The 56507-nt window shown below is 60.2% G+C and carries 53 protein-coding genes, 4 tRNA genes and 1 pseudogene (2 of these 58 cut by a window edge); 18 read left to right on the forward strand and 40 right to left on the reverse strand.

What is annotated here, in order from left to right; translation table 11 throughout:
- On the reverse strand, positions 1 to 121 hold the 5' portion of the coding sequence (gene ftsY, locus GT753_RS17970) for a signal recognition particle-docking protein FtsY (RefSeq protein ID WP_160125817.1). It extends 1547 nt beyond the left edge of the window; only the first 121 of its 1668 coding nucleotides appear in the window; its start codon is at positions 119 to 121; its stop codon lies beyond the left edge, outside the window.
- A gap of 242 nt (positions 122 to 363) precedes the next feature.
- Between ftsY and rsmD the strand changes: the two genes are divergently transcribed.
- Positions 364 to 984 carry a 16S rRNA (guanine(966)-N(2))-methyltransferase gene (gene rsmD / locus GT753_RS17975; RefSeq protein ID WP_015376284.1) on the forward strand — a complete coding sequence of 207 codons (621 nt, stop codon included), beginning with the start codon at positions 364 to 366 and terminating at the stop codon, positions 982 to 984.
- A complete protein-coding gene (locus GT753_RS17980; protein WP_004934327.1) occupies positions 974 to 1246 on the forward strand; it encodes a DUF1145 family protein in 273 nt (90 codons plus the stop codon). The genes rsmD and GT753_RS17980 overlap by 11 nt, the downstream gene beginning before the upstream one ends.
- A gap of 3 nt (positions 1247 to 1249) precedes the next feature.
- On the opposite strand, the gene GT753_RS17985 is transcribed toward GT753_RS17980, so the two are convergent.
- Positions 1250 to 1606 carry a DUF2500 domain-containing protein gene (locus GT753_RS17985; protein ID WP_015376283.1) on the reverse strand — a complete coding sequence of 119 codons (357 nt, stop codon included), beginning with the start codon at positions 1604 to 1606 and terminating at the stop codon, positions 1250 to 1252.
- 160 nt (positions 1607 to 1766) lie between these two features.
- On the opposite strand from GT753_RS17985, the gene GT753_RS17990 reads away from it, so the two are divergent.
- Positions 1767 to 2393: a lysoplasmalogenase gene (locus GT753_RS17990; protein WP_004934322.1), complete on the forward strand. Its 627-nt coding sequence runs from the start codon at positions 1767 to 1769 to the stop codon at positions 2391 to 2393.
- A 40-nt stretch (positions 2394 to 2433) separates the two neighbouring features.
- On the opposite strand, the gene GT753_RS17995 is transcribed toward GT753_RS17990, so the two are convergent.
- Positions 2434 to 2811 carry an AprI/Inh family metalloprotease inhibitor gene (locus GT753_RS17995; protein ID WP_015376281.1) on the reverse strand — a complete coding sequence of 126 codons (378 nt, stop codon included), beginning with the start codon at positions 2809 to 2811 and terminating at the stop codon, positions 2434 to 2436.
- Between the two features lie 55 nt (positions 2812 to 2866).
- Positions 2867 to 4330: a serralysin family metalloprotease gene (locus GT753_RS18000; RefSeq protein WP_004934318.1), complete on the reverse strand. Its 1464-nt coding sequence runs from the start codon at positions 4328 to 4330 to the stop codon at positions 2867 to 2869.
- Between the two features lie 683 nt (positions 4331 to 5013).
- Here GT753_RS18000 and GT753_RS18005 point away from each other — a divergent pair.
- Positions 5014 to 7332: a zinc/cadmium/mercury/lead-transporting ATPase gene (locus tag GT753_RS18005; protein WP_160125818.1), complete on the forward strand. Its 2319-nt coding sequence runs from the start codon at positions 5014 to 5016 to the stop codon at positions 7330 to 7332.
- A gap of 80 nt (positions 7333 to 7412) precedes the next feature.
- On the opposite strand, the gene tusA is transcribed toward GT753_RS18005, so the two are convergent.
- Positions 7413 to 7658 (reverse strand): sulfurtransferase TusA, encoded by a 246-nt coding sequence (gene tusA, locus GT753_RS18010; protein WP_025304890.1) that lies wholly within the window; start codon positions 7656 to 7658, stop codon positions 7413 to 7415.
- A gap of 220 nt (positions 7659 to 7878) precedes the next feature.
- Here tusA and GT753_RS18015 point away from each other — a divergent pair, with 220 nt between their 5' ends.
- From GT753_RS18015 to GT753_RS18025, 3 genes are all read left to right on the forward strand, one after another.
- Entirely contained in the window at positions 7879 to 8538 is a 660-nt protein-coding gene (locus GT753_RS18015; protein WP_004934310.1) for a 7-cyano-7-deazaguanine/7-aminomethyl-7-deazaguanine transporter, read from the forward strand.
- A gap of 41 nt (positions 8539 to 8579) precedes the next feature.
- On the forward strand, positions 8580 to 9014 hold the full coding sequence (locus tag GT753_RS18020) for a GNAT family N-acetyltransferase (RefSeq protein ID WP_004934307.1): 435 nt from the start codon (positions 8580 to 8582) through the stop codon (positions 9012 to 9014).
- Between the two features lie 80 nt (positions 9015 to 9094).
- Positions 9095 to 9658 carry a DcrB family lipoprotein gene (locus tag GT753_RS18025; protein WP_015376277.1) on the forward strand — a complete coding sequence of 188 codons (564 nt, stop codon included), beginning with the start codon at positions 9095 to 9097 and terminating at the stop codon, positions 9656 to 9658.
- A 34-nt stretch (positions 9659 to 9692) separates the two neighbouring features.
- Here the strand turns inward: GT753_RS18025 and glpC are convergent, their stop codons facing one another.
- The 3 genes from glpC to glpA are packed head-to-tail and all read right to left on the reverse strand — an operon-like array spanning position 9693 to position 13796.
- The gene (gene glpC / locus GT753_RS18030; RefSeq protein WP_160125819.1) at positions 9693 to 10892 is read right to left on the reverse strand and encodes an anaerobic glycerol-3-phosphate dehydrogenase subunit GlpC; all 1200 of its coding nucleotides are present in this window, start codon (positions 10890 to 10892) and stop codon (positions 9693 to 9695) included.
- The gene (gene glpB, locus GT753_RS18035; protein WP_160125820.1) at positions 10889 to 12157 is read right to left on the reverse strand and encodes a glycerol-3-phosphate dehydrogenase subunit GlpB; all 1269 of its coding nucleotides are present in this window, start codon (positions 12155 to 12157) and stop codon (positions 10889 to 10891) included. The genes glpC and glpB overlap by 4 nt, the downstream gene beginning before the upstream one ends.
- The gene (gene glpA, locus GT753_RS18040) at positions 12147 to 13796 is read right to left on the reverse strand and encodes an anaerobic glycerol-3-phosphate dehydrogenase subunit A (RefSeq protein WP_021504814.1); all 1650 of its coding nucleotides are present in this window, start codon (positions 13794 to 13796) and stop codon (positions 12147 to 12149) included. The genes glpB and glpA overlap by 11 nt, the downstream gene beginning before the upstream one ends.
- Before the next feature lie 364 nt (positions 13797 to 14160).
- Here glpA and glpT point away from each other — a divergent pair, with 364 nt between their 5' ends.
- Entirely contained in the window at positions 14161 to 15513 is a 1353-nt protein-coding gene (glpT, locus tag GT753_RS18045) for a glycerol-3-phosphate transporter (protein WP_015376273.1), read from the forward strand.
- Between the two features lie 82 nt (positions 15514 to 15595).
- Entirely contained in the window at positions 15596 to 16675 is a 1080-nt protein-coding gene (gene glpQ, locus GT753_RS18050) for a glycerophosphodiester phosphodiesterase (RefSeq protein WP_015376272.1), read from the forward strand.
- 43 nt (positions 16676 to 16718) lie between these two features.
- Here glpQ and yigL read toward each other — a convergent pair whose 3' ends face one another.
- Together yigL and pldB are read right to left on the reverse strand one after the other, a co-directional pair.
- Positions 16719 to 17516, reverse strand: coding sequence for a sugar/pyridoxal phosphate phosphatase YigL (gene yigL / locus GT753_RS18055; protein ID WP_004934290.1), 798 nt, complete (start codon positions 17514 to 17516; stop codon positions 16719 to 16721).
- Between the two features lie 4 nt (positions 17517 to 17520).
- Positions 17521 to 18564, reverse strand: coding sequence for a lysophospholipase L2 (gene pldB, locus GT753_RS18060; protein WP_015376271.1), 1044 nt, complete (start codon positions 18562 to 18564; stop codon positions 17521 to 17523).
- 147 nt (positions 18565 to 18711) lie between these two features.
- Here pldB and rhtB point away from each other — a divergent pair, with 147 nt between their 5' ends.
- On the forward strand, positions 18712 to 19332 hold the full coding sequence (gene rhtB, locus GT753_RS18065) for a homoserine/homoserine lactone efflux protein (protein WP_004934282.1): 621 nt from the start codon (positions 18712 to 18714) through the stop codon (positions 19330 to 19332).
- Between the two features lie 48 nt (positions 19333 to 19380).
- Here rhtB and rhtC read toward each other — a convergent pair whose 3' ends face one another.
- Genes rhtC through pldA form a run of 3 tightly spaced genes read right to left on the reverse strand, consistent with a single transcriptional unit; the run spans position 19381 to position 22768 of the window.
- Positions 19381 to 20001: a threonine export protein RhtC gene (gene rhtC / locus GT753_RS18070; RefSeq protein ID WP_004934276.1), complete on the reverse strand. Its 621-nt coding sequence runs from the start codon at positions 19999 to 20001 to the stop codon at positions 19381 to 19383.
- Positions 20002 to 20013: 12 nt separating this feature from the next.
- On the reverse strand, positions 20014 to 21846 hold the full coding sequence (gene recQ, locus GT753_RS18075; RefSeq protein WP_031300091.1) for an ATP-dependent DNA helicase RecQ: 1833 nt from the start codon (positions 21844 to 21846) through the stop codon (positions 20014 to 20016).
- 43 nt (positions 21847 to 21889) lie between these two features.
- Entirely contained in the window at positions 21890 to 22768 is an 879-nt protein-coding gene (gene pldA / locus GT753_RS18080; RefSeq protein WP_015376269.1) for a phospholipase A, read from the reverse strand.
- Positions 22769 to 22971: 203 nt separating this feature from the next.
- Here pldA and GT753_RS18085 point away from each other — a divergent pair, with 203 nt between their 5' ends.
- Both GT753_RS18085 and rarD read left to right on the forward strand, forming a co-directional pair.
- Positions 22972 to 23442, forward strand: coding sequence for a thioesterase family protein (locus GT753_RS18085; protein ID WP_004934267.1), 471 nt, complete (start codon positions 22972 to 22974; stop codon positions 23440 to 23442).
- A 66-nt stretch (positions 23443 to 23508) separates the two neighbouring features.
- Positions 23509 to 24396, forward strand: a pseudogene (rarD, locus tag GT753_RS18090) (EamA family transporter RarD).
- Between the two features lie 16 nt (positions 24397 to 24412).
- Here the strand turns inward: rarD and corA are convergent.
- Positions 24413 to 25363, reverse strand: a complete 951-nt coding sequence (gene corA / locus GT753_RS18095; RefSeq protein ID WP_004934262.1) for a magnesium/cobalt transporter CorA — start codon at positions 25361 to 25363, stop codon at positions 24413 to 24415.
- 445 nt (positions 25364 to 25808) lie between these two features.
- Between corA and GT753_RS18100 the strand changes: the two genes are divergently transcribed.
- Positions 25809 to 26282, forward strand: coding sequence for a WbuC family cupin fold metalloprotein (locus GT753_RS18100; RefSeq protein ID WP_004934257.1), 474 nt, complete (start codon positions 25809 to 25811; stop codon positions 26280 to 26282).
- A 43-nt stretch (positions 26283 to 26325) separates the two neighbouring features.
- On the opposite strand, the gene uvrD is transcribed toward GT753_RS18100, so the two are convergent.
- From uvrD to GT753_RS18130, 6 genes are all read right to left on the reverse strand, one after another.
- Positions 26326 to 28488, reverse strand: a complete 2163-nt coding sequence (uvrD, locus tag GT753_RS18105; RefSeq protein ID WP_160125821.1) for a DNA helicase II — start codon at positions 28486 to 28488, stop codon at positions 26326 to 26328.
- A 78-nt stretch (positions 28489 to 28566) separates the two neighbouring features.
- Positions 28567 to 29283, reverse strand: a complete 717-nt coding sequence (gene yigB, locus GT753_RS18110) for a 5-amino-6-(5-phospho-D-ribitylamino)uracil phosphatase YigB (protein WP_015376267.1) — start codon at positions 29281 to 29283, stop codon at positions 28567 to 28569.
- Positions 29283 to 30194, reverse strand: coding sequence for a tyrosine recombinase XerC (xerC, locus tag GT753_RS18115; RefSeq protein ID WP_015376266.1), 912 nt, complete (start codon positions 30192 to 30194; stop codon positions 29283 to 29285). Before xerC ends, yigB begins: the two co-directional genes overlap by 1 nt.
- Entirely contained in the window at positions 30191 to 30904 is a 714-nt protein-coding gene (locus tag GT753_RS18120) for a DUF484 domain-containing protein (RefSeq protein ID WP_004934247.1), read from the reverse strand. The genes xerC and GT753_RS18120 overlap by 4 nt, the downstream gene beginning before the upstream one ends.
- Entirely contained in the window at positions 30901 to 31725 is an 825-nt protein-coding gene (gene dapF, locus GT753_RS18125) for a diaminopimelate epimerase (protein WP_015376265.1), read from the reverse strand. Before dapF ends, GT753_RS18120 begins: the two co-directional genes overlap by 4 nt.
- 71 nt (positions 31726 to 31796) lie before the next feature.
- Positions 31797 to 32003 carry a lipoprotein gene (locus GT753_RS18130; RefSeq protein ID WP_004934241.1) on the reverse strand — a complete coding sequence of 69 codons (207 nt, stop codon included), beginning with the start codon at positions 32001 to 32003 and terminating at the stop codon, positions 31797 to 31799.
- Between the two features lie 78 nt (positions 32004 to 32081).
- On the opposite strand from GT753_RS18130, the gene cyaY reads away from it, so the two are divergent.
- The gene (gene cyaY, locus GT753_RS18135; RefSeq protein ID WP_015376263.1) at positions 32082 to 32402 is read left to right on the forward strand and encodes an iron donor protein CyaY; all 321 of its coding nucleotides are present in this window, start codon (positions 32082 to 32084) and stop codon (positions 32400 to 32402) included.
- Between the two features lie 36 nt (positions 32403 to 32438).
- Here the strand turns inward: cyaY and GT753_RS18140 are convergent, their stop codons facing one another.
- Entirely contained in the window at positions 32439 to 34991 is a 2553-nt protein-coding gene (locus GT753_RS18140; protein WP_015376262.1) for a class I adenylate cyclase, read from the reverse strand.
- Between the two features lie 316 nt (positions 34992 to 35307).
- Here GT753_RS18140 and hemC point away from each other — a divergent pair, with 316 nt between their 5' ends.
- Genes hemC through hemY form a run of 4 tightly spaced genes read left to right on the forward strand, consistent with a single transcriptional unit; the run spans position 35308 to position 39333 of the window.
- Complete coding sequence (gene hemC, locus GT753_RS18145; RefSeq protein WP_160125822.1) at positions 35308 to 36249, forward strand: hydroxymethylbilane synthase; 942 nt, start codon at positions 35308 to 35310, stop codon at positions 36247 to 36249.
- Complete coding sequence (gene hemD, locus GT753_RS18150) at positions 36246 to 36986, forward strand: uroporphyrinogen-III synthase (RefSeq protein ID WP_015376261.1); 741 nt, start codon at positions 36246 to 36248, stop codon at positions 36984 to 36986. Before hemC ends, hemD begins: the two co-directional genes overlap by 4 nt.
- 22 nt (positions 36987 to 37008) lie before the next feature.
- Complete coding sequence (gene hemX, locus GT753_RS18155; RefSeq protein ID WP_160125823.1) at positions 37009 to 38133, forward strand: uroporphyrinogen-III C-methyltransferase; 1125 nt, start codon at positions 37009 to 37011, stop codon at positions 38131 to 38133.
- A 3-nt stretch (positions 38134 to 38136) separates the two neighbouring features.
- A complete protein-coding gene (gene hemY / locus GT753_RS18160) occupies positions 38137 to 39333 on the forward strand; it encodes a protoheme IX biogenesis protein HemY (protein WP_004934228.1) in 1197 nt (398 codons plus the stop codon).
- Between the two features lie 428 nt (positions 39334 to 39761).
- Here the strand turns inward: hemY and GT753_RS18165 are convergent, their stop codons facing one another.
- The 19 genes from GT753_RS18165 to rho form a co-directional block, all read right to left on the reverse strand.
- Complete coding sequence (locus GT753_RS18165) at positions 39762 to 39998, reverse strand: hypothetical protein (protein WP_130054954.1); 237 nt, start codon at positions 39996 to 39998, stop codon at positions 39762 to 39764.
- 55 nt (positions 39999 to 40053) lie between these two features.
- Positions 40054 to 40130: transfer RNA gene (locus GT753_RS18170), tRNA-Pro, on the reverse strand.
- 74 nt (positions 40131 to 40204) lie between these two features.
- A tRNA-Leu gene (locus GT753_RS18175) sits at positions 40205 to 40291 on the reverse strand.
- 41 nt (positions 40292 to 40332) lie between these two features.
- A tRNA-His gene (locus GT753_RS18180) sits at positions 40333 to 40408 on the reverse strand.
- A 63-nt stretch (positions 40409 to 40471) separates the two neighbouring features.
- Positions 40472 to 40548: transfer RNA gene (locus GT753_RS18185), tRNA-Arg, on the reverse strand.
- 135 nt (positions 40549 to 40683) lie between these two features.
- On the reverse strand, positions 40684 to 42087 hold the full coding sequence (locus GT753_RS18190) for an amino acid permease (RefSeq protein WP_004934226.1): 1404 nt from the start codon (positions 42085 to 42087) through the stop codon (positions 40684 to 40686).
- A gap of 365 nt (positions 42088 to 42452) precedes the next feature.
- Positions 42453 to 43193 carry a lipopolysaccharide N-acetylmannosaminouronosyltransferase gene (gene wecG, locus GT753_RS18195; protein WP_004934224.1) on the reverse strand — a complete coding sequence of 247 codons (741 nt, stop codon included), beginning with the start codon at positions 43191 to 43193 and terminating at the stop codon, positions 42453 to 42455.
- A gap of 14 nt (positions 43194 to 43207) precedes the next feature.
- Positions 43208 to 44575 (reverse strand): ECA oligosaccharide polymerase, encoded by a 1368-nt coding sequence (gene wzyE, locus GT753_RS18200; RefSeq protein WP_015376259.1) that lies wholly within the window; start codon positions 44573 to 44575, stop codon positions 43208 to 43210.
- On the reverse strand, positions 44572 to 45657 hold the full coding sequence (locus tag GT753_RS18205) for a TDP-N-acetylfucosamine:lipid II N-acetylfucosaminyltransferase (protein WP_015376258.1): 1086 nt from the start codon (positions 45655 to 45657) through the stop codon (positions 44572 to 44574). Before GT753_RS18205 ends, wzyE begins: the two co-directional genes overlap by 4 nt.
- Positions 45654 to 46904 (reverse strand): lipid III flippase WzxE, encoded by a 1251-nt coding sequence (gene wzxE / locus GT753_RS18210; RefSeq protein ID WP_015376257.1) that lies wholly within the window; start codon positions 46902 to 46904, stop codon positions 45654 to 45656. The genes GT753_RS18205 and wzxE overlap by 4 nt, the downstream gene beginning before the upstream one ends.
- 1 nt (position 46905) lies before the next feature.
- Positions 46906 to 48036 (reverse strand): dTDP-4-amino-4,6-dideoxygalactose transaminase, encoded by a 1131-nt coding sequence (gene rffA / locus GT753_RS18215; protein WP_015376256.1) that lies wholly within the window; start codon positions 48034 to 48036, stop codon positions 46906 to 46908.
- Positions 48023 to 48751 (reverse strand): dTDP-4-amino-4,6-dideoxy-D-galactose acyltransferase, encoded by a 729-nt coding sequence (gene rffC, locus GT753_RS18220; RefSeq protein ID WP_015376255.1) that lies wholly within the window; start codon positions 48749 to 48751, stop codon positions 48023 to 48025. The genes rffA and rffC overlap by 14 nt, the downstream gene beginning before the upstream one ends.
- Positions 48729 to 49610, reverse strand: a complete 882-nt coding sequence (rfbA, locus tag GT753_RS18225; RefSeq protein WP_015376254.1) for a glucose-1-phosphate thymidylyltransferase RfbA — start codon at positions 49608 to 49610, stop codon at positions 48729 to 48731. Before rfbA ends, rffC begins: the two co-directional genes overlap by 23 nt.
- A 48-nt stretch (positions 49611 to 49658) precedes the next feature.
- Positions 49659 to 50726: a dTDP-glucose 4,6-dehydratase gene (gene rffG, locus GT753_RS18230; RefSeq protein WP_015376253.1), complete on the reverse strand. Its 1068-nt coding sequence runs from the start codon at positions 50724 to 50726 to the stop codon at positions 49659 to 49661.
- Complete coding sequence (wecC, locus tag GT753_RS18235; RefSeq protein ID WP_015376252.1) at positions 50723 to 51985, reverse strand: UDP-N-acetyl-D-mannosamine dehydrogenase; 1263 nt, start codon at positions 51983 to 51985, stop codon at positions 50723 to 50725. The genes rffG and wecC overlap by 4 nt, the downstream gene beginning before the upstream one ends.
- Positions 51982 to 53112 carry a non-hydrolyzing UDP-N-acetylglucosamine 2-epimerase gene (gene wecB / locus GT753_RS18240; protein WP_004934198.1) on the reverse strand — a complete coding sequence of 377 codons (1131 nt, stop codon included), beginning with the start codon at positions 53110 to 53112 and terminating at the stop codon, positions 51982 to 51984. Before wecB ends, wecC begins: the two co-directional genes overlap by 4 nt.
- Before the next feature lie 86 nt (positions 53113 to 53198).
- Positions 53199 to 54251: an ECA polysaccharide chain length modulation protein gene (gene wzzE, locus GT753_RS18245; RefSeq protein WP_021505188.1), complete on the reverse strand. Its 1053-nt coding sequence runs from the start codon at positions 54249 to 54251 to the stop codon at positions 53199 to 53201.
- A gap of 20 nt (positions 54252 to 54271) precedes the next feature.
- Positions 54272 to 55369, reverse strand: a complete 1098-nt coding sequence (wecA, locus tag GT753_RS18250) for a UDP-N-acetylglucosamine--undecaprenyl-phosphate N-acetylglucosaminephosphotransferase (RefSeq protein ID WP_004934192.1) — start codon at positions 55367 to 55369, stop codon at positions 54272 to 54274.
- A 296-nt stretch (positions 55370 to 55665) separates the two neighbouring features.
- On the reverse strand, positions 55666 to 56507 hold the 3' portion of the coding sequence (gene rho, locus GT753_RS18255; RefSeq protein WP_004934188.1) for a transcription termination factor Rho. Its footprint extends 418 nt past the window's final position; 842 of the gene's 1260 nt are visible here — the last part of the coding sequence; the start codon falls outside the window, past its right edge — the gene reads right to left on this strand; its stop codon occupies positions 55666 to 55668.

Below are 56507 nucleotides of genomic sequence, written 5' to 3' on the forward strand. Positions count from 1 at the left end.
TCTCCGCGGCCTGAGGTTCCGCCTGCTCTACCGACGGCTCAGGTTGCTGTTGATCTTCTTCCTTCTCCTTCTGGCCAAACCCCAGCCAGGAGAAAAACCCACGTTTCTTATCTTTTGCCATGTTATGACTCTACTCCGTACCGAAGGCTCGCTTACCCTCCATACCTGAAGGATATATGCTGACAATAATCCGCCGAGTCTATCACTTTCCCTCGCCCAGCAACACGCATCCGGCATGCTTTCCGGCGTGAAATCAGACAACAACGTTTTACCGTTCCCCCCGACGCCCGTCACCGGTAGAATAGGGACAACTTTTCGTTAACCTCGGCGGCCCCGCGCCGCGAAAGAAACCAAACAACGCTTATGACAAGACTCTCGCCACGGGCGGCGGCCAAAAAACCGCCCCAGGCCGCAGCCGGACAGATCCGCATCATCGGCGGCCAATGGCGCGGTCGCAAACTCCCGGTGCCGAACAGCCCGGGGCTGCGCCCCACCACCGATCGGGTACGCGAAACCCTGTTCAACTGGCTGGCGCCGGTGATTCAGGGCGCGCGCTGCCTCGACTGTTTCGCCGGCAGCGGCGCATTGGGGCTGGAAGCGCTGTCGCGCTATGCCGGCAGCGCCACGCTGCTCGAATTCGAACGGCCGGTGGCGCAGCAGCTGGAAAAAAATCTGGCGCTGCTGCAGGGCAAAGGGGTGGTTATCAACACCAACGCGCTGAGCTGGCTGGCGGGCGATGGCCAACCGTTCGACGTGGTGTTCCTCGACCCGCCGTTTCGCAAAGGCCTGCTGGCGGAGACCGCCCTGTTGCTGGAGCAACGCGGCTGGCTGGCCGACGAGGCCTGGATCTATGTAGAAGCCGAGGCGGAAAGCGCCGCGGCGGACGTGCCTGCCAGCTGGCAGCTGCACCGGGAGAAGGTCGCCGGCCAGGTGGCCTATCGCCTTTATATTCGTTCGCAAGAGAAAACCGACCATGTTGATTAATCTGGGCCGCCTGCTGATGCTGTGCGTGTGGGGCTTCCTGCTCTCTAACCTGTTCCATCCGTTTCCCAAGCCGCTGAAGTATTTCATCGACGTGGCGCTGTTCTTTATGGTGGTGATGCACGGCCTGCAGCTGGTGCTGTTGAAATCCACCCAGCCGAAGGATCAGCCGATCAGCTACTGGCAAGAGGCCAAGATCTTTATCTTTGGCGTGTTCGAGCTGCTGGCCTGGCAAAAGAAACAGCCGCCCATCAAGAAGAAGTGACCGCTACGGCTGAGCGGTGAACGAGACGAAGCGCGTGCCCTGCATGTTCAACGTGCCCTGCGCGCCCTTTTCTATCGGGTTGTACTGCCATTGCTTCAGCCGCAGCTGGATATCTTCACCTCCCTGTACCGGGCTGAACACCACCTCGTAATTCATCGGTTCATTGACCAACGGCTCGCGCTGCGGCGCGCGGGTCTTGGTGACCGGCACCGCGCGTTTGTCGCTCACCGTCACCTGCAGACTGCGCATCGGCGCGCGATCGTTTTCCGCCTCCTGCTGCCGCTGCTTGAAGTAGCGTTGCGTGGCCAGCACGGCGATCAGCGCAATCACGGCGACAAAAAATAACGGTGGCTTACTCATCGGTTTCCCATTTCCTTCGCGGCTAAATCAGCGTAAACATAGCATTCTCAAGAAAGCATTGTCGATCGCCGGCAGGCTACCTACACTGAAATGAAGAAGTGACATTGGTGACAGTTTGGAGCCGGTTGTTGCGGCTCCCTCATACATAAGGAAGACATTAATGAGTTGGCCGTTCCTTGCCGTATTCTTTTCCGGTTGGCTGTTCGTCGACGCCTCTTACCGTGGGCCGCGCTGGCAGCGCTGGGTGTTCAAACCCGTCACGCTGCTGCTGCTGTTGCTGTTGGCCTGGCAGGCGCCGGTGCTCGGCGCTGCGGGTTATCTGATCGTACTCGGCCTGCTGGCGACGCTGATCGGCGACGCATTGCTCCTGTTGCCGCGCGAACGGGTGCTGTATGCCATCGGCGCCTTTTTCCTGTCCCACCTGCTGTACACCCTGAGTTTCGCCAGCCAGATGACGTTCAGCCTGTTCTGGCCGCTGCCGCTGGCGCTGCTGGCGATCGGCGCACTGCTGCTGGCCACCGTCTGGACCCGGCTGGAAGAGATGCGCTGGCCGATCGTTACCTACGTAGCGATGACGCTGCTGATGGTCTGGCTGGCGGGCGAACAATATTTCCTGCGCAGCACCGATTTCGGCTTCTCGCTGCTGACCGGCACCTCGCTGCTGCTGCTGGCCAACGTGGTTTGGCTGCTCAACCGCTACCGCTTCACCTTCCGCGCGGCGGACGCCATCGTGGCTTTCTGTTACTTCTCCGGCCACTTCCTGATCGTGCGTTCGCTCTACCTGTAGAGACCTACCGCGGGTTCGGCGCGCCGAACCCGTTTCTTCATCAAGCCAGCGCTTTCAACGTCAGAGCATCATCCGCACCCAGCTGATTGCGGTACAGATCGCCGTCGCGCGAGAAGAACGCCAGCGTGCTGCCATCCGCCCGCAGCAGGGCGATGCCGTCCGGAGCCGGGCGCCAGCCCACGACTTCCGCCGCAAACACGCTCTGCAAACACTGTTGCCGATCCACCAGCTGATAGCCGTTGGTCTCGCTTTGTTCATGCGCCAGAAACTCGATTTGGCATTGCCGTTCGCTGTCGGCCACCTGCCATTGCCCCGCCAGCGACTGCGCGGTCGGCAATGCCAAACTGCCGGCCATCACCGCACTCGTCACCATCATGCCACCCGCCGCCAAAGCGGCGCGCGTTAAAGTACCTTTCATACCGGGCTCCTGCATCACGCCCGGCCGAGACTGCGCCGGGCGTTCCGTTGCTGTGTTACACGATAAAGTCCGTGGCGACGTCTACCTGGCCGACGATTTTCACCAGGAAGTCCGGCGCCTGATGCCCGCCGATGTTCACCGACAAATCGGTCACGTTGCTGGACGCGTTGTAGCTCAGCAGCGCCTCACCGGCCGTGCCGCTGAAGTGATCGACGAAGTGGATGAAATCACTGCTATTCGCTTCTTTATTGAAGAACGACAGGTCGATCTTGTCGATCCCTTTCTGGAAGTCGCGGATCCAGTCGGAAGCACCCGGTGCGGAATCGCTGGCGGCAGAGAACACAAAGATGTCTTTGCCGGCACCGCCCCACAGTTCATCCGCCCCGCCGCCGCCGAACAGCACGTCGTTACCCGCGCCGCCTTTCAGCACGTTGTTGGCCGCGTTGCCGACGATCACGTCGTTGCCGGAACCGCCAATGGCGTTCTCAATGGTCACACCGGCGGCGATCGAGACGTTGCCCTTCAGGCCGCCCACGTCGGAGAACGATTTCTCATTCAGGTTGATGCGCTGGTTAGCGGTATAACCGGAGAAGTCGAAGGTATCGTTGCCACCCGCATCCCAGGCCGCAAAGATCACTTTCTGCGAATTGCTGGTGGTGCTGAGGAAGTCACGACCGGTATTGGAGTTAAAGCCGTACACGGTGTCGCCGGTGCGGGTCGACAGGTTGGCGCCATACAGATGCTGAATGGCGGCAATGTCATCCAGCAGCGGAGCCGCGGCATAGTGACCGCCGTTGTCGCCACCGGTGTTGGTTTCACTCCAGTAGCTCATCAGGCTGAACTGGCGGGTATCTTCCGCATAGGTGACGTCGTTATAGGTCGGGTTGCCCTCACCGGCGTTGTAGTCGCCCGGGTGGCTCAGGCCCAGCGCATGGCCAATCTCATGGGTGAACGTCTGGCGGCCGTAGTCTTCGGTCGCCGGATGCTTCACGTTGGATTGGTTGACGTTGTACCAGGTCTGGCCGCCCAAATCCTGGCCCTGCCAAATGGTGTTCGGCAGGAAGGCGTAGGCCTGGGTACCATAATCATAGTGGCCGGGACGATCCTGGCTGTAATTGCCGAAGGTGATATTGGCCTTTTGACCGGCAGCCACTTCGGTGAAGGTGATATTGGCGACGTCAGCCCAGGACTGCAGCGACAGCTTAGCCTGCTGCTGCTGTTCCGCGCTGAACTTGCTCAGCCCGGTATCGCCGGCGACGTTGGTGGAAGAGAACTTATAGTCCGGGAAGGAGAAGGTTAATTTGACCGGCTGGCCAAATACCTTGTAACCGTTCCAGGTTTGGTTCTCGCGGGTAATAAACAGCCCAGCTTGCTCGTTAGAAAATGAATCCTTGCCATTAATCTGAATCCCGTTACCCCGCTCATGATAATGCAGCAGGTCATCTACAGCATCGTAGCCGGTTGTCGCGGCCGCAAGGCTGGATTCAGTAATTTCAATTGCCTTTTTAGTAGATTGCATTGGTTCGATTCCACTCATTACCTGATTGATATCAATCAGACAGATAGACATAACCTCCCCGTAAGCCACGGTTAATAAACCTTAAGCTTGCTGGAAGGGGCTTATGCGCCGTTACCGGCAGTGTGTTAGGTAGAATTAATGCATATATATCAGCAAATAAGATCACCATTAAAAATGGTAATCGATTCCAATTATAGGCAGGGTCGCAAAACTGCACATAAAATAATCAACCATTTATTATCGCAACGAAAGTTTGTTATGCTGCTTTTTAGGCTTATTTACAAAACAAATGAAACTTGATGAGGATAAGTTGGCACCAAACTTCAATAGCAATGCGGCCTGCAGACTCAAGCGAATCATGCTGGCTTTACTCAGGGGAAAAGGTAAATTTTGCTAAAGCGTTATAGATTAATAACTCTTTATTATTAGGTCGGGCGATTTTTTAGTTTCTATAGGAATATTATTTTCTTATTTAAACTAACGGTGGCGTGCCTTTTCGCCCCAATAGGGGATAAGAAAAGCCGATAGATTAAAATCCGCATTATTCATTATTGAATGAATACCCCCCTTTCTACGCTTGAACGCCGTTAGCAATAATTCTCATCCGGCGCTTGACTCTGGAGTGGACTCCAGGGTGTAGAGTCAGTTGAGCAAACCCGTTTAACAGCCCGCAGGGGGACGTTATGCACAATCAGCAAAACCATAATCATCAGGAACATCACCACGCCGAAGGCGGATGCGGCTGCAACCACAGCCACAGCAAAACTCAGCACGGCTGCAGCAGCGAACCGAAAAACGCCACCGCACAGGCCGAACACGCCCACCATCATCACGATCATGGCGATAGCGGCTGCTGCACCGCCGCGCCCGACGATCCGGACGAGGAAAGCGACAGGCTGGCCGCCGCTCCCCCTTCCGGCAGCCAACGTTTCAGCTGGAAAGTCACCGGCATGGACTGCCCCAGCTGCGCCAAGAAAATCGAAAATGCCGTCACCGCACTCCCCGGCGTCGACAGCGCGCGCGTGTTGTTCGCCACCGAGAAACTGGTGGTCGACGCGCAGTCCGACATCAGCCTGCGGATCCAGGATGCGGTCACCCAGGCCGGCTTTACCCTGCTCGGCGCTCAGACCGCCAAAGCCGCCGCGCCGAAAACCTCACGCTTCGGCGAATTCGCGCCGCTGCTGCTGTTAACCACCCTGATGGTGGTCAGTTGGGTGCTGGATCGGGTTAACCCGGAGCTGGGCCGCATCGCCTTTATCGCCACCACGCTGGTCGGGTTGGCGCCGGTCGCCGCCAAGGCGCTGCGTCTGATTCGCTCCGGCACGCCGTTTGCCATCGAAACGCTGATGAGCGTGGCGGCCATCGGCGCGCTGTTCATTGGCGCCACCGCCGAAGCGGCGATGGTGCTGCTGCTGTTTATGGTCGGCGAACTGCTGGAATCCTACGCCGCCAACCGCGCACGGCGCGGGGTGAAGGCGCTGATGGAGCTGGTGCCGGAAGATGCGCTGCTGCTGCAAGGCACGGAACGCAAACGCGTGCCGGTCGCCAACCTGCGCCCCGGCGACGTGATTGAAATCGCGCCCGGTGGGCGCCTGCCGGCCGACGCCGAGCTGCTCAATCCGTTCGCCAGCTTCGATGAAAGCGCCCTGACCGGCGAATCGGTGCCGGTCGAGCGCCAACAGGGGGAGAAAGTGGCCGCCGGCAGCCTGTCCGTCGATCAGGCGGCGCAGATGAAGGTGATATCCGAGCCCGGCAAAAACGCCATCGACCGCATCCTGCAGCTGATTGAAGAGGCCGAGGAGCGCCGCGCGCCGATCGAACGCTTCCTCGATCGCTTCAGCCGCTATTACACCCCGGCCATTATGCTGCTGGCCGTCGCGGTGATCCTGGTGCCACCGTTGCTGTTCTCGCAGCCGTGGGATACCTGGATCTATCGCGGCCTGACGCTGCTGCTGATCGGCTGCCCATGTGCGCTGGTGATCTCAACGCCGGCGGCCATCACATCCGGACTGGCGGCCGCCACGCGGCGCGGCGCGCTGATTAAAGGCGGCGCGGCGCTGGAGCAACTGGGCCAGATCCAAACCATCGCCTTCGATAAAACCGGCACCCTGACCGAAGGCAAGCCGACGGTGACCGACGTGCTGCCGATCGGCGCGCTCACCGAACAGCGGCTGCTGCAGCTTGCCGCCGCGGTGGAAGCCGGTTCACATCACCCGCTGGCGCAGGCGATCATCAACCGCGCCGCCGCAAGCGGGGCTGAGTTGCCGCTGGCGCAGGCGCGCCGCGCGCTGGCCGGCGTCGGCGTGGAAGGGATCGTGGACGGCAAGACCGTGCTGATCAGCGCGCCGGGCAAGCTGGCGCCGGGTCTGCTCGACGCCCAATGGCAGAGCCAGGTAGACAAGCTGGAAAACGCCGGCAAAACGGCGGTGGTGGTGCTGGAAGACGGCGCGCCCATCGGCTTGCTGGCGCTGCGCGATACGCTGCGCGGCGACGCCAAGCAGGCGATAGCCGAACTGAACGCGCTGGGCATTCGCGGCGTGATGCTGACCGGCGACAACCCGCGCGCCGCCGCCGCGATCGCCGGCGAGCTGGGCCTCGACTATCGCGCCGGTCTGCTGCCGGAAGATAAGGTCAAAGCGGTCACCGAACTGAGTGAACTGCGCCCGACGGCGATGATCGGCGACGGCATCAACGACGCCCCGGCGATGAAAGCCTCCAACATCGGCATCGCCATGGGCAGCGGCACCGACGTGGCGCTGGAAACCGCCGACGCCGCCCTGACCCACAACCGGCTGCTGGGCGTCGCGGAGATGATCCGCATCTCACGCGCCACCCACGCCAATATCCGGCAAAACATCACCATCGCGCTGGGGTTGAAGGGGGTCTTCCTGATCACCAGCCTGCTGGGGCTGACCGGTTTGTGGCTGGCGGTACTGGCTGACTCCGGCGCCACCGCGCTGGTCACCGCCAACGCGCTGCGGCTATTGAGAAAGCGCAGCTAAGCTCTGAAACAAACACGGGCGCGGCATACCGCGCCCGTTGTCATTTGGGGGAGGAAACTTTTAACTCGGCCGCGCCGCCGTTAGACGCCTTTACGTAACAGATAACGGTATGGCGCCTGTTCGGTCTCCTGCGCCACCAGCGTGTGCTCCATAAAGCGGCAGAACCCCGGGATATCGCGGGTGGTGGCCGGATCGTCGGCGATAATCAGCAGCGTTTCGCCGTTGTCCATATGGCGCACGGTTTTACGCACCATCATCACCGGTTCCGGACAGCGCAGCCCCAGCGCGTCGAGCGTCTGGTCTGCCTGGGCAAATAAGTCAGTCATGCAATTTTTCTCGTTCAAAAACGATCGGCGAACGCTCGCCGCATCTCATTAGCGCCTAGTTTACGCCGGTAGTTTTTCTGCGCAAGATGCGTTAACGTTTGCGTTAAATTTAACCATTGCATTGGTTGCGCAAACGCGTATCATGCCGCCGCGCAGCGTTTTTTGCTGTTTTGACAAGACACACTGGGTTCCCTCACCCCACTGCTAAAAAGGCTACAACATGTATTCGTTTACCGCACAGCAGCGCTTCACCGCGTTGGTCTGGCTTTCGCTGTTTCATATCGCCATCATTACCTCCAGCAACTACCTGGTGCAGCTGCCGATCACCGTTTTCGGCTTCCATACCACCTGGGGCGCCTTTACTTTCCCGTTTATCTTCCTGGCGACCGATCTGACCGTGCGCATCTTCGGCGCGCCGCTGGCGCGGCGCATCATCCTGGCGGTGATGGTGCCGGCGCTGTTCATCTCTTATGTGATCTCCACCGTCACCTATCAGGGAGAATGGCAGGGCTTTGCGGCGCTGAACAGTTTTAACCTGTTCGTGGCGCGCATCGCCGTCGCCAGCTTTATGGCCTATGTGCTCGGGCAGATCCTCGACGTACACGTCTTCAACCGCCTGCGTCAACGCAGCGCCTGGTGGGTGGCGCCGGCGGCGGCGATGTTCCTCGGCAACATCAGCGATACGCTGGCGTTCTTCTTCATCGCCTTTTATAAGAGCAGCGATCCCTTCATGGCCAACAACTGGGTGGAGATCGCGCTGGTGGATTACAGCTTCAAGGTGATGATCTGCCTGCTGTTCTTCCTGCCGATGTACGGCGTATTGCTGAACATGCTGCTCAAACGCATCGCAGCGCGCAGCGGCGGCCTGCAGCCGGGTTGAGTCGTGTTATTCTGGGCGGCCCTATCCTTTGGAGGCCGCTCATGACCCCAATCGTCCGCACCGCCACGCTTGAAGACATCCACCGCCTTTACCAACGCATCCCCGAATTCGGCGGCCTGCATAGCCTGGCCGATCTGCAGCGGCGCATCGGCGCCGCCCCCGCCAGCCTGTTGATCGCCGAGATAGCCGGGCAACCGGCCGGTTTCAAACTCGGTTATCAACGGCAGGAAACGGTGTTTTACAGCTGGCTGGGCGGCGTGTTGCCGGCATTTCGTCGCCACGGCGTGGCGCAGGCCTTGTTGGCCGAACAAGAGCGCTGGGCGCGGGCGCAGGGCTATCGCCAACTGACGGTCAAAACCCGTAACCGGTTCCGCGCCATGCTGACGATGCTGATCGCCCACCACTATCAGATTGTTCAGCTGGAAAAGAAAGGCGAAGTGGCTGATTATCGGCTATTACTGGAAAAAAACTTGTGACAACATCTGCCTTGCATTTCAACCTGGAATAGGTTGCGATACGACAGTGAATCCCTACCGGAAAGGAAGAAGGAAGCCCGATGCGTAAAGTAGCGAAATTGATGGGTATCAGCCTGCTGGCGCTTGGCCTCGCGGCCTGCGACGGCGAAACCAAAGACACCAAGGCGGCAACGGACGGCGCGGCGGCCAGCGCGCCGGCCGGGCAGCAGGTGAGCCTGCTGGACGGTAAACTGGCGTTCACCCTGCCTGTCGGCATGGCGGATCAGAGCGGCAAGCTGGGCAACCAGGCCAACAACATGCATGTTTACGCAGACAGCACCGGCCAGCGCGCGGTGATTGTGATCCTGGGTGACAAGACCGCCGACAGCCTGGAGACCCTGGCCAAGCGCCTGGAGAATACCCAACGCGCGCGTGACGCCAACCTGCAGGTGATCACCAACAAAGCGCTCGACGTCAACGGTGTGCCGCTGCGTCAGCTGGACAGCATCATCACCAGCGGCGGCGAGAAAGCCTATTCTTCCGTCCTGATCGGCTCGCTGAACAACAACATGCTGACCATTCAGGTAACGCTGCCGGCGGACAATCAGCAGCAGGCGCAGACCGAAGCCGAAGGCATCATCTCCACCCTGAAGCTGAAGCAGTAATCCCACAAAGGGCCGGCTTGCCGGCCCTTTCGCTTTATGCCAGCGCCTGCGCCAGCAGGGTGATCGGATGTTCGCAGCGTTTGCTGGTGGACATTTCTATCTGCCATTTGCAGGTCTCGCAGTCGGTCACCACCAGATCCACCCCGCTCTCTTCTATCTGCCGGAACAGCGGTGCGCCGATACCCTGCGACGTGGCGTAGTTCTCCGATTTGAACCCGTAGGTGCCGGCGATGCCGCAGCACTGCGAATCCAGCACCACCAGCTCCAGCCCCGGTATCTGCCGCAGCAGCTCCAGGGTGTAGGCGGTCCAGCCCATCTTCTCCATATGGCAAGGCGTGTGATAAGCCACCCGCAGCGGCGTGCGCTTGAGCGGCAGGCTGCGCCCCTGATTGATCAGACGATAGAGATAGCGCGTCGCCAGCTCCACCCGCTCGCGCACCGCAGTGGTGTCCACGTCCAGCAGATGAGGGTATTCGTCACGCAGGGTGAAGGTGCAGCTCGACGAAGTGGCCACCACCGGAATGCCGCGCTCCAGCACCGTTTCATGCAGCGATTCGGCATTGACCCTGGCCTGCTTTTTGGCCTGCTCGATAAACCCGTTGGCGATCAGCGGCACGCCGCAGCATTTCTCGCGTTTCAGCAGCTGCACGCCGATATCCAGCGCGTTGAACACCCGGACCAAATCCTTGCCCAGCTGCGGGTGGTTATAGTTGACGAAGCAGCCGTGGAAGAACGCCACCTGCTCGGCGTAACGCTGCTGCGCCTGCGCCTGTTGCCGGTACCAGCGGCGGAAGGTGCCGAACGAGTATTTCGGCAGTTCACGACGGTGATCGATCTTTAGCGCCTTGTCCAGCAGCTTGCGCACCGGTTTCAGCCCGGTGGCGGCGTTGACGATCGGCGCGAACGGCGTCGACAGCGATCCCATGATATCGGTGTGGCTGAGGATGGCGTCACGCAGCGTCGGCTTGCTCTGGGCAAAGTCGGCGCGGGCGCGCTGAATGATGTCGCTGATTTTGACATCGGACGGGCAGGCCACTTCACAACGCTTGCAGTTGGTGCAATATTTCAGCGCTTCATCGTACAGCGTCGGGTCTTTCAGCCGCAGCCGCTCGCCGTCCGGCCCCGCCTGTTTCGGCCCCGGGTAGAGCGGGTTCACTTTGGCGACCGGGCAGTAGGTGGTGCAGACGGTACATTTGATGCAGCTTTCAAAGCTGTGATCCTGATGCAGGCTCATGCGTTCTCCTCCGCGGCGATCTGCTGCGCAACGTGCAGCGCACCGATCAATGACACGCCGGCGCCGCAGCCCTGCTGCAGCGGATCGTAACCGCCGGCGACCGCACCGATGGCATACAGATTGTCGAACGGCATTCCCTGCTTCATCGCCCGCAGCCTGCCGTCGGTACGCACGCCGAACTGCAGGTAAGGCTGCGGCGCGAACAGCTCGCGTCGGCTCCAGTCGGCGCGATCGGCGCGGCTGTGCACGTCCAGCCCGAAGATCGGCTCACGCACTTCATCGAAATCCGCCACCAGCCCGTTGCTGAAGAAGCTGCCGCTGGCCAGCACCACCTGCTGCGCCCGCAGCGGAATATCGCCGTGGTTGCGGGTATACAGGCCGGTGACGCGGCCGGCTTCACACTCGGCGCGCAGCACGCTGTCGCCCGGCATGAAAACGCCGCCCAGCTGTTGGAAACGCCGCCGCAACGCCTGGTGCAAGCGCATGCCGGGCACCGAAGGCGGCAACGTCGGCAGCAGTCGGACCGGCTTGCCGACCGCATCCTGCAACACCGCCAGCGACGCGTCGTCCTCCAGGCCCAGACAGGCCGGCAGGAAGAGCGCCTCGGCCTCGCCCGCCAGCCGCCGCAGCTCTTCAGCCAACGGCGGCAGGCTTTCCATCAAATCCAGTACCCGGGCGATGTTCACCGCGCGGAACTCGCTGGGGTTATTGCGCAATCTGTCCAGCGCCGGCATGTGCAGATAGGCCACGTCCGTCTGCACGCCGAGCTCGCGGCTTAAGGCGTCGGCGGCCATCTGCGGTTGGAAGTCGAGGAACCCTTCGATGCCGATCACCGCAATGCGCCGCCAGGGCAGTTGGCCGGTCAGCGGCAGCGTCGGGATCGCCTTCGGGCTGAGCCAGGTGGCGCGGCGCGTGCCGAGCGGCGTGATGCGCAGATGGTTGTTCACCCCCTCGCCCTGCAGATTCAGCCCGCAGCGTTCCAGCAGCCGCTGCGCGGCGGCGGACAGCGCCGCCACCCGGCCGGGGCCAATCAGAGAATACGGATGCTGCGGCGCCTGTTGCGCCAGCTGCGGCAGCGCCGCCAGTGGCATCTCGACCGGCGTGCCGTCCGGCAATCTCGCCAGCAGATCGAGCGAGCCGGAGGAGAAGTAGAGCGCGCTCTGGCCGGAACTGACCACCGCACAGCGTTTGCCCTGTTCGGCCACGGCAATGGCGCAGCTCAGGCCCGCCAGGCCGCCGCCAATCACCACTACGTCAAATCGCATCATCCGCCTCCTGCTCTTTGTCTGCCTGGGCCTCAAGCCCGCATAATCCCTGGTAAACCCAACTGGTAAATTCACTCTCGCGCAGCGCATCGCCCCAGGCGATCGGCCGCACGCCTTTCCAGCGTTCGTTGAGGAACTGCGACAGCTGCGCGATGGATTGCTGCGGCGTGCTGACCTTGAAGCGCGTCAGCAGTCCGGCGGCGCGGCAGGCGCAGAGTTCACCCTGGCAGGTGCCCATGCCGACGCGGGTGCGGCGGCGCAGATCCACCAGGTTATTGACGGTCAGCGAATTGACCGCATAGCGCACTTCCCCGGCGGTCACCGCCTCGCACTCGCACACCAAGCTGGTGTCGAGCCGATCGGCCGCCGGCACCTGGCTGGCGCGATCGCCGTGCCGGTAAATCGCCGAGCCGCGGATGCTGGCGGGCAGAGAAACCACGCTGCGCACCGTTTCCTCCGCCGACTGACGGGATCCGGGCAACGCGTCCTGCGCGGTGGTGCACGGACTATTTACGCCGAGCTTTTCACATACCTTGTCGGTGGCCCACTCCGCCATCAGGCGGTAGGTCATCAGCTTGCCGCCGGTGATGGTGATAAACCCTTCCAGCCCGTCGCGGGCGGCGTGATCGAGCAGCACGATGCCGCGGCTGACATTGCGCCCGCTGGGATCGTCGTCGCTGGCCACCAGCGGCCGCACCCCGGCATAGGCGCGCAGAATGCGGGTCTGCGCCAGGGTGGGCGCCAGCAGCGCCCCCTCGCGGATCAGAATGTCCACCTCCTGCGGGGTCACCAGCATGTTGTCAATTTGGTCGTAGTCGATATGGGTCGAGGTGGTGCCGATCAGCGAGATGGTGTCGCCCGGCACCAGGATGTCGGCGTCCGCCGGTTTGCGGCAGCGGTTGATCACCATGTTGTTGATGCGGTGACCGAGGATCAGCAGCGCTCCCTTGGCCGGGAACATGCGGATACGCAAATCGGCGTATTCGGCGATCTGCTGGCCCCAGATGCCGGCGGCGTTGACCACCACCGCTGCGTGCAGCTCATAGCGCCGCTGATTCTGATGGTCGTAAACGCGCACGCCCGTCACCCGGTCGCCGCTGCGCAACAATCCGACCACCTGGTGGTAAGTCAGGATCTGCGCGCCGTGTTCGCGCGCATCCAGCATATTGGCGGCGGTCAGCCGGAAAGGATCGACGGTGCCGTCCGGCACCCGCACCGCGCCAATCAGCGCCGGATTAGCCGCCGGCTCCAGCCGCAGCGCCAGCTGCGGGTCGATCGCTTCGGCGTCGATGTCGGCCTGGCGACAGGCGGCGATAAACTGTTGCTGATACTCCAGCGAGTCCTGCGGCAGGGTGATGAACAGCCCATCGGTGCGCTCGATACAGTGATGCGCGATGCGTTTCAGGATGCGGTTCTCTTCGATGCACTCGCGCGCCGACTCGCCGTCGGTCACCGCATAGCGCGCGCCGCTGTGCAGCAAGCCGTGGTTGCGGCCGGTGGCGCCGGTGGCGATGTCGTGACGCTCCAGCAAAATGCAGCGCAAGCCGCGCCGCGCACAATCGCGGGCAATGCCTGCGCCGGTGGCGCCGCCGCCGATGATGATCACATCCGTTTCGCCGCCGTCAAAATAGCTGCTCATGTCGCTCCCTCAGGATCGGTAGTTATGAGCCTATTGAGCCACGGTTATTAGGGTCTTTGTTTGATAAGGAACAAGAACGAACATAAAACGAAATAAAAATGTCCACAAAAAACCATCAATGTGATCATAATCACGATTTTTGGACGTTTTTCTATTTCATAACGTTAACGAATCGCTCAAAATCCGCCGTGGTTTCATGAAAGTGTAACAATTGCGCCATTCGTCACAGCGACACCAGGCGTATTTGTCGACAATGGCGCTCGTTATGGAACACAAAAACACCACATTCGATATCCGCTCAATCATCAAATGAACGTAAAAGGTCATATTGATGTGATAACAGATAAAGCCATCGGAGGCGCTCATGTTGAGTATTTTTAAGCCGGCCGCACACATCGCCCGTGTGCCGAGCGATAAGGTAGACCCGCTCTACCGTAAGCTGCGCTGGCAAATTTTCCTGGGGATCTTCTTCGGTTACGCCGCTTACTATCTGGTGCGTAAGAACTTCACCCTGGCCATGCCTTACCTGATCGAACAAGGCTTCAGCCGCGGCGACCTCGGCTTCGCGCTGTCGGGCATCTCCATCGCCTACGGCTTCTCCAAATTCATCATGGGTTCGGTCTCCGACCGTTCCAACCCGCGAGTGTTCCTGCCTGCCGGCCTGATCCTGGCGGCGGCGGTGATGTTGTTCATGGGCTTCGTGCCGTGGGCCACCTCCAGCATCGCGGTGATGTTCGTTCTGCTGTTCCTGTGCGGCTGGTTCCAGGGCATGGGTTGGCCGCCGTGCGGCCGTACCATGGTGCACTGGTGGTCGCAGAAAGAACGCGGCGGCATCGTTTCCATCTGGAACTGCGCCCACAACGTGGGTGGCGGCCTGCCGCCGCTGCTGTTCCTGCTGGGTATGGCCTGGTTCAACGACTGGCACGCGGCGCTGTACATGCCGGCCTTCGGCGCCATCCTGGTGGCCCTGATCGCCTTCGCCCTGATGCGCGACACCCCGCAATCCTGCGGCCTGCCGCCGATTGAAGAGTACAAAAACGACTATCCGGACGACTACAGCGAAAAAGACGAAGAAGAGCTGACCGCCAAGCAGATCTTCATGCAGTACATCCTGCCGAACAAGCTGCTGTGGTACATCGCGGTCGCCAACGTGTTCGTCTACCTGCTGCGTTACGGCATTCTGGACTGGTCGCCGACCTACCTGAAAGAAGTGAAGCACTTCGCGCTGGACAAGTCTTCCTGGGCCTACTTCCTGTATGAATACGCCGGTATCCCGGGCACTCTGCTGTGCGGCTGGATGTCGGACAAAGTGTTCAAAGGCAACCGCGGCGCCACCGGCGTGTTCTTCATGACGCTGGTGACCATCGCCACCGTGGTGTTCTGGATGAACCCGGCCGGTAACCCGACCGTGGACATGATCTGTATGCTGGTCATCGGCTTCCTGATCTACGGCCCGGTGATGCTGATCGGCCTGCACGCGCTGGAGCTGGCGCCGAAGAAAGCCGCCGGCACCGCCGCGGGCTTCACCGGCCTGTTCGGCTACCTGGGCGGCTCGGTCGCGGCCAGCGCCATCGTCGGTTACACCGTGGACTTCTTCGGTTGGGACGGCGGCTTCATGGTGATGATTGGCGGCAGCATCGCAGCGGTCATCCTGCTGCTGCTGACCATGCTGAACGAGAAGAAACACCACGCGGAAATCGCCGCCAAGCGCGGTTAAGCGTCACACGACTTTTGCATGATTTAAAGGCCGCCCTGCGGCCTTTTTACTACCCTGCCCCCAACAACACGGAGAAAACGGAATGCGGACTCAAGTCAAAGCCCTGCTGACAGGGATCATTCTCGCCACCTCGATGGTCAGCGCCGCGCAGGCGGCGGACAAAGTGGTCATCGCCCACCGCGGCGCCAGCGGCTACCTGCCGGAACACACCCTGCCGGCGAAGGCGATGGCCTACGCGCAGGGCGCCGATTACCTCGAACAAGATCTGGTGATGACCAAGGACAACGAGCTGGTGGTGCTGCACGACCATTACCTCGATCGCGTCACCGACGTCGCCGAACGCTTCCCGGACCGCGCGCGTAAAGACGGCCGTTATTACGCCATCGACTTTACGCTGGCGGAGATCAAATCGCTGAAGTTCACCGAAGGCTTTGAAATCGAAAACGGCAAGAAGGTGCAGGGCTACCCTGGCCGCTTCCCGATGGGCAAATCCGACTTCCGCGTGCACACCTTCCAGGAAGAGATCGAGTTCGTGCAGGGTCTGAACCATTCGACCGGCAAGAACATCGGCATCTACCCTGAAATCAAGGCGCCGTGGTTCCACAAACAGGAAGGCAAAGACATCTCCAGCAAAGTGCTGGCGGTGCTCAAGCAGTACGGTTACACCGGCAAGAACGACAACGTCTACCTGCAGTGCTTCGACGCCAACGAGCTCAAGCGCATCAAGAACGAGCTGGAGCCGAAGCTGGGCATGGATTTGAAGCTGGTGCAGCTGATCGCCTATAACGACTGGCAGGAAACCTATGAGCAGAAAGCCGACGGCAAGTGGGTGGAATACGACTACGACTGGATGTTCAAACCGGGCGCGATGAAGAAAATCGCTCAGTATGCCGACGGCATCGGGCCGGACTACCACATGCTGGTGGTGGCGGATCAATCCAAGCCGGGCCACATCGTGCTGACCGACATGGTGAAAGAAGCGCACGCCAGCAAGCTGGCGGTGCATCCGTTCACCATCCGCGCCGATGCGCTGCCGAAGTACGTGACCGACGTGAACCAGCTGTATGACGTGATTTACAACCAGGCCGGCGTCGACGGCGTGTTCACCGACTTCCCGGACAAGGGCGTGCAGTTCCTGCAGAAGCAGGGCCAGCACAAGTAATGCCAAGGGCGCCGCGAGGCGCCCTTATTATTTAATGGTTATTTCAAAGGAACATCTTGCGCAGGTAGTGCGGCACCGCGTTATCGACGTTGGAGCCGATCACTTCCAGCTCCGGCAGCATGTCCTTCAGGCGCTGATGCGCGTCGCGCATGATGCAGCCCTTGCCGGCCATCGACAACATCTCCAGATCGTTCATGCCGTCGCCGAAGGCGATGCACTCTTGCAGCGTATAGCCGATGATCTTGGCCACTTCTTCCAGCGCATGCCCTTTCGACACGCCGCCCGCCATCACTTCCAGGCAGGTAGGGAACGAGAAGCTGACGTTGACCCGATCGCCCCAGCGCGCGTTGATGGCGTCTTCCACCTGCAGCAACCGCTCGTGATCTTCACAGGTGAAGTAAACCTTGCAGACGCCGTCGGTTTCCAGCAGGCCCGGCTCAAACAGCTGATATTTGAACACCGACTCCTGGAAGAACTCTTCCTGCTCCGGGCTTTCGCGGTTGGTAAACCAATCGTCGTTACGGTAGACGTTGGTGGTGATATCCGGATCGTCGTGCAGCATGCCGTACAGATCGCGGGCGATATCCCCGTCCAGGTTGTGGCTGAAAATCAGTTCGCCGGCGGTGTTGTGCACCCGTGCGCCGTTGGAAGTGATCATAAAGGCGCTGATCTCCAGGCTGTCGCGGATCTGCGCCACGTCGATATGGTGGCGGCCGGTGGCGAACACGAAATGCACGCCGCGCTGAGTCAGCAACTTCAGCGTTTCTTTAGCGTACGGCGACAGGGTATGGTCGGGAGACAGCAGCGTGCCATCTAAATCGGAAGCGACGACGTGATACATAGCGTTATGTTCTAACCTCTGATGGAGTTGTCGGCGGCAGCGCGCCGCCTAAGTGTTGAGCAAAGAAGCGCAGAATTGCGTTCAGTGCTTCGGCGCGCAGCGCGTCCCGCTCGAACAGGATCTCATGGCGTGCGCCGTTGATAACCCACGGGAGCCCCCCTTCGCAAGGGCGCCCCGCGTCTGACAGAGCCTGACAAAAAGCCTGGTGCGAACGGTTGTCGACTACCCGTTCTTCACCGGCCTGCAAAAGCAACAGCGGCGTGGTGATCTTCCCGGCCTGCGCGATAATCTGCCGGCCGGCGCGGATGCTCTCCCGCACCCAATGGTAGGTCGGCCCGCCCACCTGCAGCTCGGGGTAATCGGCATAATAACGCAGGCTGCGCCGGTAACGCTCGCGGCTATGGGTCAACACGTTGACCACATAGGGCAGCGGACGCCACTGGCCGGTGCCCACCGCGTAATAGTCGCGGATCGCCGGGCGGGTCTCCGCCCAGTCGAGAATGCGATCGGCCAGCCAACCCGGCATCGGCAGCCGGATGCCGAACATCGGCGCGCAAAACGCCGCCGCGTCGAACGCCTGCGGCCGGCGCTGCAGAAACTGCGCCAGGATCGCGCCGCCCATCGAATGCGCCAGCGCGAAGCGCTGCCGATAACCGTGCGATTCGACCTCGCGCAGCCACAGCTGTTCGAAATCGTCCACGTAGTCGGCGAAGTTTACCACATGACCGCGGTGCGTATCCGCCAGTAAACGCCCGGAACGCCCCTGGCCGCGATGATCGACGATCACCACGTCGTAGCCGCAGTGGAACAGATCGTAGGCCACCTCAGGGTATTTCACGTAGCTTTCGATGCGGCCGGGGCTGACCACCACCACTCGCTGATGCCGCGCAGAACTGAAGCGCACAAAGCGGATCGGCACGCCGTCCACGCCGCTGAATTCGCCTTCTTCGCGCTGCCGCCAGAAATCCAGCAGCGGCCCGGTGGCGAAGGCAGCGAACTGCGTTTCACGCGTTAACCAGTCATCGGAGCTGAGAGTGAACGAGGTCATCGAGAGCGTTTTCCCTGTGGGGCCGGCGGAAAATGTGACCGCTGGCACAAGAAATCATACTAGCGTATTGTGATTCAATTCTGACAAAAACGGCGCCGCATCGGCGCATTGTGGCACAAAACGACACTTTCAGGGAGCCGAAGCACCATGACCTTGGACTGGTGGTTAACCTATCTGCTGACCACGCTTATCCTGAGCCTTTCCCCCGGCTCAGGCGCCATCAATACCATGAGCACCGGCATCAGCCACGGCTATCGCGGCGCCGCCGCCTCGATAGCCGGGCTGCAGGTCGGGCTGAGCGCGCACATCGTGCTGGTGGGCATCGGTCTCGGCGCGCTGATATCGCAATCGCTGCTGGCGTTCGAACTGTTGAAATGGTTGGGCGCCGCCTACCTGGTGTGGCTCGGCATCCAGCAGTGGCGCGCCGCCGGCGCGCTGGATCTGCATGCGCTGGCGGGCAGCATGCCGCGCCGCCGTCTGTTCCGCCGCGCGGTGCTGGTCAACCTGACCAACCCGAAAAGCATCGTGTTTCTCGCCGCGCTGTTCCCGCAGTTCATCTTGCCCAATCAGCCGCAGGCCGAGCAGTATCTGGTGCTCGGCGTCACCACCGTGGTGGTGGATATTCTGGTGATGATCGGTTACGCCACTTTGGCGACGCGCATCGCCGGCTGGCTGAGAACGCCGCGCCAGATGCAGTTGCTCAACCGACTGTTCGGTTCGCTGTTCATTCTGGTGGCGGGGCTGCTGGCGACTGCCCGCAAAGCCTGACAAAAAAGGCCGGGCATCGCTGCTCGGCCTTGGGCATTTCACTGCCGGTCAGCGGGTAAAGATCAGGTGTAACCCGAAGCCGGTAAACAGCACGCCCGCCACCCCGTCTATCCACTTGGCCAACCGCTGATAGCCGCGGCGCATCGCCGGCAGCGCGAACACCACCGCCACCAGGCTGAACCAGACAAAGGTCTCGGCGACGATCAGCAAGAACAGCCCCCAGCGCGCTCCGGCGCCAACGCTGTCGCCGACGAACAGCGAGAACACGCTGCCGAAATAGATCACCGCTTTCGGGTTGGACAGATTGGTCAGGAAGCCGCGAATAAAGCTGCGCCCGGCCTTGGGCAACGCCACCTGGGCCTCCGCTGCCGGCTGCGCTTGCTGCGCCCGCGCGGAACGCAGCAGTTGCCACCCCATCCAGCACAGGTACATCCCGCCGCCGACCATGATGATCTGATGCAGCCAGGCCATCTTCTGCAGGATCAGGTGCAGCCCCATCAACGCCACGCCGGCCCACACCACGATGCCGAGCGAAATGCCGACCACGCCCATCATCGCCTCGCGGCGCGAACGGCTGGCGGCGGTTTGCGACACAAAAAAGAAGTCCGGCCCCGGGCTCATCAGCGCAATCAGATGCACCAGCGCCACGGTGAGAAACAGCATTAGCATGATTTATCGCCCTCAGTCTTCGTCATTGTCGAGATGGTCGCGGATCATCGCCATAAAGGGCGCGCCGAAACGCTCCAGTTTGCGCTGGCCGACGCCGTTGACGCTCAGCAGATCGCCGGCCTTGATCGGCATCTGTTCGGCCATTTCCAGCAGCGTGGCGTCGTTGAACACCACGTAGGGAGGAATGTTTTCTTCGTCGGCGATCGACTTGCGCAGTTTGCGCAGCTTGGCGAACAGCTTGCGATCGTAATTGCCGCCGTAGGATTTCTGGTTGGCGCTGCTGCGCGACTTCAGGCTCTGAATGCGCGGCACCGCCAGCTGCAGTGCCACCTCGCCGCGCAACACCGGGCGCGCCGCCTCGGTCAATTGCAGCGCCGAGTGCATGGCGATGTTCTGGGTGATAAAACCCAGGTGGATCAGCTGACGCAGCACGCTGGTCCAGTGTTCGGTGGTCTGATCGCGGCCGATGCCGTACACCGGCAGCTTGTCGTGGCCATATTCGCGGATACGCTGGTTGTTGGAGCCGCGCAGCACTTCCACGATGTACCCGAGGCCGAAGCGCTGGCCGACGCGGTACACGCAAGACAGCGCCTTGCGCGCGTCCTCCAGCCCGTCGTAGCGCTTGGGCGGATCGAGGCAGATATCGCAGTTGCCGCAGTTTTCGTGCTTGCCTTCGCCAAAGTAGTTGAGCAGCACCAGGCGGCGGCAGGTTTGCGCCTCGGCGAACGCCCCCATGGCATTCAGCTTGTGGCGCTCGATGTCCAGCTGTTGCCCGGCGGGTTTCTCTTCCAGGCAGCGGCGCAGCCAGGCCATATCGGCCGGATCGTACAGCAGGATGGCTTCGGCCGGCAGGCCGTCGCGCCCGGCGCGGCCGGTCTCCTGATAATAGGATTCGATATTGCGCGGGATGTCGAAATGCACCACGAAACGCACGTTGGGTTTGTTGATGCCCATGCCGAAGGCGACGGTGGCCACCACCACCTGCAGATCGTCACGCTGGAACGCTTCCTGCACCTGGGCGCGGCGATCGTTGTCCAGCCCGGCGTGATAAGCGCCGACGCTCAGCCCGCGGCTTTGCAGGCGCGCGGCGGTGTCTTCCACCTTGGCGCGGCTGTTGCAATAGATAATACCGCTCTTGCCGCGCTGATCCTGCACGAAGCGCCACAGCTGATCGAGCGGTTTGAATTTTTCCACCAGCGTGTAGCGGATGTTCGGCCGGTCGAAGCTGCTGACCTGCACCAGCGGGTCCTGCAGCGACAGCAGGCGCACGATATCGCCGCGGGTGGCCTCGTCGGCGGTGGCGGTCAGCGCGATCACCGGCATCGACGGGAAGCGCTGTTTCAGCTGACCCAGCGCGCGATATTCCGGCCGGAAGTCATGGCCCCACTGCGAAATACAGTGCGCCTCATCCACCGCCAGCATCGCCGGCGGACAGTGATCGAGCAGGCTGAGGAAGCTTTCCATCATCAGCCGCTCCGGCGCGATGTACAGCATCTTGATGGTACCGTTGCGGCAGCCGGCCATAACGTCCAGCTGCTCCTCGCGGGTTTGCGTCGAGTTGTAGCAGGCGGCGGAAACGCCGTAGGCCAACAGTTGGTCGACCTGGTCCTTCATCAGCGAGATCAACGGGGAAACGACCAGCGTCAGGCCGTCCATCACCAGCGCCGGGATTTGGTAACACAGCGACTTGCCGCCGCCGGTCGGCATCACCACCAGGCAATCCTGCCCGCCGATCGCGGCGTTGATAATCGTTTGTTGGCCCGGGCGGAATTGCTGGTAGCCAAAGGTATCGCGCAATACCTGCTCGGCCAGCAACTCTCTGTTAATCACTGCTGCGGTTGACACACACTTCCCCATTTTTTCATCGGTACACACCCATCGGGTATGATTACATAATATCGTTCAGCATGACACCAACGCCCACCCGTGTCTGCCGGAAGTTGTAGTCGATCAGCGATTCGCCGTAGCCGCTGAACACCTGGGTATAGAAACGCACGTTGCGGGTGATCGGGTAACTCCAGCCCAGTTCCGCGCCGCCGTAGCCGCTGTTCCAGTTGTAGTGGCTGTCGACGCTGAACACACTGTCGCCCCAGGCGTAACCGACCTTCAACCGGTAGTATCCCATGTATTTGGTGATGTCCGGGTTGTCGTCGTTGCTCGAGCTCTCCGAGAAGCGGAACCAGGGCTTGAGATCCACCTGCCAGTTGCCATTTTGCGCCATCAGCCGCGCATAGCCGCGATTCCAGCTGCGCGACGTCGGATCTGAGCGGCCGTTAGACTGATGGTTAACGCCGATTTCAACATCGCGCAGCGTCCAGCCGGCAAAGCGGTAATCGGTCGCCCACCCCACGAACAGCTGCGGCTCGTAGTTGGTCTCGCGGAACGGCGAAGACTCGCCGCGGTTGGACAATTGCCACCAGGAGCGCTGAGTATAAGACGCGCCGAGCACCGAGTTGTCGCCGGCAATGCCCCGCCACAGCGGAAACGCCAGGCTAAGCTGGTATTTCACCTCGTCCTTGCGCGCCTTGTCGGCCCAGTTGTACGTCTTGATGGCTTCTTTGTTGATATCGCTGGTGTCGGTGTACAGCAGGTAATTGGGATCGTAAGGATACAGCGTGAATGGATTATCGTGCTCCTGCAGCAGGTTGGCGATAATGCTGCCGCGCACCGTCGGCTTATCGTGAATCTGCTGCTCTTTGGCTTCCTCAGCCAATGCCAGCGCCGGCATCAACAGCGTGGCGGAAACGATCCCTGACAAAATGCGCATAACCTCTCCTTACTCCAACGAAAAAGGGCAAGCCCGGAAAAAATCAGGCCATTTTACACACAAAGGAGGATTTACCGCAGCGCGGTCCGGTTTTATTGGAATAGTCTGGAAAGCAACAAAGGTTAAGCATAAAATCAACATTCCATTAACCTGGACTGACCAGTTAGCTCCCTTAAAACGCAAAAGAAAAACGGAACCCCGCTATGTCAACCACTGCTCTGACCCTGGAAGCCGCCCGCCGCAAGATCGGCGAAATCTTTGTCTACCACATGCCGTTCAACCGCGAGCTTGGCCTGGAGCTGCGCCGCTTCGACGATGACTACGTCGAGCTGAGCTTCACCAACCAGCGCAAGCTGGTGGGCAACGCCGCGCAGGAAATTCTGCATGGCGGCGTGATCGCCGCGGTGCTCGACGTCGCCGCCGGGCTGGCCTGCGCCGGCGGCGTGCTGACGCGCATGGAACCGCTGATCGAAGAGGAGATCGCCGCCAAACTGTCGCGCATGGGCACCATCGATCTGCGCGTCGACTATCTGCGCCCCGGCCGCGGCGAACACTTCGTCGCCTCCGCCAGCGTGCTGCGCAGCGGCAACAAGGTCGCCGTCGCGCGCGTAGAACTGCATAACCACGACGGCCTGCATATCGCGACCGCTACCGCCACCTATCTGGTCGGCTGATGATTGTGTGCGGTGAGCGACTTCAGTACACTCACCGCATCTTACGTTCCCCACCAGAGTGACGTCATGGACGCAAAGCAAACGCGTCAGGGCATTTTCTTCGCCCTGGCCGCCTATTTTATGTGGGGCATCGCCCCGGCCTATTTCAAACTGATCCAGCAAGTATCCGCGGACGAGATCCTCACCCACCGGATCATCTGGTCGTTTTTCTTCATGCTGGCGCTGATCACGCTGGGCCGCAACTGGCCGAAAGTGCGCGCCGCCTGCCAAAACCGCAAACGGCTGCTGTTGCTGGCGGTCACCGCGCTGTTGATCGGCGGCAACTGGCTGCTGTTCATCTGGGCGGTGAACAATCACCATATGCTGGAAGCCAGCCTGGGCTACTTCATCAACCCGCTGGTTAACGTGCTGTTGGGGATGCTGTTTCTCGGCGAACGTTTCCGCCGCATGCAGTGGGTGGCGGTAGCGCTGGCGTTCACCGGGGTGCTGGTGCAGCTCTGGCAGTTCGGCTCATTGCCGATCATCGGTCTGGGCCTGGCGTTCAGCTTCGCCTTCTACGGCCTGCTGCGCAAGAAAATCGCCATCGACGCGCAGACCGGCATGCTGATTGAAACGCTGTGGCTGCTGCCGGTGGCGGCGGGCTAACTGTTCCTGTTCGCCGACAGCCCCACCAGCCACCTGAGCGCCAACCCGTGGTCGCTGAATCTGCTGCTGGTCGCCGCCGGTATCGTCACCACCGTGCCGCTGCTGTGCTTCACCGCGGCGGCTACCCGGCTGCGCCTGTCGACGCTCGGTTTCTTCCAGTATCTCGGCCCGACGCTGATGTTCCTGCTGGCGGTCACCTTCTACGGCGAGACCGTCGGCCAGGACAAGCTGGTGACCTTCGGCTTTATCTGGGCGGCGCTGATCCTGTTCACCCTCGACGCGCTCTATACCCAGCGCAAGCTGCGCTGAGCCCGGCGCCGCCGAGTTACAGCCAGTTCTTGCGCTTGAAGTACAGGTAAGGGGCCAGGCCCGCCAGGATCATCAAGGTGATGGCGCCCGGGTAGCCGAACGACCATTTCAGTTCCGGCATGAATTCAAAGTTCATGCCGTAGCTGGAGGCCACCAGCGTAGGCGGCAGGAACACCACCGACACCACCGAGAAGATCTTGATGATGCGGTTCTGTTCGATGTTGATGAAGCCCATCGCCGCCTGCATCAGGAAGTTCACCTTCTGGAACAGCGATTCGTTGTGCGGCAGCAGGGATTCGATGTCGCGCAGCACTTCACGCGCCTGCTCCAGCTGGCCGGTCGGCAAACGCGCCTTGCGCACCAGGAAGTTGAGCGCGCGCTGGGTATCCATCAGGCACAAACGCACCTTCCAGCCGATATCTTCCAGCTCCGCCAGCGTCGACAGCGCGGCGTCGTATTCGTCGCCCTGATGCCCTTCCATGATCACCCGGCTAAGCTGTTCCAGATCGCTGTAGATGTTCTCTATCTCATCCGCCAGCTGTTCAATCTTGGTTTCGAACAAATCCAGCAGCAGTTCGTAGGCGTTGCCTTCGAGCATGGTCTGGTTGCGGGCGCGCATGCGGTATAGGCGAAACGCCGGCAGTTCACGCTCGCGCAGGGTATACAGGCGGCCGTCGCGGATGGTGAACGCCACCGTGGAGTTGCCGGCGTGATCTTCCGCATCTTCAAAGTAGAAGAAGGAGTGGATATGCAGACCGTCTTCGTCTTCGAAGAAACGGGCGGAGGCTTCGATGTCGTCCAGTTCGGGACGCGTCGCCAGGCTTTGTCCCAGCTCATTCTGCACGCGCTCACGCTCGCCCTCTTCCGGCTCGACCAGATCAACCCACAGCGATGACGTGAGATCATCCGAGTCGTCCAGTTCCAGACGGGACAAGCGGCGGTTATCTAATTTAAAAGCGCTCAGCATGTGCCAAAACTCCGTGAAGGTAACGGGTGCGGACAACGCGTTGAAGCACAGAAACAGAGGGGATGCGTATCACCGATTTGTTTCAGACCATGAAGAGATCTGACTCATAGCGACGCTTTGCGGGGTCGCCGACAACCACGAAGGCTATCAGCAAAAACGGAGAGCCTTAGAAGTTATACCTGCGGCGCAGGTCAGTGAGCCAGTATCTACTGGGTGTGTCCAAGGCGTCTGTCCTCAATGATAATAGTGCGCGCATGTTACGCCGAGAAGAAAAAGCCTGTCAACACGTTAGGCGGGATAATTGCGCAACAAATCATCACGATGATCAATGGCAGAAATAGCGCTTAAACCGTACTGAAAAAGTCGCGGCGATCGCTTACCACCTCCCAGAATGTTGCTAAGATGACATCACCCTAATGGTACGACAAGCATGCGGATTTAAACGATGAAACAGATTACCGCCCATGAACTGACCGCGATGAGCGAACAGGCCGCCAGCGTGGCCCGCCTGCGCGCGCACCGCACCTTACACGAAGAGCTGAGCGACCCGGTGCAACGCCTGGCGATCGCCATGGAACCCGGCACCTATATCCGCCCGCACCGCCACCCGCAAACCTGGGAGCTGCTGACGCCGCTGCGCGGCCGTTTCGTCGTATTACAGTTCAACGATGACGGCGTCGTGACGCAGCGCACCCTGCTCGGCGAAGAAACCAAAGTGCTGGAGATGCCGGCCTTTACTTGGCATGCGGTGCTGTCGGTCGATGCCGGCGGCGTGGTGTTCGAAGTGAAGCAGGGACCGTATCAGGCGCTGACCGAAGAAGACTGCATGCCGTGGGCGCCGCAGGAAGGCGGCGAAGGTACCGAAGCAGTGATGCGCTGGTACGCCACCGCACAGGTCGGCGACCGCTACCCTCACTGATGGTGAACGATTGCAGGGGCTTGCCCCTGCAACGCCTCTCTCGTTAGACCGTTTCCAAACGCGCGTAGGCCGCCACCAGCCATTTGATGCCTTCACCCGGGAAGGCGATCTGCAGCCGGCTGTGCTCGCCGCTGCCCTCCAGATTGACGATGGTGCCTTCGCCAAACTTGGGATGGCGCACGCGCTGGCCCAGCTTATAGCCGGTATCGTTCTCGCTGATCGGCGTGCCCATGCGGCGGTGATTGACCGGGCGCGATACGCTGGCGCGCAGGCGCACTTCTTCCACGCACTCCTCCGGCAGTTCGCCGATAAAGCGCGACGGCCGATGGTAAACCTCTTTGCCGTACAGACGGCGCGTTTCGGCATAGGTCAGCGTCAGCTTCTGCATGGCACGCGTTACGCCCACATAGGCCAGACGGCGCTCCTCCTCCAGACGGCCGCCTTCATCCAGCGACATCTGGCTCGGGAACATGCCCTCTTCCATGCCGACGATAAACACCAGCGGGAACTCCAGCCCCTTGGCCGAGTGCAGAGTCATCAGCTGCACCGCGTCCTGATAGGCGTCGGCCTGGCCTTCGCCCGCTTCCAGCGCCGCATGCGACAGGAACGCCTGCAGCGGCATCAGATCCTGATCTTCGTCCTGATAGCTGAACTGGCGCGTCGCCGTCACCAGTTCCTCGAGGTTTTCGATACGCGCCTGCCCCTTCTCGCCCTTCTCCTGTTCATACATGATGAACAGCCCGGAGTCGCGGATCACCCGGTCGGTCTGCACATGCAGCGGCATGTCGGCGGTTTCATGGGCCAGCGATTCCACCAGTTCGATGAAACGCTGCAGCGCCGACGCGGCGCGGCCGGCCAACACCTTGTCCTGCATCAGCTCGCGCGTCGCCTGCCACAGCGTCAGCTGGCGATCGCGCGCCGCCTGGCGCACCACGTCGAGGGTACGATCGCCGATGCCGCGCGTCGGGGTGTTGACCACGCGCTCGAAGGCTGCGTCGTCGTTGCGGTTGGAAATGAGGCGCAGGTAAGCCAGCGCATCCTTGATTTCCTGGCGTTCGAAGAAGCGCTGGCCGCCGTAGATGCGGTACGGCATCGCCGTCTGCAGCAGCGCCTCTTCCAGCACGCGCGACTGGGCGTTGCTGCGGTACAGGATAGCGCAGTCGTTCAGCGCCCCGCCGTTGTCCTGCCAGGTCTTGATGCGGTTGACCACGAAGCGCGCTTCGTCGAGTTCGTTGAAGGCACAGTAGATGGAGATCGGTTCACCTTCGCCGCCTTCGGTCCACAGGTTTTTGCCCATGCGCCCGTCGTTGTTGGCGATCAGGGTGTTGGCCGCTTTCAGGATGTTGCTGGTGGAACGGTAGTTCTGCTCCAGACGGATGGTTTCCGCGCCGGGGAAATCCTTCAGGAAGCGCTGGATGTTTTCCACCTGCGCGCCGCGCCAACCGTAGATTGACTGGTCATCGTCGCCGACGATCATCACGCTGCTGTTGCCGCCCGCCAGCAGGCGGATCCAGGCGTACTGGATGCTGTTGGTATCCTGGAATTCATCCACCAGCACGTTGGTGAAACGCTCGCGGTAGTGGTTGAGGATATGCGGCTTGTTCAGCCACAGCTCGTGCGCGCGCAGCAGCAGCTCGGCGAAATCCACCAGCCCCGCGCGATCGCAGGCTTCCTGATAGGCCTGGTAGATGCGCAGCCAGGTGGCCTCCACCGGGTTGTTGTAGGTTTCGACGTGCTGCGGGCGCAGGCCCTCATCTTTCTTGCCGTTGATGTACCACATCGCCTGACGCGGCGGCCACTGCTTCTCGTCGACGTTCAGCGCCTTGATGATGCGCTTGAGCAACCGCAGCTGGTCATCGCTGTCGAGGATCTGGAAATCCTGCGGCAGGTTGGCTTCCAGGTGGTGGGCGCGCAACAGACGATGCGCCAGGCCGTGGAAGGTGCCGATCCACATGCCGCCCTGGCTGGTGCCGATCAGATGTTCGATTCGGTGACGCATTTCCGCCGCAGCCTTGTTGGTGAAGGTCACCGCCATAATCGAATACGGCGAGCAGTTCTCCACCGACAGCAGCCAGGCGATGCGATGCACCAGCACCCGCGTCTTGCCGCTGCCCGCTCCGGCCAGAACCAACAGGTTGCTGCGCGGCGCCGCCACGGCTTCACGTTGTTTTTCATTCAGGCTGTCGAGCAGATCGGAGACGTCCATAGGCACCACTAATGGTTAAGGGAAAACCCGCCGGTGACGAGTTTTTCACTGGAAATTTATACAGAGTTCTGGCAGGGATTATAACAATGCTGTCAGCGATGCCAACTGCGAAATCTCAATATGCGGCAGCAGGCGGCTGTCGGCGGCCTGCATCAGGCAGCGTTGCCGATCGTTGATCCAACAGGCCTGCAGCCCCGCGCGCAGCGCGCCGGCGACGTCGGTAGTCAGATCGTCGCCCACGTGCAGGATCTGCCCGGGCGCCACGCCCAGCCGTTCGACGGCCAGGTGATACATGTCTTGATACGGCTTGGCGCGCCCGTCCGGCCCGGATCGCAACACGAACTGGAAGTAACCGTCCAGGCCGCACTGCGCCGGATCGGCGTTACCGTTGGTGATCGCCACCAGCGGGTAGCGCGCGGCCAGCGCCTTCAGCGTGGCGTGGGTCGCTTCCGGCACCTCGATGCGGCTGCGCCACAGCGCGAAGTTTTGCATCGCCGCATCGGCTCCGATCGCGGCTTCGGCGTCGCGCAGCCCCTGCCGGCTCAGCGCCAGATGAATGGCGCGCCAGCGCCACTGGGTGACGTCGTGGTAGATCTCCGGATCCTGCTCACGCAGCTCCTGGCGCAGACGGTGGAAATCCGCCGACTGGAAGCTGTTCAGGCCGGGATGGTAGCTCTGCAGGAAGGCCACCGACTGCTGCTCGGTTTGCCGGATCACCGGACGGTTGTCATACAGCGTGTCGTCCAGATCGAAAGTCAGCGCCGCCAGCGGGCGCAGCGGGCGATAAAAATGCATCAGGATTTCCCCCGTTTGGCGCGCGGATGCGCGGCATCGTACACGTTCGCCAGATGTTGAAAGTCGAGGTGGGTATAAATTTGCGTGGTGGTCAGGTTGGCGTGGCCGAGCAGCTCCTGCACCGCGCGCAGGTCGCCGCTGGACTCCAGCATGTGGGTAGCAAAGGAGTGACGCAGTTTGTGCGGGTGAATGTGGCTGTTGACGCCCTGTTTCACGCCCCATTCGGCGAAGCGCTTTTGCACGTTGCGCGTCGAGATGCGTCGCCCCTGATTGGACAGAAACATCGCATCATCCTGCGGCCCAAACAGATCGCGCATCGCCAGCCAGTGTTCCAGCCAGGTGACGGCGGTGCGTCCGATCGGCAGTTTACGCTCTTTGCTGCCTTTCCCCATCACCCACACCTCGCCGGCCGCCATATCGACATGGCGGCAATCCAGCCCCACCAGCTCGGAAAGACGCAGGCCGGCGCCGTACATCACCTCCAGCATGGCGCGATCGCGCACCGCCAGCGGATCGTTGAGATCGATCTCCAGCAGTTGGTTCATTTCATCGACGTCGATATTTTTCGGCAGATGGCGACCGCTGCGCGGCGTGCGGATGCCTTTGGCCGGGTTGGCGTGCAGCACGCCCTGGCTGACCAGCCAGTCGAGGAAACTGCGCAACGAAGAGAGCCGCAGCGCCAGGCTGGCGGACTGCAGGCCGGCGCGTTTGCTGCGCGCCGCCAGCATGCGCACCCGGGCGGCATCCAGCGCCGCCCAGTCGGTGACGCCGATCTCCTGCGCCAGGCACATCAGCGCCGTCAGCTGGCGTGAATAGCTGAGCTGCGTCAGCGGGCTGAGTTGCCGTTCTACCTTGAGATAACGCAGAAAAGCGTCCACCGGCTGCTGCAGGCTGGGCGCAATCGGCGTCATGCGCGTTCGATCCAGCGTTCCAGCAGTTCCGGCAGCATGCGCGCCAGTTGATTGAGCATTACCGTGCCCATGCCCTGCTGATAATGTTGCGTATCGCGGCTGCTGAAGATCACCATGCCCAGCTCGCCATCGTCGCCCAGCATCGACAGCGCTACCGAACCAATCTGGCCGATCTGTTTGGCCTGCGGCAACAGCAGCAGCAGTTCGGGGCCGTTCAGGCCGCCGAGGTAGTGTTGTTCGCTGCCCAGCCGCTGGATGCGGAACGGCTCGAACGCCGAACGCGTCAGCGCCAGATGGGTGAAATCGGAAGGCGCGCCGATATTCCAGCGCTCGGCGAACAGACGCACCGTGGCGCCGGCCAAACCGAAGCCGCGCGCCCAGCGCTGCAGCCGGTTGAGCATGTCCTGCAAGCTGTCGGCGGTGGCCAGATCGGCCTGCAGGTGCAGCAGCCTGGCGAACAGCCCTTCGTTGGCGCTGGCCTGCTCCATCAGCAGCGTGATCTCTTCTTCCAGCCGTTCGATATGATTGCGCTGGCGGGCCAGATGCCATTCCACCAGCGAAACGGTGCCACGCACCGGGTGCGGCACGCGCATCTGCTCAACCTGGCGCGCGTTGCGAATAAAGAAATCCGGGTTCTGCAGCAGATACTGCATCACGGTGTCGTCATCCAGCGCCAGGCCGGCGACGCTCTGTTCTTCTACGCTTTTCATAGATGAATAAATCCGTCATAGACATGGGTTGCCGGACCGGTCATAAACAGCGGGTTGCCCGGCCCTTTCCAGCGAATATGCAGGCTGCCGCCCGGCAGCTCTACATGCACTTCTTCTGACAGCAATTCCTGTTGGATCCCCACCGCCACCGCCGCACAGGCGCCGCTGCCGCAGGCCTGCGTTTCACCGGCGCCGCGCTCATAAACGCGCAGCTTGATATGATCGCGGCTGACCACCTGCATAAAGCCGATGTTGGCCCGTTCCGGGAAGCGTTCATGCCCTTCCAGCACCGGCCCGAGCAGCTCCACCTTGGCGGTGTTTACGTCGTCCACCTGCAAAACACAATGCGGGTTGCCCATCGACACCACGCCGCACAACACGGTATGTTCCGCCGCGCGCATGATGTAGGTCTTTTCAGCCTTGGCGGCGCGGAACGGCACCGCCTGCGGGTCGAAATTCGGCTCACCCATGTTGACGCACACCAGATCGTCGTCGGTGACGCTGAGCACCATGCGCCCGGTTTGGGTGCTGACGCGGATGTCGCGTTTGTTGGTCAGCCCTTTCAGCCGCACGAAGCGCGCGAAGCAACGCGCGCCGTTGCCGCACTGCGCCACTTCGCTGCCGTCGGCGTTAAAAATTCGGTAGTGAAAATCCAGTTCGGGATCGTAAGGCGGTTCTACCACCAGCATCTGGTCAAAGCCGACGCCCAGGTGCCGATCGGCCAGCCGGCGGATCAGCTCAGGTGAAAAATAGACATTCTGTGTAACGGCATCGACCACCATAAAGTCGTTGCCCAGACCGTGCATTTTGGAGAACTGCATATCATACTCCGCTATCTGGACGCGCTATCCGTCTTGATTTTACGGCGGCGCTCGCCACCGCAAACAGGGTGTTACTGGTCAACCATCGACGGTTTTTGCTGAGAGCCAGACTGCTCCTGCTGGTTCTTTTGCACCTGATCGCCCGTTTGCACCGGCGGCTTGGCCGGTTTTTGGCTGGCGGGGTCGGCAGGCGGGAAGTAAAGCGGGCCTTTCAGACCACAGCCGGCGAGGCCGGTAACCAGAACTGCCATCAGCGCATAGCGTAGTTGTTTTTTCATTTGCATTAATGCCTGTAATTCATGCGTCCAAGGTCTCTATAATCGCAGGTGGATCATGAAAAGCAATAGGAATTGAATATGAACGACAGCGAGTTTCACCAGTTGGCCGACCAGCTGATGCTGAATATTGAAGAGACACTGGACGATTTTGACGGCGATGCGGACATCGATTACGAAACCAATGGCGGCGTGATGACGCTGAGCTTCGAAAACGGCACCAAAATTGTCATCAACCGCCAGGAGCCGCTGCACCAGGTGTGGCTCGCCACCAAGGCCGGCGGTTACCACTTCAACTACCGCGACGGCGTCTGGTTATGCGATCGCAGCGGGCAGCCGTTTTACCAACTGCTCAGCGAAGCGGCCAGCGCGCAGGCCGGTGAGGAACTGCGTTTTTCCTGAGGCAATGCGGGGCTCGGCCACCGAGCCCTTGCGGCGTCAATGCAGCTGGAACTGCTGCTTCAGCGGCTGAGCGGCGCCGTCGGCCACCGTCACGCACAGGCTGGACAGCACGTTGCTGCGGAACGGGATCACCTGCGTGCGCCCGTCGAGCTGCACGATTTGATAGAACTGCGGCAGGTTAAAGTTGATGAAGCTGGAGCCGTAGGTGAAACGATCGTGCGATGAAGAGTAGAAGCGGCTGACGTCGCGCACCAGCTCTTCTTTACTGCCCTCGCAGTGGTGATACACCTCCACCCGATTCGACTCGTCCAGAATATAGATGTTGAAACCCTTGTCATCCGAGGTGTCTTCGAAGAAGAACTGGATGATCCCTTCGCTGGCGAAGCCATCCACCACCGGCGGCAGATGCACCTGATCGGTTTCCACCTTGATAGACAGGCCGTGCAGCTTGTTGTTGGAGATGGCGCCGTAAAACTCCACCGCATTCTCCAGTTTTTGCACCGACACGCTCAGGCGCTCGAAGAACAGCCCCCAGGTCTGCCCGGCGACGCGCACCGCCTTGAAGCGGCCGGGTTCCAGCCGGGTGCTGGACAGGCGCAGCTCGATGCATTCCGATACCAACTGCTGAATGCGGGTGCGGATCAGGCCGCGCAGGTGCTGGCTGTAGCAGAACACTTCCACCGACTCCGGCGGCGCGGCGTCCTGATGCATTTTGCCGAGAATGGTTTTCAGCGCTTCCAGCACCGACTGCTCGCCGCTGAAATGCAGAGTGCGCACCTCGTTCCAGGAGTTGCGGTACAGCAGATCGATGCTGCCCACCAGACACTGCTGCTGCTGGCCGAAGCTGAACACGTCCAGCTTGCGGAAATCGAAGTGCACCACCTGATTGCGGAACGCGGCGGTCGGATCGTTTTCCAGATTGACGATGATCGCCAGATGGCGAATTTCGCACGGGCTGTACAGCGCTTTCGGCGTCGGCGCCGGCAGGCGCAGCGGGAAGTGATGGGAAACGTCGGCCACCAGCTCCTGCAGCTTGGCGGTATCGCACAGGTTGCCGCTCTTGATGTGCAGGCGGGTCTGCGGCGTCAGCAGGCCGTTGAAATAGGCCCAGGCCACCAGCTTGTTCAGGTAGCGGTTATATTCCAGCGGCTGATGGCTGACTATCGAATCCATGGCCGGCGCCTGATTGTACAGGTACCAGCCGGTGCGGTTGGCGCGGCCAACCGGCACATGAATAAAGGTTAAATCGTTTTCCGACAGGTCCGGCGAAATCTGCGGGTTCACCAGCGTCACCTTGCCGGGCAGCGCTTCGAACGCCGCATACAGTTTGCGGGTCAGCACGCCGATATCCTGCGGGCTGGCGCTGACGCTGAGGTTATTGCGGCGGGCGAAACGGATCAGGTTGCGGTAGCTCTGCATCATCGCATCGAGCAACTCGTTATGCGCTTCGCGCACCCGCTCGATCTTCCAGTTGGCGCGGTTGTCCAGCATCGCCAGACGCTCGTCGCTCCAGCCCCACTCGCTGACCAGTTGGCTGAGGATCTCGCGCCGCCAGCCGACGCAGGCCTTGGCCAGCGACAGCTTTTCACACACTTTCAGGTAGAAACAGCGGCGGGCCAGATCGAGGCGGGTGGTGTCGTTGATGTCGGTCAGATAGCGGGTCACGCGCTCGAGCATCATGCAGTAGGCGTCGAGCCCGAAGCTGACGATCTCGCCCTGGTGCAGGCGATGTTTGATGTCCGTCGCCAGCAGCTGGGTATTGGGGTATTCCCAGGAATAGGCTTCCAGCAGCAGGGTTTTCAGCACCGCCTTGTAAGGCGAATCGATGCTCTTGTACAGCTGCCACAGGCTGGCGCCGAAGTACTCTTCCGCCGACAGCGAACTCAGGCCGCCGAGATCCAGCCACTCGTTCGGCGTCAGCGCGCCCTGCGCGTACAGCGACAGCACGTATTCATCGTAGTGCGCTTCTTCTTCGCCCGGCACCATGTTCCACAGGATGCGTTTGCCGGCCAGGCGCACCGCGGTGCGGTAGAACTCGTCCAGCAACAGGATGTGCTGCGTCGAGCCGCAGTCTTCGCCGCCCAGGCTGCCGCTTTCATTATGGCGGAAACGGTTTTCGTCGATCAGGAAGAAGCTGACTTCCACCCCCATCGAGGCGGCCCACTTCTCAAGCAGGCTGCATTTTTGCTGCAGGCGGGTGCGTTCTTCGTTGTCCAGCCAGGACTGGTGGCAGACCCAGATATCGAGATCCGAGCTGCAACTTTGGCCGATAGACGAGGTGCTGCCCATCGAATAGACGCCGGTGATCGGCAGCTCGCCGCTGGCCGGTTTGTCAAACGGGCTGCCCCATTTGTCTTCTAAATCGTTCAGGTAATCTTGTTGAGTTTCATCAGGCGTGTAGAGGCAAATGCCGTGGGGAACGTTACCGTTCAGGTAACCCGGCATCAGCGGGTGGTGGTGGTGCAGTAAGGTGGGCAGCAGACTGTATACCCGTTGAAACGCGGGCTTCATAGCCGCCAGGGCGCGATCGACGCGTAGCTGATTGATCGCATCCAGTCTCTGCTTCAATGTCTCGATGTAGAGGTACAAGACGTCTCGCCTGATTATCCCGGTGTTTAGAAAAAAACCCGTATTCCATAAGCGCCGTTAGTGTAAGAAGAATATTTGGCGACTTATTGCTGGAAACGTGATCAATTTAACACCTTGCTGATTGACCGTAAAGGAGGTAACGCTTCACAATTATTGTAGCGCTTCCCTAAACGATTTACCCGCAGTGTTAACTGCCCCAAAGCACATCACACGTCCCTTTGATTCCGTTGTCCTTTTTCCGCCTCCGGCTTCTTGCACTGACAGTATTGGCTCTCAGTGGTAGGATGGATGGCGAAATATAAAAACGGTAACAAGCATGTTAGACAAAATTATTCGAATTGCCACCCGACAAAGCCCGCTTGCTCTTTGGCAAGCACATTATGTGCAGCAACGTCTGATGGCCTACCATCCCGGCCTGCAGGTCGAGTTGGTGCCGATGGTCACCCGCGGCGACGTTATTCTGGATACGCCGTTGGCGAAAGTCGGCGGTAAAGGCCTGTTTGTTAAAGAACTCGAGCTGGCGCTGCTGGAAGGCCGCGCCGACATCGCCGTGCATTCGATGAAAGACGTGCCGGTCGATTTCCCTGCCGGGCTCGGTTTGACCACCATTTGCGAACGCGAAGATCCGCGCGACGCTTTTGTTTCCAATCGTTTCGCCTCGCTCGATCAGCTGCCGCAGGGCAGCGTGGTCGGCACCTCCAGCCTACGCCGCCAGTGCCAGCTGCGTGAACGCCGCCCGGATCTGATCGTGCGCGACCTGCGCGGCAACGTCGGCACTCGCCTGGCCAAGCTGGACAACGGCGACTACGACGCGATTATCCTGGCGGTGGCCGGCCTGAAGCGTTTAGGTCTGGAGCAACGCATCCGCAGCCCGCTGAGCGCCGAAGAGTGTCTGCCGGCGGTCGGCCAGGGTGCGGTCGGCATTGAATGCCGTCTCGACGACAGCGTCACCCGCGCGCTGCTGGCGCCGCTGAACCATGCGGCCACCGAAACCCGCGTGCGCGCCGAACGGGCGATGAACACCCGCCTGGAAGGCGGCTGCCAGGTACCGATCGGCAGCTATGCCGAACTGGATGGCGACAGCCTGTGGCTGCGCGCCCTGGTCGGCGCGCCGGACGGCAGCCAGATGGTGCGCGGGGAGCGCCGCGGCCCGGCCGCCGAGGCCGAACGGATGGGCGTTGAGCTGGCGGAAGAGCTGCTGGCGCGCGGCGCGCGCGAGATCCTGCGCGAAGTTTATCAGGGAAATCCGCCGGCATGACCATTCTGGTAACCCGCCCATCGCCTTCGGGGGAGCTGTTAGTGAGCCGGCTGCGCGCACTCGGCCGGGTTGCCTATCATGCACCGCTGATCGACTTCGCCCCCGGCGGCGATCTGCCGAAGCTGCCGCAGGCGTTGCAGCAGCTTAGCGCCGGCGATCTGGTGTTCGTGCTATCGCAGCATTCGGTGAGTTATGCCGATTCGGTTATCGGCCGCGCCGGGCTGAGCTGGCCCGCGCACCTGACTTATTACGCCATCGGTCGCACCACCGGGCTGGCGCTGCACCGCATCAGCAGTTTGCCGGTGGAGTACCCGCGCGAACGCGAGATCAGCGAAACGCTGCTGCTGCTGCCGGCGCTGCAAAAGCTGGCGGGCAAACGCGCGCTGATTTTGCGCGGCAACGGCGGCCGCGAACTGTTGGGGTCGACGCTGAGCGAGCGCGGCGCCGACGTCAGCTATTATGAATGCTATCAACGCAGCCCGGTGCACTATGACGGCAGCGAGCAAAGCGCCCACTGGCAGCGTGCCGGTGTGGATACGCTGGTGGTGACCAGCGGTGAAATGTTACAACAGCTCTATACTTTAGTTCCTGATTACTATCGTTCTTCATGGCTGCTGCGTTGCCGCCTGGTAGTAGTGAGCGAACGCCTGGCTACCCTCGCCCGGGACTTGGGCTGGCGTACGATTCGGGTAGCTGACAACGCCGATAATGACGCGCTGATCCGCGCGCTACAATAATCTGACTATGGGATGTGCCACTATGACGGAACAAAATACCCCATCCGCCCCGGTTGAAGAGCCAACCACCGCGGTTGAGAGCTCCCAGCAGCCAGCCGCTGCCAGCCGCAAAGGCAAGAACACCGGCCCGGTGCTCGGCGCGATCGCTATCGTGCTGGTCATCGCCCTCGGCGCGGGCGGCTATTACCACACGCACAAGCAGGCGCAACAGCTGATCGCCGCCAATCAGGCACTGCAGCAGCAGCTTGAAGGCGTAAAGCAGAGCCAACAGCAGGAAAGAAATGCGCTGGAAGGCCTGCTGCAGCAGCAGGGTAAAACCCTGGACGCCGCCGATCGCGAGCAGGCGAATCTGGCGCGCCAACTGAGCGAGCTGCAGGAAAAAGTGGCGACCATCTCCGGCAGCGACGCCAAAACCTGGCTGCTGGCGCAGGCCGATTTCCTGGTGAAAATGGCCGGCCGCAAGCTGTGGAGCGATCAGGACGTGACCAGCGCCGCCGCGCTGCTGAAAAGCGCCGACGCCAGCCTGGCGGACATGAACGATCCGAGCCTGCTCGACGTGCGCCGCGCCATTACCGAAGACATCAGCACGCTTTCCACGCTGACCCAGGTCGATTACGACGGCATCATCCTCAAGGTCAATCAGCTGTCCAATCAGGTGGATAACCTGCGCCTGGCGGACAACGACACCGACGAAGCGCCGATGGATCAAAACAGCAGCGAGCTCTCCGGCTCGATCGGCGAATGGCGGCAGAACCTGGCCAAGAGCTGGCGCAATTTCATGGCCGACTTCATCACCATCCGCCGCCGCGACACCAGCGCCGAACCGCTGCTGGCGCCGAACCAGGACATCTACCTGCGCGAGAACATCCGTTCGCGCCTGCTGGTGGCCGCACAGGCCATCCCGCGCCATCAGAACGAGACCTACAAGCAGTCGCTGGAAACCGTCTCCACCTGGGTGCGCGCCTATTTCGACACCACCGACCCGGCGACCAAGGCCTTCCTGGAAGAACTGGACAACCTGAGCCAACAGTCGATCTCGATGGATGTGCCGGATGAGCTGAAGAGCCAGCCGCTGCTGGAAAAAGTGATGCAGACCCGGGTGCGCAACCTGATGACCCAGTCCCCTGCCGCTCACCAGGAGGGTTAAGCCATGTTACGCGTGCTATTTCTGTTCCTGGTGGTGATCGCCAGCGTGGTGCTCGGGCCGATGTTGGCCGGGCATCAGGGCTATGTGCTGATCCAGACCGATAACTACAATATTGAAACCAGTGTCACCGGCCTGGTGATCATGCTGGTGCTGCTGTTCGTGGTGCTGCTGGCGATCGAGTGGATCCTGCGCCGCATCTTCCGTACCGGCGCCCGCACGCGCGGCTGGTTTATCGGCCGCAAGCGCACCCGCGCGCGCCAGCAAACCAAAGCCGCGCTGATCAAACTGGCGGAAGGCGACTACAAACAGGTTGAAAAGCTGATGACGCGCAACGCCGATCACGCTGAGCAACCGGTGGTGAACTACCTGCTGGCCGCCGAGGCCGCACAGCAACGCGGCGATGACTTCCGTACCAACCAATATCTGGAGCGCGCCGCTGAAGCCGCCGATACCGATCAGCTGCCGGTGGATATCACCCGGGTTCGCATCCAGCTGGCGCAGGGCGAGAACCATGCCGCGCGCCACGGCGTCGATCGCCTGCTGAACCAGGCGCCGCGCCATCCGGAAGTGTTGCGCCTGGCGGAACAAGCCTATCTGCGCACCGGCGCCTACGCGTCGCTGCTGGAAGTGCTGCCGTCGATGCGTAAAATCGAGCTGCACAGTGAAGAGCAGCTGCAGGCATTGCAGCAACAGGCTTATATCGGGCTGATGAATCAGGCGATGGCGGACGAAGGCAGCGAAGGCCTGAAGCGCTGGTGGAAAGATCAGAGCCGCAAGACGCGTCACGAAGTGCCGCTGCAAATCGCGATGGTGGAGCACCTGATCGAATGCAACGACCACGAACTGGCGCAGGAGATTGTGCTCGATAGCCTGAAGCGCCAATATGACGAGCGCCTGGTGCTGTTGCTGCCGCGGCTGAAGTCCGGCAACCCCGAGCAGTTGGAAAAAGCGCTGCGTCAGCAGATGAAGCAACACGGCGCGACGCCGCTGCTGAACAGCACGCTGGGGCAACTGCTGATGAAGCACGGCGAATGGCAGCAGGCGGCCGACGCCTTCCGCGAAGCGCTGAAACAGCGTCCGGACGCCTACGATTACGCCTGGCTGGCCGATACGCTGGAGAAACTGCATCGTTCGGATGAAGCGGCGCAGATGCGACGTGAGGGACTGATGTTGACGCTGAAACAGAACGGCGGCGAATAACGCCCTGCCCAAGTGAGAAAAGCGCGGCTCCGATGCCGCGCTTTTTTTTGCCCGGGGTTTTCTGTGGCGCAAAAAAAAACACTTGCCGTATGGCAAGTGTATAAAGAAGCAATCAGGTCTAGGACAACAGGGGCGGTGCCTCACTCAACGTTTTGCCCTGAGCGTGATGACGGGTTAGTCATCGTTCTCGTGGGCGATAGGCACCCTAAATCGGCTCTGCGTCATTCCCAGGGTTTATGAAGCCTAAGGCGAACATAAGAGGTGGAATGAGCATCTACGCTATAGGTATTGCATTTGACGTGCCAACTTTTAGATTGAGCCCATTTCCAATGGGAAATTTAATTCAATGCATTGAAATATAAATAATTTATACTTCCCCCCACCCTTCCTGCCTGATACCTCTCCCTGGCATTCCATGCCAGCGGCCGTTATAAGAATGTCGCTTCAAAACGACGGCTTAAGCCAAATCCGGTTTTATCTTTTAAAATCAATAAATTATTTGTCTCAACCTGACGACAGCGCTGGATGGTCATGTCGCTGAAAACCAACATGCTCACAAGCAGGCACAAGATGCCAGCCCTCATGGATGCAAAAAGCCCGCACATTGCTGCGCGGGCCTGCCTTCTCGTCTCGCTTCGCGAGGCTCCTCCTGCGGAGGTGCTCATCCTCATAAACTGCAGACGAAAAAAAACCTGCTTTAAAAAGCAGGTTTTTCGAATGTGGTCGGCGAGAGAGGATTCGAACCTCCGACCCACTGGTCCCAAACCAGTTGCGCTACCAAGCTGCGCTACTCGCCGATTTGTGTTGCTCATACTACTCGATTTATCAGACCGTTGTCCATATAAATCTTATATTTATCAGATATTTTGCGTGGTGCGAAGAGAGGGACTTGAACCCTCACGTCCGTAAGAACACTAACACCTGAAGCTAGCGCGTCTACCAATTCCGCCACCTTCGCACTGTCACAAAATACTGCTAAATCTTCACTTCATCAGGAAGTGGGGTGGCTAATGGGACTCGAACCCACGACAACTGGAATCACAATCCAGGGCTCTACCAACTGAGCTATAGCCACCATTACTACTTCTTCTTACTCACGCGGTAATATTACCACCGCAGCTCCTGCGCACAAACTTAATGGCGCGCCCGACAGGATTCGAACCTGAGACCTCTGCCTCCGGAGGGCAGCGCTCTATCCAGCTGAGCTACGGGCGCGTAGCGCCGTTGCGGGAGGGGATACTACGGATTTACGCCAATCCTGTCTAGTGCTTTTTCGCAGAAATGTTGCGTTTGATTACGCTTTGCTCACTCCTGCGCGGGAAAGCGCACTCCGTAGTCCCTTTTCACCGTTTATTGCCGTGTTTCTACCCGATTTTCAGCCGGATGATGTTTCTTATGCATGCCGAAAGCGAAGTAGCACAGGCTGACGCCCGCTAAGAAAATCGCCCCGACCAGCAGGGAAATCCGCGTATCCGGGTTGATTCCCATGCCGACCAGCACGCAAACCAGAAAAGCGATGGTCAGATAGTTCACATACGGGAACATGATCGACTTAAAGCTGTGGTTTTTGATCGCTTCCTTATGGGCGCGGCGGAAATAGAGCTGGCTTATCAGCACCACGAACCACGGCACCATGCCCGGCAGCACGCTGGCGCTGTAGACATAGACGAACACCTGCTCCGGATTCGGGATAATGTAGTTCAGCGCAGATCCCACCAGCAGGCAGCCGATGGTGACGGCGATGCAATTCACCGGCACGCCGCTGGCGGAAAGCTTGGTCAACGCCGCCGGCAGTTGGCGATTCTTGGCTAGGGCGTACAGCATACGGCCGCCGCTGTACATGCCGCTGTTGCAGCCGGAGAGCGCGGCGGTCAAAACCACGAAGTTGATGATGCCGGCGGCGGCAACGATGCCGATCTTGGCGAAGGTCAGCACGAACGGGCTGCCGGTAGTGCCGATGCCGTTCCAGGGGAAAATGGTGACGATGACGAAGATCGCGCCGACATAGAAGATCAGGATGCGCCACAGGATATTGTTGATCGCGCGTTTCAGCGTCACCTGCGGGTTCTTGGCTTCCCCGGCGGTGATGCCCACCAGCTCAACCCCCTGATAGGACGCTACCACGATGCACAGCGCAAACAGGAAGCCTTTCCAGCCGCCGGCAAAGAAACCGCCGTGCGCCGTCAAATTGGCGAAACCGATAGGTTCACCGCCGTTGCCGAAGCCGAAGAAGATCACCCCCAGCCCCACCAGAATCATCACGATGATAGTGGTGACCTTGATCATGGCGAACCAGAACTCCAGCTCCCCATACAGGCGCACCGCCGCCAGGTTGGCCAGCGCCACCATCGCCACGGCGATCAGCGCCGGCACCCACTGCGGTATTTCCGGGAACCAGAACTGCACATACACCCCGATGGCGGTGATCTCAGAAATGCCGACGGCGATCCACATAAACCAGTAGCCCCAGGCGGTCAGATAACCGAAGTAGGGATTCATGTATTTATGCGCGTAAACGGCGAACGACCCGGCGACCGGCTCAAGGAACAGCATCTCCCCCATCGAACGCATAATGAAGAACACGAACAGCCCGGCGATGATGTAAGCCAGCAGTACCGACGGCCCCGCCCACTTCAGCGTACTGGCCGATCCCATAAACAGGCCGACACCAATGGTGCCCCCGAGAGCGATAAGCTCGATGTGCCGGGCCTCAAGGCCTCGGTGTAGCCCTTGCGGTTTCTCTTTGTGTGCCATAAATCCTCAATAATTTTTCTCGGGTTGTGTTTGCCTGCCGGCCGCTGCCGGTCGTTATTGTCATTATTAAAAGAATAAATCATCCCCTGCCGTTCGGGTTGGCATCAACGGGTAGTCGGAGCGAAGTTACCGTGAGAAGAACATCGTTCAGCGCTGTCGCATCAGGCTTCAGCGGCCAGGGATAATTTCCGGGCGGTATCGTTTCGCATTTCGCCGCTATAAGCAAACCGCAATTTAAAACTTTATGGAATAAATGCGGCGACGTTTAGGGCTGGGGGTTATAGATATGCGGGAGAAATAGGCAAAAGCAGATTATTGGTACAGCAGTCCGGAGCGGAACAGCACTTTCCACCCCGGATGAGAGGTTACATCTTGCCGCTGTAGTAGTAGCCGACAAACTTCAACAGCTTCAACTGCCGGCCAATGCGGCTGGGTTGGCTGAGCAGGCGGTAGAGCCATTCCAGACCAAGGTTCTGCCACACCTTGGGCGCACGCTTCACATGGCCGGTAAAAACGTCGTAGGTGCCGCCCACGCCCATATACAGCGCCTGCGGATGCACCTTGCGGCAGTCGCGCATCAGGATCTCCTGCTTCGGCGATCCCATCGCCACCGTCACGATAGCGGCGCCGCTGGCGCGAATACGCTCGAACAACGCCTCTCGCTGATCCGGTTTGAAATAGCCGTCCTGGCTGCCCACCAGGTTGACATTCCACTGGCTGCGCAGCTTCTGCTCGGTTTCCGCCAAGACTTCCGGCTTGCCGCCGACCAAGAAGACCGGCGTGCCTTCGCGGCCGGCGCGCTGCATCAACGCTTCCCACAGATCGGCGCCCGCGACGCGCGACACATCCGCCGCCGGGTATTTGCGGCGAATCGAGCGCACCATGCTGATGCCGTCGGCGTACTTGTACTCCGCTTCATCCAGCAACGCATGCAGCGCCGGGTCCTCTTCCGCCTTCAGGATCTTTTCCGCATTCATCGCCACCAGCGTGCCCTGTTTGACCCGGCCGCCGTCGAACAGAAAATCCATACAGTGCGCCATATCGCGAAAGCCCCACAGGCTGAAACCGCGCAGCTCATACTGCGGCACCGAAATCTTTGTTTCCATCGTCGTCATTACCCTTACAAAAGACCGTCCGCCCGTGGGGAAGAGGCCAGCGCGCGGGCGCGCGTCACTCTGGCCTTGATCAGCCCGGCGGTATCGAACAGCCAATACAGCAACTTCGCCAGCACCAGACAGGCGCCGAAAATAATGCAGAAGAACACCACGCGCGAAACGAATGAGTCCACCCCTTCGCGCGCCAATACAATCATGTTGAACACCGCGCCGAAGCAGAATCCTTGCAGGATAGCCGCCTTATAGCGGTTCGGCTCTGTTTTGCCCAGCTCATACAGCCAGTCGAACCACTTGATGATCATGCCCACCAGAATCGCGCCGAGCGGGATGAACAGCGCGCCGCCCATCACCACCAGCGAACCGATCAGCGTCGGGGATATCGCCAGCCCGGAGTGGTTGTTCAGCACTTCCCAGGTGAAATAGTTGGCCGAGTTCAGCACCACGTCCGGCCGGCCCGGCCATAGCCAGGTTGGGATAAAGACGTAGAAATCACGCAAGATCGGCGCCAGGCCCTGGAAATCGATCTTGTCGTAATTTTGCAGCAGCAGCGCCAGGTTTTCCCACGGCGAGAAGGTGTCTCGGGTCAGATAGAGGAAGGTATAAAACGCTTCCGCGCCGCTGACGTCCAGGCTATAGCGCTTCAACGCCAGCCAGAACATGCCGACCACGCCGAATATGCCCGCCGCCGCCAGCATCCACAGCGTGATCCAGCCGCGCACGATGCCGATAAACAAGAACAGCGCGAAAGCGATAATGATGTTGGCACGGGTGCCGCCGACGATCACGTAGGTCAGAATACCGAACGCCACCGTCGCCACCAGGAACAAAAACCAGGCGCGCAGATCCTGCCGCAGGAAATAGACCACCAGCATCGCCGGAATGAAGAAGTAGAAGAACCGCTTGAGCGCCACGCCGGACACGTCGCTGGAGAAGATCTGACTGTAGGAATTGAGCTTGAACAGCAGGAAGCCGTTCTGCATGAAGAAGATCCCAACGGTACCGATCGCCACCAGCGCCAGCAGCACCCAGGTCATATGAGTCTCTACCCGGTTCATGGTAAACAGCGCCGCGCGCGGCTGAGTGCGGCGCTTGCGCAGCCGGGTCTTGTAAGTGACGTAATAGATGGCGTAAAACGCCGTCGCCGACAGCAGGGCATACAGCAGAAACTCCACCGGCACCACCTCGACGTCAAACTGAAACACCAGCAGGCAGGTTAACGGGAAGCCGAAATAGAACGTCAGCAAATACAGCAGCGAGAAGAAGACGTTGAAGTTAAAGCGCACGCGCCGAAACTCCTGGTAGGTCAGCGTCAGGATAAACGTCAGGCTGACCAGATAGACGACAAACAGGCCGCCGAATTGCGCCAACGTCATGAGTGCTCTCCCGCCGCCAGCGCCAGGGCCTGCTGCCAGCCGTCAACATAGTTCGGATTGAAGAAGGCGATCGCCTGTTTATCCACCGCCGCCAGCTGACGCTGCGCTTCGCGCACCACCGCCTCGTCCAGCGAATCGCCGTAGAACAGCACCGGCAGGTGCTGTTCCGCCAAATCCTGCCAGAACGGGTTTTGCCGGCTGAGCACAAAAGGCACGCCGAACTGAATCAGCAGGCACAGGGTGCCAATCCCCTGCTGGCGATTGAAAATGAAATAGCCCAGATCGCAGGCGCGCAGAATATTGAGGTAGTCCTCGAATGCCACCTGCTGCGTGAGCAGCTGCAGGTTTTTCTCGCCGAACAGCGGCAACCCGGCGGCGCGCACCTGCTCGATGTAAGCATCGTTGTTGGCCGGATAACCCATCGGCAGGATCACGCGCACGTCGGCGCCGAACTGCTGATGAATCGCCTGCAGCGCTTCGATATGCCGATTGCTGCGATCGCCGGAGTTGCCCACCAGAATCGTCATCGGCCCGGCCAGGTTTTTCTCGACGTGAACGTCGGTCAGCGCCGGATCCATGCGGGTAGGGAAATACAGCAGCGAGGCCGGCACCCGCGCATGGCGCTGCTGGTAGTGAATCACGTCGCCGCGAGTGGCAAACACATTCCCTACCCGCCCCTGCGCAATGCGGCGCAGCAGATAGAACAACCGGAATTTCCAACTGGTGGCGTCCTCATACAGATCGGCGCCCCAAATATGCCAACTGACCTGACGCGCCTTGATCTTGCCGCTCAGCAGCGCCAGCCACAGCCCCGGGTTGAACTGGCCGTGCAGGAAGAAACGCGTATCGCGATCGGCTTGGGCGCGCGCGATGACCGCCGCCGCCAGGCTTTTCTTGTCCGCGTAGGGCTCAATGTTCAGGGCGGGGAAATCTCCCAGTGCCGCCACATCCTTGGCCGCCACCATAAAATGCCGCGTCTGCTCAGCCGGCAGACGCGGCGCCAACACGTCGTTGAAGAAGCGTAGCACCGTCTGGTTATGATGCGGGATATCGGATCCCAGAACGTGAATCAGTATGGTCATACTCGTCTACGATAAATAAGAAACACGCAGCTACAGAGCGCGAAATACACGATGTAGGTTGCCATATAGGCCTGAGCCGCCCCCAGCGCGCCGCGCAGCGGGATCAGCCAGTGCGAGAACAGCGTCAGCAGCAGAAACTGGCTGACTTCCGTCAGGATATAAAAGCGCAGCGACGCTTTGGCGATCACCAAATAGCCGAACACATAGGCCCCGACTTTCAGCACGTCGCCCACCAGTTGCCAGGCAAACAGATCGCGCATGGCGACGAACTTGTCCGAGAACAACAGCCAGATGGCGAAATCACGCAGCAACCACACCGTAAAGCTCGCCGCCGCTACCGCCGGCAGCACGAATTTCAGCGAGCGCACGATCTCCCGCGAGATGGCGCCCTTGTCCGTCAACCGCGACAGCGTCGGCAGCAGATAGACGGTAAACGAGGCGGTGATAAACTGCAGATAGGCATCGGAAATGCTGCTGACGCCTTGCCAGATCCCCACCTCATCCCAACCGTAATGCGCGGCCAACAGGTTACGCATCATCACGTAGGCCACCGGCAGCGTCACCGAGGTGATCAACGCCATGAGGGTGAATTTGCCGAGGTTGCCGGCCACCCCTTTGTCCCAGCGCGGCGCCAGGTAGCGCAGCGGCAACGTTTTGCGCCGCCACAGCATCAGCCCGGCCGGCAGCACCACCAACGCCGGCACCAACGCCAGCCCTGCCAGCGCGCCTTCATAGCCCCCCAGCTTGAAGCACAGATAATAAGCCATCACGCCGATCAGGCTGCCGCCGATCACCGCCAGCGCGTTGCCCATCGCGTCGCGATAACCTTTCAGCACCGCCATGAACAGGTTGGCGTAGGCGATGCCCATCTGAATGAAGGCGACGGCGCGCACCACGCCGACGTAATCGGCATGCCCGAACAGCCCGATGCTGATCGGCTCGGCGGCGAACAAAAACACCAGCGCCAGCAAGGTCGAAAAGCCCAGCACGATGCTCGACGCGGTGCCGACCGCCAGACGCAGACGCTGCGAGTCCTGGTGGTACTCCGCCACGTATTTGGTGATGCCGTTAAAAATGCCCGCGCCGGACAGCACGCCCAGCACGGTGATCAACTGGCGAAAGTTACCCGCCTGCCCCACGCCGCTGGGGCCAAACGCCACCGCCAGCAGTTTCACCACCAACAGCCCCACGCCAATCTTGATCAGCGTGGAGCCGGCGGTCCATATCGACGCTTTTGCCAACGACATATCAGGCGAAGAAGCTCAGGATGGTATTGATTACCGTACGTTGATTAGCATCGGACATATTGTAGAACAGCGGCAAACGCACCAGGCGCGCGCTTTCCTGGCTGGTATAGCGATCTTCACCGGCAAAGCGGCCAAACTGTTCGCCGGCCGGGCACGCATGCAGCGGGATATAGTGAAACACCGTCATGATCTCAGCTTCCTTCAGGTAGTCGATAAAGGCGGTGCGATCGTCGATATCACGCAGCTTGATATAGAACATGTGCGCATTGTGCTCGCAGTCCGCCGGCACAGTCGGCAACTCGATACGGCCGGCCTGCGCCAACGGCAGGAAGCTGTCGTAGTAATTCTGCCACAGAGCCAAACGGCGCTGGTTGATGCGTTCCGCCACTTCCAGCTGGCCCCACAGGTAGGCGGCCTGCAGGTCAGACATCAGATAGCTGGAACCGATGTCGCGCCAGGTATATTTGTCGACCTGGCCACGGAAGAACTGACTGCGGTTGGTGCCCTTCTCGCGGATGACTTCAGCCCGATCGATCAGGGCAGGATCGTTCACCAGCGTCGCGCCGCCTTCGCCGCCGGCGGTGTAGTTTTTGGTTTCATGGAAGCTGAAGCAGCCGATATGGCCGATGGTGCCCAATGCCTTGCCTTTGTAGGTCGACATCACGCCCTGCGCGGCGTCTTCCACCACGAAGAGGTTATATTTCTTCGCCAGCGCCATGATGGTATCCATCTCACAGGCAACGCCGGCATAGTGCACCGGTACAATCGCGCGGGTTTTATCGGTGATCGCCGCTTCGATTTTGGTTTCGTCGATGTTCATGGTGTCCGGACGCAGGTCGACGAACACCACTTTGGCACCGCGCAGCACAAAGGCGTTGGCGGTGGAAACGAAGGTAAAGCTCGGCATGATCACTTCGTCACCCGGCTGGATATCCAGCAGGATGGCGGCCATTTCCAACGACGCGGTGCAGGAAGGCGTCAACAGCACTTTCGCGCTGCCGAAACGCTGTTCCATCCACTGCTGGCAGCGACGGGTAAAACCGCCGTCGCCGCACAACTTGCCGCTGCTCATCGCAGCCTGCATATATTCCAGTTCAGTGCCAACAACCGGTGGAGCGTTAAATGGAATCATGTCTACCTCTGTATAACCAGTACGCGGTGCTTTCAATCACGGCACCCTGTCGTTGATAGAGTCGTAATGCGGCGATATTGCCTACCTGGGTCGCAACCCGCAGGCGTTGCATCCCCTGCCGCCGACATTCGGCCAGCGCCGTCGCCATCAGTCTGGAACCAATGCCCCGGCCTGATGCGCCGGGGTAGGCCGCCAGCAAGCCGATACGCATTTCCTGGCCGCCAATGTCGCGCAGGCTGACAAAGCCTTCAGGTTGCCCCTGGTTACCCAATACCAGCAAGCATTGATGATCGAAGGTGCCCAGCACCGCTTTTTCGATCCAGGCCGCATAGAATCGCCCGCTATCGGTGCGCTCGTACCACGGTGCGCGAAATCGGCTGGCGGCGAACACGTCACCGGCGGCAGCCCGCAACGACGGGATGTCCTCGGGCACGGCCATGCGCACCCCGGCCGCAGCGGTATCGACCGTCTCGCGTCCAGTTGCAATGTTCACGGCCAGATCCACTTCGCCTTCGACCAGCCGGAAGCCCAGCGCCGACAGTGCATCGGCCCACTCCAATCGGTAAGCGGGGATTTTAGCCTGCACCAACGCATAAGCATCCAAATCAGCGTTGCTCACGGGGGCCGCAGAGTCGTCGAAATGCAACTTGGCGCTCTTCAATTGGAAGAAGTCGCTCTCCCAATTCAGCGGTTCAATACTGGCGTGGACGTGCATGCAATAAATCCAGTAAGTATTTGCCGTAACCTGTTTTGGCCAGCGTCTGAGCCGCGCGTTTCACGCCCTCATCATCCAGCCAGCCATTGCGCCAGGCGATCTCTTCAAGACAGGCGATTTTAAAGCCCTGACGTTTCTCTACCGTCTGCACGAAGCTACTGGCTTCCAGCAGGCTGTCGTGAGTCCCGGTGTCCAGCCAGGCAAAACCGCGCCCCAGCAGCTCGACGGTCAGCTCGCCACGCTCCAGATACATCTGGTTGATGCTGGTGATCTCCAATTCTCCCCGAGCTGACGGCTTGATCTGCTTGGCGAACTCCACCACCTGAGCATCATAAAAATATAATCCGGTCACCGCCCAATTGGACTTCGGTTTAACCGGCTTTTCTTCGATCGACAGCGCGCGGAAGTGGTCGTCAAACTCCACCACGCCGAAACGCTCGGGATCCATCACCTGATAGCCAAATACCGTGGCACCGGCGGTGCGCGCCGCAACGCTTCTCAGCTTGGGACTGAACCCCTGACCAAAGTAAATATTATCGCCCAACACCAGGCAGCTCGGCTCGCCGGCCAAGAATTCTTCGCCAATCAGAAATGCCTGAGCCAGGCCATCGGGGCTAGGCTGCTCGGCATAGCTGAGATTGATGCCAAACGCTTCGCCGCTGCCCAACAAACGCTTGAAAGAAGGCAGATCTTCCGGCGTGGAGATAATCAGAATGTCTTTGATCCCTGCCAACATCAGTACCGACAGCGGGTAATAGATCATCGGCTTGTCATAAATCGGCAGCAGTTGCTTGGACACGCCGCGCGTGATCGGATGCAGACGCGTACCGGAACCGCCAGCCAGCACAATACCTTTCATACTTACTCCAAAACCCGCCGCACCGCCGCAAAGCGACGCGGCGTTAAATTAATCTGACAACCCCAAACGCTCACCGGCATAAGAACCGTCTTGCACCCGGCGCCACCAGGTTTCGTTAGCCAAATACCAGGCGACCGTCTTGCGAATGCCGCTTTCAAACGTTTCCTGCGGCCGCCAGCCCAACTCGCGATCGATTTTGCCGGCGTCGATGGCGTAACGCATATCGTGGCCTGGGCGATCCTTCACGTAAGTGATCAGATCGCGGTAGTTCGTCACGCCCTGCGGTTTATTTGGCGCCAATTCTTCCAGCAGATCGCAAATGGTCTGCACCACTTCGATATTCTTGCGCTCGTTATGGCCACCAATATTGTAAGTTTCGCCTACCACGCCTTCGGTCACGACCTGATAGAGCGCGCGCGCGTGATCTTCAACATACAACCAGTCACGCACCTGCGCGCCGTTGCCGTATACCGGCAGCGGTTTGCCGGCTACCGCATTCAGGATCACCAACGGAATCAACTTCTCCGGGAAGTGATAAGGGCCGTAGTTGTTCGAACAGTTGGTCACGAGGGTCGGCAAACCGTAGGTGCGCAACCAGGCACGCACCAGATGATCGCTCGATGCCTTGGAGGCGGAATACGGACTGCTCGGCGCATACGGCGTGGTTTCGGTGAACAGATCGTCGGTGCCGTGCAGGTCGCCGTACACTTCGTCGGTGGAGATATGATGGAAGCGGAAAGACTGCTTCTTCTCCGCCGCCAACGGCTGCCAGTAATGGCGCGCCGCTTCCAGCATCGTGTAAGTGCCAACCACGTTGGTCTCGATAAACGCCGCCGGGCCGTCGATAGAACGATCGACGTGGCTTTCCGCCGCCAGGTGCATCACCACGTCCGGCTGATAGCGTGCAAATACCCGGTCCAGCTCGGCACGATCGCAGATGTCGACCTGCTCGAAAGCATAGCGCTCGCTGTCGGCCACCACCGCCAGCGACTCGAGGTTACCGGCATAGGTCAGCTTATCCACTACCACCACGCTGTCGCCGGTGGCTTCGATGATGTGCCGCACCACTGCGGAGCCAATGAAACCGGCGCCGCCGGTGACTAAGATACGCTTCAACGCCAGACTCCCTTGGTATCCACCACCCAGCTTTGCTTGATCTCTTCCGGCCGGATGGCCTTGAACTGTTGGTGATCGACCAACATCACAATCACATCGGCCTGCTGCAACGCCTCAGCGATTGGCGTCAACGTCACGTGGCCCGCCAGCGACTTCGGCAACTGTTCGACGTTCGGTTCCACCGCCAGCGTTTCGCCGACGTGCCATTCGGCGATCAGGTGCGCCACTTCCACCGCCGGACTTTCACGCAAATCGTCGATATTCGGTTTGAAGGCCAGGCCGAAGCAGGCGATTTTCACCTCGGACGCGCGCTTGTCGGTGGCGGCCAGGCAATCGGCCACCGCCGCTTTCACCCGGTCGACCACCCACAGCGGTTTGCCGTCGTTCACCAGGCGCGCGGTGTGAATCAAACGCGCCTGCTGCGGGTTTTGCGCCACGATAAACCACGGATCGACGGCGATGCAGTGACCGCCTACGCCCGGCCCCGGCTGCAGAATATTCACCCGCGGATGGCGGTTCGCCAGGCGGATCAGTTCCCAGACGTTGATCCCCTGTTCGGCGCAAATCAACGACAGTTCGTTGGCAAAGGCGATATTCACGTCGCGGAAGCTGTTTTCCGTCAGCTTGCACATCTCGGCAGTGCGTGAGTTGGTGACTACGCATTCCCCCTCGAGGAAAATCTTGTACAGCGCGCTGGCTCGTTCCGAGCACTTCGGCGTCATGCCGCCGATCACTCGGTCGTTTTGAATCAGCTCTACCATCACCTGCCCCGGCAACACGCGCTCCGGACAGTAGGCGATATTCACGTCCGCCGCTTCGCCCGCTTGCTGCGGGAAGCTGAGATCGCTGCGCGCCTGCGCCAACCAGTCCGCCATTTGTTCAGTGGCGCCCACCGGCGAGGTGGACTCCAGGATCACCAGATCGCCTTTTTTCAGCACCGGCGCCAGCGATTTCGCCGCTGCTTCGACATAAGCCAGATCCGGCTCGTGATCGCCCTTGAACGGCGTAGGTACCGCGATCAGGAACGCATCGGCCGCCAGCGGTTTGGTCACCGCCCGCAGGAAACCGCCGTCGACGGCGTCCTTGACCACTTTGTCCAGATCCGGCTCGACGATATGGATCGCGCCGCGGTTAATGGTATCTACCGCATGTTGGTTAACATCTACGCCCACCACTTTTTTCTTGCGGGAAGCAAACGCCGCCGCCGTTGGCAAGCCGATATAACCCAGGCCGATAACCGAAATAGTGTCAAAACTCATAGTGTCACCTGATGATTCTTTAAAGCTTCGAGGATACGCTGACAGGCATGCCCGTCGCCGTATGGGTTATGCGCCCGGCTCATCGCGTGATATTCGCTTTCGTCCGTCAACAGCCGGGTCACCGCTTCAACAATTTTGGCCACATCGGTGCCGACCAGGCGCACCGTGCCCGCATCTACCGCTTCCGGGCGCTCGGTGGTGTCGCGCATCACCAGCACCGGCTTGCCTAACGAGGGCGCCTCTTCCTGAATGCCGCCGGAGTCGGTCAGGATCATGTAAGCGTGGGTCATCAAATAGACAAACGGCAAATAATCCTGCGGCTCGATCAGCATGACGTTGTCGATGCCTTTCAAAATGCGATTCACCGGCTCGCTGACATTCGGATTGAGATGCACCGGGTACACCACCTGCACTTCCGGGTGGCTGCGGGCGATCTCCGCCAGCGCACTGCAAATCCGCTCAAAACCGCCGCCAAAACTTTCCCGGCGATGGCCGGTGACCAGAATCAGTTTTTTGTCGGCATCGAGGAACGGGTAACGCTGCGCCAGGCTGGCGCGCAGCGCAGCATCGCTCATCACGCGATCGCGCACCCAGAACAGCGCGTCGATCACCGTATTGCCGGTCACAAAAATACGGTTGTCCGGCAGCAGCTCGCGCAGCAGGTTTTGGCGCGAGTTCTCGGTCGGCGCGAAGTGGTACATCGCCAGATGGCCGGTCAGTTTTCGGTTGGCCTCTTCCGGCCAGGGAGAATACAGATTGCCGGTACGCAGCCCGGCCTCGACATGCCCGACGGGGATGCGTTGATAGAACGCTGCCAGACTGGTCGCCAGCGTGGTGGTGGTATCGCCGTGCACCAGCACCACGTCCGGTTTGAAGTCTTCCAGCACCCCTTTCAGCCCTTCCAGGATGCGACAGGTGATTTCCGTTAGCCCCTGGCCGGGTTTCATGATGTTCAGGTCGTAATCCGGCGTGATCTCGAACAACCGCAATACCTGATCCAACATCTCACGATGCTGTGCCGTTACGCAGACTCTTGCTTCAAAGGCCTCATCCTGGGCCAGTGCATGTACCAGCGGTGCCATTTTAATGGCTTCAGGTCTGGTGCCGAAAACAGTCAACACTTTCACAGCGAATCTCTTTTGGTCGGTTAATCGCAGGCCCCGCCTGCGAATGGGGCGCTCACGCGCCCTGCATCAGATTATTATATTATTTTTTAACTACGCGGCCGACGCGCCAGGGCAACACCCGCGCCAACCAAAGCGCCCATCGCACCCCACAGAATCAGCCAGAATACCCGGCGCGGGCTGTCGCGTTTTACCGGCTCTTCCGGCGTGCGCAAATAACGATAGGTCTGGAACTTCTCATCCAACGTCGGGCCAACGTTCAGCGTCGCCAACATTGCGCGATTCTGATCGTAATCCAGATCGTAGGTCGGGCCGGAGGCCTGCAGGCCTTCCAGACGCGCCTGCAGCATTGGCCGGCCCAGCAGGAACAGATCCGAATCCGGCAACTGTTCTGCCGGGGTGTCGGTTTGCGTGCGGCTGATCCCCTGGCTTTCGGCGATTTTCAACGCCTGCTGCGTGGTGTTCAGCTCGCGCTTGTAAACCGACTCCGCCACCGCTTCCTGGCGCTTGACCTGTGCCTTCATCGAAGTAGTGCGAGCGGCCCACGCCCCCTGAATCTCTTCGTTCAGATGCAGGGCAGCGCGGTGGCTGGCGAAGGCCACATATTGGCGCAGCAGGCGGTTGGCGTCTGCGGCGGTTTCCGCCGTCAGCTTCACGCCGTCGTTCGGGACTTTTTTGTCGTCGCGCGGCGTGAACAGGATGTTATTGATCAACTCGTCGAGCAATGCCGCATCGGCGCGGGCATCCCCTTCCTGACGCTGTTTGTAGTAATCGCTCTGCAGCCAGAAATCGCGACGCGTGTCGTAAGCCGCCAGCTGCATGATGAACTCATTGTACGCTTCATCCGCGATGCTCGGCTGATCGCCGGCCATCGCCGGCAGCGTGCGCACGTCCAGATTGCGCAGGAACTGCTGCTGGGAATAGTAACCACCCAGCGCATTCACCGTGGGTTTGTCGGTGATTGCGGTCGCGCTCCACTCTTGCTTAACCAGGTAAGAAACGATCAGCGCGACCGCCGCGAACAGCACCGCAATGCCGATAATCCACGGTTTGCCGCGCCACAGGGTGCAGCACAGGCCGCGGATATCGAGTTCGTTATCCACCGCCGGGGTATGCTTGTCAGACGTTGTTTCTGGATTCATCACAGCCAAAAAGCCTCTGGTTAAGATACTTGCTTGTTATCGCTCGAACGCCGCAGCCGGCGCTTGATACGCTTAATGTACCGCGCAACCCGCCAGGCGCGCTTGATGCAGTAACCGTACAGGAAGAAAGCAAGCAAAAATAATGCCAACATAACCCACTCAGGGATAAAAGTCAGGCGTTCGCCGATCACGCCCACCGCCGCCAGCAATGCGGCCGCCAGGGTGATCAACACGAAAGCCTGCCGCGGCGTAAAGCCGGCGCGCATGATCAGGTGGTGAATATGTTGACGATCGGGAGAGAAGGGGCTCATCCCCTTGCGTAAACGACGGTACATGATTGCTATCATGTCCATCAGCGGAATAGCGATGATCCACAGCGCGGTCACCGGGTTGATCGAGTGTGCCTTACCCTGCGAGCTTTGCAGCAGCAGCCAAATGGCGGTAAAGCCGATCAGGGTGCTGCCGGCGTCCCCCATAAACACCTTATAACGGCGGCCGAGGATGCCGAGGTTGAGCAAAATATAGGGAACGATGGTGGCGATCATCGCAAAGCACCAGAACGCCAGCTCATGATGGCCGCTCAGGTACAGCAGCAGGCCCAGCGCCCCGAAGGAAACGCACGACAGCCCACCCAGCAGGCCATCAATGCCGTCGACCATGTTGAAGGCGTTGATCGCCGCCCATACCGCGAACAGCGTCACCAGATAGCCGAACGGCCCCAGCAGCATCTCCCAGTCACCCAGCACATGGCCGAAGCTGCGCAGATACAGACCGGCGAACACCATCATGGCGATGCCGACCAGCGCCTGCACCAGGGCGCGGATTTTAACGCTGATATCGAAACGATCGTCGAGCGCGCCCACAAACACCAGAATGCCGGCGCAGGTGAGATAAAGCTTGGCGTGCGCGATAGGTTGTTCGGAAATCCAAAACGCGAAGCACAACCCGGCATAAACGGAAATACCGCCGACCAGCGGAATCAACCCCTGATGGCGTTTGCGATAATTGGGTTTATCTACCAGACCAATACGTTTTGCCGCCTTGCGGGCAACAAAGAGAAAAGCCAAAGAAAACAGGAAAACAAATAGAATTTCAGTACTCATAGTGAGTAAGTTCACAGTTAACAGATCTCTGTAGAAGATAAGGCAGCTTACCACGGGCAATAGCTTGTGCCATCGACCCCCGCCACCTTTCGGTCATTTCCTATGACAACGGTGATTCATGCCTATTTTCTTCGCATCGGCTGACAAAACGACAGCAGCAAAGCCGACCGGCACCGGGCCGACCGACAAACAAGATGAATTCTCAATAAGTCGAGGAAACAACTTACTTTTCCATTACTGCTACTTATCGTATCCGCCAAAAGCGAAAAACGCCACGACTAGGCGTGGCGTTCAGCGAATTTTTTAACGAATTATGAGCGTTTCATCATATCGAAGAATTCATCGTTGGTTTTGGTCATCGCCAACTTATTAATGAGGAACTCCATCGCGTCAATCTCACCCATCGGGTGAATGATTTTGCGCAGGATCCACATTTTCTGCAGCTCTTCGGAAGTGGTGAGCAGCTCTTCTTTACGGGTACCGGAGCGGTTGTAATCGATCGCAGGGAATACGCGTTTCTCGGCGATTTTACGCGCCAGATGCAATTCCATGTTGCCGGTACCTTTAAATTCTTCGTAGATCACTTCGTCCATCTTCGAACCGGTATCAACCAGCGCGGTCGCGATGATGGTCAGGCTGCCGCCCTCTTCCACGTTACGCGCCGCACCGAAGAAACGCTTCGGACGATGCAGGGCGTTGGCGTCCACACCACCGGTCAGCACCTTACCAGAGGCCGGTACCACGGTGTTGTAGGCACGCGCCAGACGGGTGATGGAGTCGAGCAGAATGATCACGTCTTTCTTGTGCTCAACCAGGCGCTTGGCCTTCTCGATCACCATTTCGGCCACTTGCACGTGACGCGAAGCCGGCTCGTCGAAGGTCGAGGCGATCACTTCGCCTTTCACCAGGCGCTGCATCTCGGTCACTTCTTCCGGACGTTCATCGATCAGCAGCACCATCAGCACGCAGTCTGGGTGGTTGTAGGCGATGCTCTGCGCAATATTCTGCAGCAGCATGGTTTTACCGGCTTTCGGCGGTGCCACGATCAGGCCACGCTGGCCGCGGCCAATAGGCGCCGCCAGATCCAGTACGCGCGCCGTCAGGTCTTCGGTCGAGCCGTTGCCGCGCTCCATCCGCAGACGAGAATTGGCGT

Source organism: Serratia sp. Z4 (assembly GCF_009900725.1).
GTDB classification, from domain to species: domain Bacteria; phylum Pseudomonadota; class Gammaproteobacteria; order Enterobacterales; family Enterobacteriaceae; genus Serratia; species Serratia nematodiphila.

Coding starts and splice junctions, on each gene's coding strand:
- rsmD (WP_015376284.1), top strand. CDS start 364: ATGACAAGACTCTCGCCACGGGCGGCGGCCAAAAAACCGCCCCAGGCC.
- GT753_RS17980 (WP_004934327.1), top strand. CDS start 974: ATGTTGATTAATCTGGGCCGCCTGCTGATGCTGTGCGTGTGGGGCTTC.
- GT753_RS17985 (WP_015376283.1), bottom strand. CDS start 1,606: ATGAGTAAGCCACCGTTATTTTTTGTCGCCGTGATTGCGCTGATCGCC.
- GT753_RS17990 (WP_004934322.1), top strand. CDS start 1,767: ATGAGTTGGCCGTTCCTTGCCGTATTCTTTTCCGGTTGGCTGTTCGTC.
- GT753_RS17995 (WP_015376281.1), bottom strand. CDS start 2,811: ATGAAAGGTACTTTAACGCGCGCCGCTTTGGCGGCGGGTGGCATGATG.
- GT753_RS18000 (WP_004934318.1), bottom strand. CDS start 4,330: ATGCAATCTACTAAAAAGGCAATTGAAATTACTGAATCCAGCCTTGCG.
- GT753_RS18005 (WP_160125818.1), top strand. CDS start 5,014: ATGCACAATCAGCAAAACCATAATCATCAGGAACATCACCACGCCGAA.
- tusA (WP_025304890.1), bottom strand. CDS start 7,658: ATGACTGACTTATTTGCCCAGGCAGACCAGACGCTCGACGCGCTGGGG.
- GT753_RS18015 (WP_004934310.1), top strand. CDS start 7,879: ATGTATTCGTTTACCGCACAGCAGCGCTTCACCGCGTTGGTCTGGCTT.
- GT753_RS18020 (WP_004934307.1), top strand. CDS start 8,580: ATGACCCCAATCGTCCGCACCGCCACGCTTGAAGACATCCACCGCCTT.
- GT753_RS18025 (WP_015376277.1), top strand. CDS start 9,095: ATGCGTAAAGTAGCGAAATTGATGGGTATCAGCCTGCTGGCGCTTGGC.
- glpC (WP_160125819.1), bottom strand. CDS start 10,892: ATGAGCCTGCATCAGGATCACAGCTTTGAAAGCTGCATCAAATGTACC.
- glpB (WP_160125820.1), bottom strand. CDS start 12,157: ATGCGATTTGACGTAGTGGTGATTGGCGGCGGCCTGGCGGGCCTGAGC.
- glpA (WP_021504814.1), bottom strand. CDS start 13,796: ATGAGCAGCTATTTTGACGGCGGCGAAACGGATGTGATCATCATCGGC.
- glpT (WP_015376273.1), top strand. CDS start 14,161: ATGTTGAGTATTTTTAAGCCGGCCGCACACATCGCCCGTGTGCCGAGC.
- glpQ (WP_015376272.1), top strand. CDS start 15,596: ATGCGGACTCAAGTCAAAGCCCTGCTGACAGGGATCATTCTCGCCACC.
- yigL (WP_004934290.1), bottom strand. CDS start 17,516: ATGTATCACGTCGTCGCTTCCGATTTAGATGGCACGCTGCTGTCTCCC.
- pldB (WP_015376271.1), bottom strand. CDS start 18,564: ATGACCTCGTTCACTCTCAGCTCCGATGACTGGTTAACGCGTGAAACG.
- rhtB (WP_004934282.1), top strand. CDS start 18,712: ATGACCTTGGACTGGTGGTTAACCTATCTGCTGACCACGCTTATCCTG.
- rhtC (WP_004934276.1), bottom strand. CDS start 20,001: ATGCTAATGCTGTTTCTCACCGTGGCGCTGGTGCATCTGATTGCGCTG.
- pldA (WP_015376269.1), bottom strand. CDS start 22,768: ATGCGCATTTTGTCAGGGATCGTTTCCGCCACGCTGTTGATGCCGGCG.
- GT753_RS18085 (WP_004934267.1), top strand. CDS start 22,972: ATGTCAACCACTGCTCTGACCCTGGAAGCCGCCCGCCGCAAGATCGGC.
- corA (WP_004934262.1), bottom strand. CDS start 25,363: ATGCTGAGCGCTTTTAAATTAGATAACCGCCGCTTGTCCCGTCTGGAA.
- GT753_RS18100 (WP_004934257.1), top strand. CDS start 25,809: ATGAAACAGATTACCGCCCATGAACTGACCGCGATGAGCGAACAGGCC.
- uvrD (WP_160125821.1), bottom strand. CDS start 28,488: ATGGACGTCTCCGATCTGCTCGACAGCCTGAATGAAAAACAACGTGAA.
- yigB (WP_015376267.1), bottom strand. CDS start 29,283: ATGCATTTTTATCGCCCGCTGCGCCCGCTGGCGGCGCTGACTTTCGAT.
- xerC (WP_015376266.1), bottom strand. CDS start 30,194: ATGACGCCGATTGCGCCCAGCCTGCAGCAGCCGGTGGACGCTTTTCTG.
- GT753_RS18120 (WP_004934247.1), bottom strand. CDS start 30,904: ATGAAAAGCGTAGAAGAACAGAGCGTCGCCGGCCTGGCGCTGGATGAC.
- dapF (WP_015376265.1), bottom strand. CDS start 31,725: ATGCAGTTCTCCAAAATGCACGGTCTGGGCAACGACTTTATGGTGGTC.
- GT753_RS18130 (WP_004934241.1), bottom strand. CDS start 32,003: ATGAAAAAACAACTACGCTATGCGCTGATGGCAGTTCTGGTTACCGGC.
- cyaY (WP_015376263.1), top strand. CDS start 32,082: ATGAACGACAGCGAGTTTCACCAGTTGGCCGACCAGCTGATGCTGAAT.
- hemC (WP_160125822.1), top strand. CDS start 35,308: ATGTTAGACAAAATTATTCGAATTGCCACCCGACAAAGCCCGCTTGCT.
- hemD (WP_015376261.1), top strand. CDS start 36,246: ATGACCATTCTGGTAACCCGCCCATCGCCTTCGGGGGAGCTGTTAGTG.
- hemX (WP_160125823.1), top strand. CDS start 37,009: ATGACGGAACAAAATACCCCATCCGCCCCGGTTGAAGAGCCAACCACC.
- hemY (WP_004934228.1), top strand. CDS start 38,137: ATGTTACGCGTGCTATTTCTGTTCCTGGTGGTGATCGCCAGCGTGGTG.
- GT753_RS18165 (WP_130054954.1), bottom strand. CDS start 39,998: ATGAGCACCTCCGCAGGAGGAGCCTCGCGAAGCGAGACGAGAAGGCAG.
- GT753_RS18190 (WP_004934226.1), bottom strand. CDS start 42,087: ATGGCACACAAAGAGAAACCGCAAGGGCTACACCGAGGCCTTGAGGCC.
- wecG (WP_004934224.1), bottom strand. CDS start 43,193: ATGGAAACAAAGATTTCGGTGCCGCAGTATGAGCTGCGCGGTTTCAGC.
- wzyE (WP_015376259.1), bottom strand. CDS start 44,575: ATGACGTTGGCGCAATTCGGCGGCCTGTTTGTCGTCTATCTGGTCAGC.
- GT753_RS18205 (WP_015376258.1), bottom strand. CDS start 45,657: ATGACCATACTGATTCACGTTCTGGGATCCGATATCCCGCATCATAAC.
- wzxE (WP_015376257.1), bottom strand. CDS start 46,904: ATGTCGTTGGCAAAAGCGTCGATATGGACCGCCGGCTCCACGCTGATC.
- rffA (WP_015376256.1), bottom strand. CDS start 48,036: ATGATTCCATTTAACGCTCCACCGGTTGTTGGCACTGAACTGGAATAT.
- rffC (WP_015376255.1), bottom strand. CDS start 48,751: ATGCACGTCCACGCCAGTATTGAACCGCTGAATTGGGAGAGCGACTTC.
- rfbA (WP_015376254.1), bottom strand. CDS start 49,610: ATGAAAGGTATTGTGCTGGCTGGCGGTTCCGGTACGCGTCTGCATCCG.
- wecC (WP_015376252.1), bottom strand. CDS start 51,985: ATGAGTTTTGACACTATTTCGGTTATCGGCCTGGGTTATATCGGCTTG.
- wzzE (WP_021505188.1), bottom strand. CDS start 54,251: ATGAATCCAGAAACAACGTCTGACAAGCATACCCCGGCGGTGGATAAC.